The sequence below is a fragment of the Streptomyces cinnamoneus genome, assembly GCF_014650495.1.
Lineage (GTDB): Bacteria > Actinomycetota > Actinomycetes > Streptomycetales > Streptomycetaceae > Streptomyces > Streptomyces cinnamoneus.
In genome coordinates this window covers 344,201-389,246 of the sequence record NZ_BMVB01000005.1, presented here as the reverse complement: position 1 = coordinate 389,246, position 45,046 = coordinate 344,201, and the positions used below count along the sequence as shown (strand labels likewise).

At 73.0% G+C, this 45,046-nt stretch carries 41 protein-coding genes and 2 pseudogenes (1 of these 43 only partly in view); 24 read left to right on the top strand and 19 right to left on the bottom strand.

Translation table 11 applies throughout. From position 1 onward, the window contains the following. Nucleotides 1-170 (top strand): annotated as a pseudogene (locus tag IE182_RS10585) (NAD-dependent malic enzyme); the annotation flags it as partial. A 94-nt stretch (nt 171-264) separates the two neighbouring features. Next, the gene (locus IE182_RS10580; RefSeq protein WP_190109439.1) at nt 265-1,068 is read left to right on the top strand and encodes a class I SAM-dependent methyltransferase; all 804 of its coding nucleotides are present in this window, start codon (nt 265-267) and stop codon (nt 1,066-1,068) included. A gap of 55 nt (nt 1,069-1,123) precedes the next feature. Here IE182_RS10580 and IE182_RS10575 read toward each other — a convergent pair whose 3' ends face one another. Beyond that, nucleotides 1,124-2,290 carry a PP2C family protein-serine/threonine phosphatase gene (locus tag IE182_RS10575; protein ID WP_190109438.1) on the bottom strand — a complete coding sequence of 389 codons (1,167 nt, stop codon included), beginning with the start codon at nt 2,288-2,290 and terminating at the stop codon, nt 1,124-1,126. Nucleotides 2,291-2,445: 155 nt separating this feature from the next. Here IE182_RS10575 and IE182_RS10570 point away from each other — a divergent pair, with 155 nt between their 5' ends. Continuing rightward, nucleotides 2,446-2,625 (top strand): hypothetical protein, encoded by a 180-nt coding sequence (locus IE182_RS10570; RefSeq protein WP_190109437.1) that lies wholly within the window; start codon nt 2,446-2,448, stop codon nt 2,623-2,625. A gap of 112 nt (nt 2,626-2,737) precedes the next feature. Here IE182_RS10570 and IE182_RS10565 read toward each other — a convergent pair whose 3' ends face one another. The 5 genes from IE182_RS10565 to IE182_RS10545 all read right to left on the bottom strand — a co-directional run bounded on the left by IE182_RS10565 (nt 2,738) and on the right by IE182_RS10545 (nt 8,142). After that, entirely contained in the window at nt 2,738-3,148 is a 411-nt protein-coding gene (locus IE182_RS10565) for a DUF7144 family membrane protein (RefSeq protein WP_190109436.1), read from the bottom strand. Nucleotides 3,149-3,213: 65 nt separating this feature from the next. Further along, nucleotides 3,214-3,630, bottom strand: a complete 417-nt coding sequence (locus tag IE182_RS10560; protein WP_190109435.1) for an SHOCT domain-containing protein — start codon at nt 3,628-3,630, stop codon at nt 3,214-3,216. Between the two features lie 115 nt (nt 3,631-3,745). After that, nucleotides 3,746-5,077, bottom strand: coding sequence for a hypothetical protein (locus IE182_RS10555; RefSeq protein WP_190109434.1), 1,332 nt, complete (start codon nt 5,075-5,077; stop codon nt 3,746-3,748). Nucleotides 5,078-5,137: 60 nt separating this feature from the next. Then, a complete protein-coding gene (locus IE182_RS10550; protein ID WP_190109433.1) occupies nt 5,138-5,335 on the bottom strand; it encodes a DUF8691 family protein in 198 nt (65 codons plus the stop codon). Between the two features lie 125 nt (nt 5,336-5,460). Beyond that, on the bottom strand, nt 5,461-8,142 hold the full coding sequence (locus IE182_RS10545; RefSeq protein WP_190109432.1) for a winged helix-turn-helix domain-containing protein: 2,682 nt from the start codon (nt 8,140-8,142) through the stop codon (nt 5,461-5,463). A 296-nt stretch (nt 8,143-8,438) separates the two neighbouring features. On the opposite strand from IE182_RS10545, the gene IE182_RS10540 reads away from it, so the two are divergent. Together IE182_RS10540 and IE182_RS10535 are read left to right on the top strand one after the other, a co-directional pair. Then, complete coding sequence (locus IE182_RS10540; protein WP_190109431.1) at nt 8,439-10,052, top strand: MFS transporter; 1,614 nt, start codon at nt 8,439-8,441, stop codon at nt 10,050-10,052. After that, on the top strand, nt 10,049-10,540 hold the full coding sequence (locus tag IE182_RS10535) for a potassium channel family protein (protein ID WP_190109430.1): 492 nt from the start codon (nt 10,049-10,051) through the stop codon (nt 10,538-10,540). The genes IE182_RS10540 and IE182_RS10535 overlap by 4 nt, the downstream gene beginning before the upstream one ends. Here IE182_RS10535 and IE182_RS10530 read toward each other — a convergent pair. Next, nucleotides 10,523-11,872: a diacylglycerol/lipid kinase family protein gene (locus IE182_RS10530; RefSeq protein ID WP_190109468.1), complete on the bottom strand. Its 1,350-nt coding sequence runs from the start codon at nt 11,870-11,872 to the stop codon at nt 10,523-10,525. The genes IE182_RS10535 and IE182_RS10530 overlap by 18 nt on opposite strands. A 216-nt stretch (nt 11,873-12,088) precedes the next feature. Here IE182_RS10530 and IE182_RS10525 point away from each other — a divergent pair, with 216 nt between their 5' ends. The 5 genes from IE182_RS10525 to IE182_RS10505 all read left to right on the top strand — a co-directional run bounded on the left by IE182_RS10525 (nt 12,089) and on the right by IE182_RS10505 (nt 16,491). After that, nucleotides 12,089-13,135: a hypothetical protein gene (locus IE182_RS10525; protein ID WP_190109429.1), complete on the top strand. Its 1,047-nt coding sequence runs from the start codon at nt 12,089-12,091 to the stop codon at nt 13,133-13,135. A gap of 2 nt (nt 13,136-13,137) precedes the next feature. Continuing rightward, nucleotides 13,138-14,532 carry a DUF2252 domain-containing protein gene (locus IE182_RS10520; protein ID WP_229844716.1) on the top strand — a complete coding sequence of 465 codons (1,395 nt, stop codon included), beginning with the start codon at nt 13,138-13,140 and terminating at the stop codon, nt 14,530-14,532. 144 nt (nt 14,533-14,676) lie between these two features. Next, complete coding sequence (locus IE182_RS10515; RefSeq protein WP_190109427.1) at nt 14,677-15,339, top strand: lysophospholipid acyltransferase family protein; 663 nt, start codon at nt 14,677-14,679, stop codon at nt 15,337-15,339. Nucleotides 15,340-15,389: 50 nt separating this feature from the next. After that, complete coding sequence (locus IE182_RS10510; protein ID WP_190109426.1) at nt 15,390-16,157, top strand: nucleotidyltransferase domain-containing protein; 768 nt, start codon at nt 15,390-15,392, stop codon at nt 16,155-16,157. 106 nt (nt 16,158-16,263) lie between these two features. Continuing rightward, entirely contained in the window at nt 16,264-16,491 is a 228-nt protein-coding gene (locus IE182_RS10505) for a hypothetical protein (RefSeq protein WP_190109425.1), read from the top strand. An 82-nt stretch (nt 16,492-16,573) separates the two neighbouring features. Here IE182_RS10505 and IE182_RS10500 read toward each other — a convergent pair whose 3' ends face one another. The 3 genes from IE182_RS10500 to IE182_RS10490 all read right to left on the bottom strand — a co-directional run bounded on the left by IE182_RS10500 (nt 16,574) and on the right by IE182_RS10490 (nt 18,773). Beyond that, nucleotides 16,574-17,005: a hypothetical protein gene (locus IE182_RS10500; protein WP_190109424.1), complete on the bottom strand. Its 432-nt coding sequence runs from the start codon at nt 17,003-17,005 to the stop codon at nt 16,574-16,576. A gap of 91 nt (nt 17,006-17,096) precedes the next feature. Further along, nucleotides 17,097-17,975, bottom strand: coding sequence for a hypothetical protein (locus IE182_RS10495; protein ID WP_190109423.1), 879 nt, complete (start codon nt 17,973-17,975; stop codon nt 17,097-17,099). Nucleotides 17,976-18,140: 165 nt separating this feature from the next. After that, nucleotides 18,141-18,773 (bottom strand): hypothetical protein, encoded by a 633-nt coding sequence (locus IE182_RS10490; RefSeq protein WP_190109422.1) that lies wholly within the window; start codon nt 18,771-18,773, stop codon nt 18,141-18,143. A gap of 340 nt (nt 18,774-19,113) precedes the next feature. Here IE182_RS10490 and IE182_RS10485 point away from each other — a divergent pair, with 340 nt between their 5' ends. Further along, nucleotides 19,114-19,983, top strand: a complete 870-nt coding sequence (locus tag IE182_RS10485; protein ID WP_190109421.1) for an RICIN domain-containing protein — start codon at nt 19,114-19,116, stop codon at nt 19,981-19,983. A 13-nt stretch (nt 19,984-19,996) separates the two neighbouring features. Here IE182_RS10485 and IE182_RS10480 read toward each other — a convergent pair whose 3' ends face one another. Next, entirely contained in the window at nt 19,997-20,983 is a 987-nt protein-coding gene (locus IE182_RS10480) for a glycoside hydrolase family 43 protein (protein WP_229844715.1), read from the bottom strand. Between the two features lie 188 nt (nt 20,984-21,171). Here IE182_RS10480 and IE182_RS10475 point away from each other — a divergent pair, with 188 nt between their 5' ends. From IE182_RS10475 to IE182_RS10450, 6 genes are all read left to right on the top strand, one after another. Then, nucleotides 21,172-21,516, top strand: coding sequence for an effector-associated constant component EACC1 (locus tag IE182_RS10475; protein WP_190109420.1), 345 nt, complete (start codon nt 21,172-21,174; stop codon nt 21,514-21,516). A gap of 4 nt (nt 21,517-21,520) precedes the next feature. Beyond that, nucleotides 21,521-24,130, top strand: a complete 2,610-nt coding sequence (locus tag IE182_RS10470; RefSeq protein ID WP_190109419.1) for a vWA domain-containing protein — start codon at nt 21,521-21,523, stop codon at nt 24,128-24,130. Nucleotides 24,131-24,148: 18 nt separating this feature from the next. After that, on the top strand, nt 24,149-25,600 hold the full coding sequence (locus tag IE182_RS10465; RefSeq protein ID WP_190109418.1) for an extracellular solute-binding protein: 1,452 nt from the start codon (nt 24,149-24,151) through the stop codon (nt 25,598-25,600). Between the two features lie 149 nt (nt 25,601-25,749). Beyond that, nucleotides 25,750-26,130: a CU044_2847 family protein gene (locus tag IE182_RS10460; protein ID WP_190109417.1), complete on the top strand. Its 381-nt coding sequence runs from the start codon at nt 25,750-25,752 to the stop codon at nt 26,128-26,130. Between the two features lie 44 nt (nt 26,131-26,174). Then, nucleotides 26,175-30,398 (top strand): nSTAND1 domain-containing NTPase, encoded by a 4,224-nt coding sequence (locus tag IE182_RS10455; RefSeq protein WP_190109416.1) that lies wholly within the window; start codon nt 26,175-26,177, stop codon nt 30,396-30,398. Continuing rightward, nucleotides 30,383-30,934 carry an LppP/LprE family lipoprotein gene (locus IE182_RS10450; RefSeq protein WP_190109415.1) on the top strand — a complete coding sequence of 184 codons (552 nt, stop codon included), beginning with the start codon at nt 30,383-30,385 and terminating at the stop codon, nt 30,932-30,934. Before IE182_RS10455 ends, IE182_RS10450 begins: the two co-directional genes overlap by 16 nt. Before the next feature lie 12 nt (nt 30,935-30,946). On the opposite strand, the gene IE182_RS10445 is transcribed toward IE182_RS10450, so the two are convergent. Continuing rightward, complete coding sequence (locus IE182_RS10445; RefSeq protein WP_190109414.1) at nt 30,947-31,897, bottom strand: GlxA family transcriptional regulator; 951 nt, start codon at nt 31,895-31,897, stop codon at nt 30,947-30,949. Nucleotides 31,898-32,109: 212 nt separating this feature from the next. Here IE182_RS10445 and IE182_RS10440 point away from each other — a divergent pair, with 212 nt between their 5' ends. Together IE182_RS10440 and IE182_RS10435 are read left to right on the top strand one after the other, a co-directional pair. After that, complete coding sequence (locus IE182_RS10440; protein ID WP_190109466.1) at nt 32,110-32,814, top strand: DJ-1/PfpI family protein; 705 nt, start codon at nt 32,110-32,112, stop codon at nt 32,812-32,814. Continuing rightward, nucleotides 32,811-33,290: a DUF2269 family protein gene (locus IE182_RS10435; RefSeq protein ID WP_190109413.1), complete on the top strand. Its 480-nt coding sequence runs from the start codon at nt 32,811-32,813 to the stop codon at nt 33,288-33,290. The genes IE182_RS10440 and IE182_RS10435 overlap by 4 nt, the downstream gene beginning before the upstream one ends. Before the next feature lie 7 nt (nt 33,291-33,297). On the opposite strand, the gene IE182_RS10430 is transcribed toward IE182_RS10435, so the two are convergent. The 5 genes from IE182_RS10430 to IE182_RS10410 form a co-directional block, all read right to left on the bottom strand. After that, nucleotides 33,298-34,533, bottom strand: coding sequence for an XdhC family protein (locus tag IE182_RS10430; protein WP_190109412.1), 1,236 nt, complete (start codon nt 34,531-34,533; stop codon nt 33,298-33,300). Nucleotides 34,534-34,599: 66 nt separating this feature from the next. Then, nucleotides 34,600-36,786: a xanthine dehydrogenase family protein molybdopterin-binding subunit gene (locus IE182_RS10425; RefSeq protein WP_190109411.1), complete on the bottom strand. Its 2,187-nt coding sequence runs from the start codon at nt 36,784-36,786 to the stop codon at nt 34,600-34,602. Between the two features lie 4 nt (nt 36,787-36,790). After that, entirely contained in the window at nt 36,791-37,774 is a 984-nt protein-coding gene (locus tag IE182_RS10420) for an FAD binding domain-containing protein (RefSeq protein ID WP_190109410.1), read from the bottom strand. Next, nucleotides 37,767-38,297, bottom strand: coding sequence for a (2Fe-2S)-binding protein (locus tag IE182_RS10415; protein ID WP_190109409.1), 531 nt, complete (start codon nt 38,295-38,297; stop codon nt 37,767-37,769). Before IE182_RS10415 ends, IE182_RS10420 begins: the two co-directional genes overlap by 8 nt. A 327-nt stretch (nt 38,298-38,624) precedes the next feature. Beyond that, nucleotides 38,625-39,050, bottom strand: a complete 426-nt coding sequence (locus tag IE182_RS10410; RefSeq protein WP_190109408.1) for a MarR family winged helix-turn-helix transcriptional regulator — start codon at nt 39,048-39,050, stop codon at nt 38,625-38,627. Nucleotides 39,051-39,173: 123 nt separating this feature from the next. On the opposite strand from IE182_RS10410, the gene IE182_RS10405 reads away from it, so the two are divergent. Next, the gene (locus IE182_RS10405) at nt 39,174-40,091 is read left to right on the top strand and encodes an MBL fold metallo-hydrolase (RefSeq protein WP_190109407.1); all 918 of its coding nucleotides are present in this window, start codon (nt 39,174-39,176) and stop codon (nt 40,089-40,091) included. Nucleotides 40,092-40,236: 145 nt separating this feature from the next. Here IE182_RS10405 and IE182_RS10400 read toward each other — a convergent pair whose 3' ends face one another. After that, the gene (locus tag IE182_RS10400) at nt 40,237-40,725 is read right to left on the bottom strand and encodes a peptidylprolyl isomerase (RefSeq protein WP_190109406.1); all 489 of its coding nucleotides are present in this window, start codon (nt 40,723-40,725) and stop codon (nt 40,237-40,239) included. A gap of 576 nt (nt 40,726-41,301) precedes the next feature. On the opposite strand from IE182_RS10400, the gene IE182_RS10395 reads away from it, so the two are divergent. The 4 genes from IE182_RS10395 (at nt 41,302) to IE182_RS10380 (ending at nt 44,465) form a co-directional block, all read left to right on the top strand. Further along, nucleotides 41,302-42,402 carry a cytochrome P450 gene (locus tag IE182_RS10395; protein WP_229844714.1) on the top strand — a complete coding sequence of 367 codons (1,101 nt, stop codon included), beginning with the start codon at nt 41,302-41,304 and terminating at the stop codon, nt 42,400-42,402. A 13-nt stretch (nt 42,403-42,415) separates the two neighbouring features. Next, nucleotides 42,416-42,607, top strand: a complete 192-nt coding sequence (locus tag IE182_RS10390) for a ferredoxin (RefSeq protein WP_190109404.1) — start codon at nt 42,416-42,418, stop codon at nt 42,605-42,607. Nucleotides 42,608-42,715: 108 nt separating this feature from the next. Beyond that, nucleotides 42,716-43,681: a hypothetical protein gene (locus tag IE182_RS10385; protein ID WP_190109403.1), complete on the top strand. Its 966-nt coding sequence runs from the start codon at nt 42,716-42,718 to the stop codon at nt 43,679-43,681. Nucleotides 43,682-43,757: 76 nt separating this feature from the next. After that, nucleotides 43,758-44,465 carry a hypothetical protein gene (locus tag IE182_RS10380; protein ID WP_190109402.1) on the top strand — a complete coding sequence of 236 codons (708 nt, stop codon included), beginning with the start codon at nt 43,758-43,760 and terminating at the stop codon, nt 44,463-44,465. A 95-nt stretch (nt 44,466-44,560) separates the two neighbouring features. Here the strand turns inward: IE182_RS10380 and thrS are convergent. Then, nucleotides 44,561-45,046, bottom strand: a pseudogene (gene thrS / locus IE182_RS10375) (threonine--tRNA ligase); its annotated part runs 747 nt beyond the window's last position; the annotation flags it as partial.

The following is a 45,046-nucleotide window of genomic DNA, read 5'->3' as shown; positions in this document are numbered from 1 at the left end:
CGGCGGCCCGCGCGCTCGCCGACGTGGTCGCCGAGGACGAGCTCAACGCGAACTACATCATCCCCAGCGTCTTCAACCCGAAGGCCACGACCGCGGTCGCAGACGCGGTGAAGCGGGCCGCCCTGGCCGCGGGGGCCGGAGCCGCGGCGGACCGTTCGCCGCACGCCTGAGGTGACGGCCTGACGGGCGGGCCGCCGTGACGTTCACCGGGTCGAGGGGCCGGTACCGGCCCGCCCGGTGGACGGTGCCGCGTACCGTGGATCCATGACGGACGGGACCGGGGAACGCCGGCACGCCTTCGGCGACGACGCCGATCAGTACGACGCGGCCCGGCCCGGCTATCCGGGGCAACTGATCGACGACGTCCTGGACTTCGCCGCCCCGGCCGGCGCACCGGCCCTGGAGGTCGGCGCCGGCACCGGAAAGGCCACGCGGGCCTTCGCGACGCGCGGCATACCCGTGACGTGCGTCGAACCGGACGCACGCATGGCCCGGGTCCTGCGCCGCACCTGTGCGGGAACACCGGGAGTCGCCGTCGAGGTCGCCGACTTCGAGACGTGGAACCCGGACGGACGGCAGTACGGCCTGCTGTACTGCGCGCAGGCATGGCACTGGGTCGACCCGGCGGTGCGCTGGACACGGGCGAGGGCCGCACTGCGGCCCGGAGGTGCCCTCGCCCTCTTCTGGAACCACTGGTTCCTGGACGACGGGCAGCTGGCGCACCGGCTGACCGCCGCCCACGCCCGGCACGGCGTGGACGTCCCCGAGCACACCCTCCTCGACCCTCGCCCACGCCCGGCTCATGGCGACTTCGAGGCCCGGCAGTGGCGGGAGATGGAGGCGGACGGCGGCTTCACCGATCTGGACCACCGCCTGTACGAGACCCGGCACGAACGCCCGGGATCCGGGATCGTCGACCTGCTGGCCTCGTACGCCGGCTACAGGGTGATCGGGCAGACGGTGCGGGAACCCCTCTTCGCGGACATGGCACGCCTCGTGGGGGACGCGGGCGGCGGGACGGTGCGCGTGGTCACGAGCCTGTTCCTGGCACGCACGAAGGGCGCGTAGCGCCCGGACCGGGCGCGCGGGGTCCGTGGCCCCGTCCCCGACGGCACGGCCGCGCCTACGCCTGTTCCTCGTCGGCCCGCTCGATGAGGAGCATCGCCGCATCGTCCGTCAAGTGGCCCCCCGTGTGCCCGAGCAGTGCCGTGTGCAGGTGCTCCAGGAAGTCCCGGGGGGCTCCGGAACACGGCCCTGCGGCGGTCTCCTTCCTGGCGGCCTCTTCCATGGCCTCGGGCAGGGGGAAGAACGCGTCGTCACGGTCGCGGGCCTCGATCACGCCGTCGGTGTAGAGCAGCAGGCGGTCGCCGGGTGCGAACGGGTGACGCTCCGCCGCGGACGGGAGGCCCGCGGCGAAGTCCTCCAGCCACAGGGGCGGCAGGGTCTCGGCCGGGACCAGGGCGTGAACCGCGCCCCGGCGCAGCACCAGCGGGGACGGGTGGCCGCGGTTGAGCACCTCGACCACGTGGCTGCCGTCCGGCACCTGGGCCACCAGAGCGGTGACGAACCCCTCCAGCAGGGCGACCTGGTCGAACGCCCCCGGTACGGCGGTCTCCCGGTGCAGCGCGGCCGTGCAGTGGTTCATCACCTCCACGAGGTCCTCCTCGTACTGCGCGGCCTCGCGGAAGGCGCCCAGCACCGCCGCGGCCGCCCGTACGGCCGGCAGCCCCTTGCCCCGGACGTCACCCACGATCATCCGGACCCCGTACCTGGTCTCCAGGACCTCGTACAGGTCGCCGCCGATCTGCGCCCCCTCCTCGGCCGCGAGGTACATGCCGGCGGCCCGGAGCGTGCCCAGCCGTGCGGGTGCGGGGCGCAGGATGACCTCTTGTGCCGCCTCGGCGATCCGGCGGACCTGGTCCAGCTCGCTCTGCCGGCGCGTCTGCACGGCGCTGCTCGCCGTGTAGCCGGCCAGGGACACCAGGAAGAGGGCGAGGAAGTTGGTGTAGACCTGCTGGGTGCCCCAGGCGTCGTTGTAGGTGGCGGTGGTCACGCCGACGGCCACGGCGACGGCGACGGCCGCGAGGGTGCCCCGGGGGCCCATCGTCACCGCCGCCAGCGCGGGCGTCGCCGTGAGGAGGGGGCCGGTGTACAGGAAGTGGGCGGGCGTGAGCTCGATGACCACCACCAGCACGGCGATGGCGAACGGCACGCACTGCCCCAGCCGGAAGAGGCCCCCGTGGTGGGCGCTCGGCCCCGTGCGGGGAGCCGGGCGCAGGAGCGACCCCATGTCTCCAGGCTCCTCCGTGTATCCCCCGGGTTCCACTCGTTGCTCCGGGCATCCGGTCGTTGCCCGCGCTCATGCGTGCTGCGTGTCCCCGTGTGAACCTGAAAGGGAGGCTGCATTCACCGATATTCCACCGATGCGAGAGATGGGGATCCGTCATGGTCGGGTTGCCACGAAGGAAGCACAGGGAAGCGCGTGCCGCCGAGCACGAGCGCGAAGAGCAGCAGAAGGCGGCCCAGTCCGGCAAGGACCGGGAGAAGACGGCGGACGAGGTCTACAAGCACCCGCCCGAGCCGGGCGTTCTCGGATGGGGCCACCGCGGGGAGTCGCCTCCCTGAACCGGACGCCGCCCCCTTGCGGTCACGGCGTGATCTCCGGCGCGGTCCGGTCCCGGCATCCACCGGAGGGCGGACCACGCCGGAGGGGAGGGCGTGACACCCGTCGTGCGCGTCACTCGTCGTGGCGGACGACGCACAGGGCCCAGATGACGAAGGCGCACAGGGCTATGACGATGATCGACCACACCGGGTAGTAGGGGATGAAGAGGAAGTTGGCGATCAGCAGGAGTGCCGCGATGGCTATGCCCAGCACTCTCGCCCAAGTGGAGACCTTGAAGAGGCCGATGCCCACCATGAGGGCTGCGATTCCGAGGAAGAGGTGTACCCAGCCCCAGCCCGCCACGCTGAATTTGTAGATGTAGTCGGGTGTGCTGACGTACACCGCGTCGCGGACTATGGCCGAGATACCCCGGAAGATGTCCAGGAATCCCGTGATCAGCAGCATCACGGCTGCGAAGACGGTCAGCCCGGCGGCTGCCGCCGCGGTCTTCTCGGAGTGGGGGTGCAGTGAGGACGACATCATTCCTCTCCTTTGTCCTGCGCCTCGTTGTCCTGTGAGGCTCTGGCTGGGAGTCCGTCCGGTGTTTCTCAGTGCAGGATCTTCTCCTTCGCCCGCTGGAATTCTTCCTCCGAGATGTCGCCTCTGGCGCGTACCTCGGACAGCTTCATGAGTTCGTCCGCCGCACTCCGCTGGCCCGTGCCGCCGGCCGTGTCACGGATGTACTGATCGAACGCCTGCTGTTGGACCTGCATGTGCCGGCGTTCCCGCGCCCCCATGCTGCGGCCCCTGACGAGGACGTAGACGAAGACACCGAGGAAGGGCAGCAGGATGGTGAAGAGGAGCCAGCCGGCCTTGGCCCAGCCGCTCAGGGCGTCGTCGCGGAAGATGTCGCCGATCACCCGGAACAGCAGGATGACCCACAACACCCACAGCAATATCCAGAGTATGGTCCAGAACGCACCGAGCAGGGGGTAGTCGTAGGCCAGGGGGAGGGATCCGCTCATGTCGTCCGCCTTCTTCGTGGCAGCTTCTGCTTTCTGCAGTCCCATCGTGCGTGCGCGGTGACCGCGCAACCTCACACGCAGTGGGTGATCGACGAGGGCCGGCCCGGCCCCGGCCTCACGGCCGGGGTGCCGCACGGTCCGTGGTGGAGGCGGCGCCGAGGACCGCGAGGACGGCCAGGACGAGGAGGGTGATGCCGAGGACCAGCGCCACGCACGCGACGGTGGGGTAGTTCCAGAGCATCAGGGTCACGGCCGCGGCCGCGATGACGATGCCGGTCGTCCAGCTGCGATGGGTCTCCAGCCAGTGACCGGTGGCGCCGGTGCGCAGGCCGGAGCGGGCCATGGCCCGGCCGGTGGCCCCGGTGGCCCGGCCGGTGACCGAGCGGACGAAGCGGGCGCCGCGTCCGGGACCGTAGAGGTATCCGGCCAGCGCGACGACGACGGCCGTGACGAGGACCGTGCGCGTGCCGTTGCGCAGGAAGCGCACGAAGGTGTCGTAGACCGCGGTGGCCGCGTCCGTGGGCAGGGCCGTGGGCGGGACGGAGTCCAGATAGATCCGCCGTGCCACGACGAGTCCCACGAGGAGCACCACCATCATGACGGCGATGCCGACGGCTGCACAGATGAGGGCGACCCTGTGCGAGGGCGCCGCCCACACGGCGAGGGCGGCCAGGGCGATGACGGTCACGGGAAGCCAGGTGCCGAGCACGGAGAGCAGACGCATGCCGCTCTGGGCGTCGTCCAGCTTGTCGGTCTGGAAGAGCGTGATGCTCTTGTCGACGTCGGGGATGTTCGCGGCCTTCTCGTAGCCCTCGTCGACCAGCTTCTGCTTGACCTTGTCCACGACGGTACCGAGGTCCAGGACGACGGCGTCGCCCTTGGCCTGCACGGCGCTGTTCCCCTCACCGGTGAGGGTCTTGACGAGGGCGGCGTGCGCCCGCCGGTTCGCGTCGTCCCACAGCTGCGCGAACTGGTCGCTCCTCACGACCTTCCCGACCACGTCGTGGACGGCCGTGGTGAGCGCGTTCTTCAGCGGGCCGGCGAGGAGGTGCGACTTGTCCACCACGCCCGGTGGGGCGCCGGCCTTGCTGAGGGCGTTGCTGAGGGCGTCCGTGATGCCGTTGACGTCGACGTTGTCGACGACCCGGTGGGTGAGCCGGTCGGTCACGGCGTTCTGCACCGCCGGCTCCCTGGCCAGGGGGGCGACGGTCTGGACGTAGCGGTCGGTGTCCGAGACCTGGCTGTCGGCCCAGGTGGCCACCACGGCGAGCGGCGAGAGGACGAACGCGAGGACGAGCAGCACGGACGTCGCCGCATACCGCAGCTTCCGGTGGCGCATGGCCTCGCGGTTCCGCAGGCGCGCGTAGTCGTTGCGCTCGTCGGGGGTCAGTGCGTGGTCGTCCGCCGGAGGGCCGGGGCCCTGGGGGACGGCACCGGACGGGCTCATGTCCTGCTCCCTTCTCGGCCGGGCTCCCCTCGTGCCGGGGGAGGTACTCCGAAGGCGCGGTCATTCCGGTAGTCGGCGCATTTCCTCGACCCGCAGTCCGAGGTCCTGGAAGCGGGCGAGGAGCCCGTACAGATGGGCCTCGTCCATGACCGTGCCGAAGAACAGCGTCTGCCGGGGCGCCGGCTCTGTTCTCAGCTCCGGGAACGCCTCTTCGAGCAGCCGGGAGACGCTGCCGGTCACGCGGAATTCGTAGCGCATGTCCCGTTCCGATCCCGGGTCGGGAACGTCTTTACGGGCAACAGACTGCGCGGGCCCCGCGGCATCCGGCACCACCCGCAACAGGTGGGAAATGCCGCCCGGCGGCCACGACGGCCACGACGGCCTCAGAGAATGTGCAGCGCCTTGGCCCGTTCCACGGCATCACGTCGCCGGGTGACGCAGAGCTTGCGGTAGACGCTCTTCAGATGGGTCTTCACGGTGTTCACGGAGAGATTGAGCTCTGCGGCGATCTCGTCGGCGGACATCATCCGCTGCACGCCCACGAGGACGTCGCGTTCACGGCTGCTGAGGGGCTGGACCACGCCCGGAACGCCGGCCCCGTCCGCCCGGGCGGTGAGCCAGGCGCTTGCGGACGGTGCGGGTCCGGCGCCGTCCGGCTCGTTCAGCAGGTGCCGCAGCCACGGACCGGCATCGACGAAGGGACGGCGCAACCGCTCGGGCCGGGCCGTGTCCAGCGCCTGCCCGAGCAGGCGACGGGCGGTCTCCGGGTGACCGTCCAGCACCGCCGCATGGGCGCCCAGCAGCTGGATGCCGACGTGGTCCGCAAGGCCCAGCTCCGCCGAGCGGCTCGCGTGCGCCAGAAGCCGTCGCGCGCGTCCGGTGCGGCCGGCGGCCGTGTGGGCGCGGGCCAGGGCGACGAGGGGCGCCGGGCCGTCGCCGTCGGTGTCGTGCAGAGCGGTGACGGCGGCCTGGTGATCCCCCCTGGCCAGCGCGATGCCGGCGCGGGCGAGTGCGAGGCGCCGGCCCGGCCAGGGCCCGGCGCCGGCCGGCTTGTGGTGGGGGAGGGGCGTGAGGGCCGTGAGGGCCGCCTCCCAGCGGCCCCGCGTCAGCTCCAGGCGGGAGCGCAGAATGCAGCTCTCGGTGCTCAGCACGAGGTCCGCTGCGGTATCGGGGCAGGCTGCCGCCTCGTCCAGGCGCCGTCCGGTGGCTTCGTCGTCGCCCTGTTCGAACGCCACGGTGGCCAGGGCCAGGTAACCGGCTCCGGACCGGTGATCCGGGACGACCCCGTGCTGGTCGGCGATCGTCAGCGAGCGGAGCGCGTGGTCCTCCGCCGAGGCCAGGACGCCCTCGGCGCTCTCGGCCAGGGCGAGCGCTCCGAGGCACGCGTGCCGGATCAGAAGGGTCTCGTCCGCAGTGCAGGCGTCGGCGGCCTCCGCGAAGGCGCGGCGGGCCTCGGCGAGGCGCCCCCCGGCCAGGTACGCCCGGGCGAGCCCCTGCAGCCGCAGGGGCTCGATCTCGGGGCGCTCCCGAAGCCGCTCGGCCGGCAGCTTCCGCATCAGTTCCGCAGCGGCGGCGGCCCATTCCGCGGCCGTTTCCGGGGACGGGACGTCGCCGTGCGGATCGCACAGCAGACGCAGCAGCGCGTGGGTGAGCAGGACCGCGGGCTCCGGCTCGGGCTCCCGGAGACGCAGGTGTTCTCCGGCCTCGGCGAGGTGCCTGCCGCATCCTGCCCGGTCGTGCTGCGCCAGCCGGCACGCGGCCGCCACCAGCGCGGGCTCCGCTCCCGGCACGGTGCCCGGCATCGACGTAAACGTCTGTTCGATGCGGTCGGTTCGCGGTCCGGCCGGAATGGCTGCGGCCAGCAGCCGGTGGACGGCCTCGGAGGCGCCGTAGGACCAGTTCCCGGCCTCCGCCGCATGCTCGATCGCCTCGGTGGTGTGTCCGGCGTCGGCCAGCCAGTGGGCGGCACGGGCGTGGAGCCGGGGGACGAGGCCGGGGTGCCGCATCCGCAGCCGGGTCCGGAGCACCTGGGCGAACAGCGGGTGGACGCGGCACCAGGCCGTGCCGGGGACCGGCTCGACGAAGGCGTTCTCGCGGGCCAGCCGTGCCAGCACCGCCTCGGCGTCCCGGCGTCCGGTCAGCACGTTCGCGAGGTCCGGATGGATACGGTCGAGCACGCTGGTGCGCAGCAGCAGCTCCCTGTCGGCGGCGGGCTGCGCGTCGAGCACCTCGGTGAGCAGGTAGTCGGAGACGGCCTGTTCGGAGGTGGTGAAGGACCGGGTGAAGCCGGCGGGATCGCCGGTCCGCCGCATGGCCAGGGCGCACAGGCGCAGCCCGGCGGCCCAGCCCTCGGTGTGCTGCGTGAGGGCGCGGACGACGTCGTCCCCCGGCGTGAGGTCGTGCCGGCGCAGCAGCACGGCCGTCTCGTGCGGGGTGAAGGCGAGGTCGGCCCCACGGATTTCCGTCAGCCGGTCCTCGGCACGGTAGCGGTGCAGCGGCAGCAGGGGGTCCGCCCGCCCGGCCACGACCAGTCGCAACCGGGGACCGGCGTGGGCGAGGAGGAATTCCAGGCCGGCCGGCACGCGCCGGCCCGCCACCTTCTCGAAGCCGTCGAGCACCAGGACCACGGGCTCGGGCAGCTGCTCCGTCGCAGCGGCGAGCCGCGTCAGCAAGGACGCGCCGACGCTGCCGGGGCAGCCGGGCATGCGGATCCCCTCGGGCAGCCGGGGGAGGGCACGCCGCAGGGCTTCGACCACGTAGCTCCAGAAGACGCCCGGCGCGCTGTCGTGGGCGTCGAGCGTCAGCCAGGCCACCGGCCCGGGCGGTGCGCCGGAGCGCGTCCAGGACGCGGCCAGGCTCGTCTTCCCCGATCCCGCCGGACCGGTGAGCAGCGTCAGCGGCCCGCTCCCGGCGCCTTCGCCGAGCCTGTCCAGCAGCCGCTTCCTGGGCACGTGGGTCCGCAGCGCAACGGGTACGGAGAGCTTGGCGTCCAGCAGGGGGTCACCGGACCAGGCCAGCCGCGTCCGGTGGCCGTCCCCGGGAAGCAGGAGTCCGGTCGGAGGCATCCGATCACCACCGTGGCAGGGAACTGCGGCCCCGGCCCCCGCAGCGCTCGCTCCACGGTGCGGAGCCGGACCGCCCGGGCCGTTCTCGTGAAACCGCCCGTCTCCCACTCCATCACCTCCAGCGGGTGATCGCACACGGTGCCGGTTCGTCTCCGCTGAGGGCCCGGACGACACGCCCCCGGCCGACGACACGCCCGCCGCCAATGACACCGGCCGGTTCCCGTGCGCCTCTAGGGTGCGATCATGCGGCCGCTCGCGCACCGCCGAGGCGCACCGGCACGTGGAGAGGTGCAGGCGTGAAACGATGGCGGCCCCTGATCGTCCTCGGGACGGCCCAGTTCCTGATGGTGCTCGACACGTCCGTCATGAACGTGTCGATCAGCCAGCTGGTCGAGGACTTCGACACCGAAGTCACCGCGATCCAGGGCGTCATCACCTTCTACACCCTGGTCATGGCGGCCTTCATGGTCACGGGCGGGAAGCTGGGCGACGCCCTCGGGCGTCGCCGGACCTTCGCCGTCGGGCTGGTCGTGTACGGCGTCGGGTCGGCCATCACGTCCCTGGCCCCCTCGCTGTGGGTGCTGGCCCTCGGCTGGTCGGCGATCGAGGGACTCGGCGCCACCCTCGTCCTCCCCGCGCTGGCGGCGCTCGTCGCCGGTGCGTACCGCGGCCGGGACCGGTCGGTCGCCTACGGCGTCATCGGAGGGCTCTCCGGCGCCGGCATCGCGGTGGGGCCGCTGCTCGGCGGGTGGGTGACGACCTACCTGACCTGGCGGCTGGTCTTCGCCGGCGAGGTCGTGCTCGTCATCGCCATGCTGTGCGCCATCCGGTGGGTTCCGGACGTCCCGCCCGGCCCCAGGACCCAACTGGACGCCGGAGGCGTCGTGCTGTCCGCGGCCGGGCTCGCCCTCGTCGTCCTGGGCGTCCTGCAGAGCAGCTCCTGGGGGTGGCTCAAGCCCCGCAACCCGCCCTTCACCGTCTTCGGCTTCTCCCCGACCCTGTTCGTCATCGCGGCGGGAGCCGCTCTGCTGTGGTCGTTCTGCGTCTGGGAACGCCGACAGCAGGCACGGGAGCGCGAACCCCTGGTGGACCTGTCGTTGTTCGCCGTGCCGCCGCTGCGGGCCGGCCTGACCATGCTGCTCTGCCAGAACCTGATCCTGCTCGGCCTGTTCTTCGTCATCCCGCTGTACCTGCAGGTCGTGCAGGGCCTCAACGCCTTCCAGACCGGACTGCGGCTGCTGCCCGTGTCCCTGACGATGCTGGTGTCCGCGATGACCGGCCCGCTGCTCGCCCGGTTCGCCACGCCCCGCACCGTGGTGCGATGCGGCCTGCTCGTCCTCCTCGTGGCGGCCGTCTGGCTGCTGTCCACCATCGAACCGCAGATCGACGACCTCTCCTTCGGCCTGGCGATGGCCGTCCTCGGCCTGGGCATGGGGCTGCTCGCCTCCCAGCTGGGCAACGTCGTGCAGTCCAGCGTCGGGGAGAAGGCACGCAGTGAGGCCGGGGGCCTGCAGTACACCGCCCAGAACCTCGGCTCGTCCCTGGGCACGGCGCTCATCGGCTCCCTGCTGATCGGCGCGCTGGTCCACGCCTTCACCACGCAGATCGGCAACAACCCGAAGATCTCCGATGAGGTGCGGCAGCAGGCCGGCATCGCCATGGAGGCGGGCGTCAGCTTCGTGAGCACCGATCAGGTGCGTGCCTCCGCCGAGCGCGCCGCGCTGCCGTCCTACGAGGTGGACGCGGTCGTGGACTCGTACGCCGCCGCACAGCTCAACAGCCTCAAGGCCGCGATCCTGGCCGCGGCCGCCATCCCCCTCCTCGCCTTCCCGTTCACCCGTCGTCTGCCGGCCGAACGGCTGGTGAAGCGGGGAAAGCCGGCCGCGCCGACGGGGGTGGCGGGCGGATGAGCGCGGTCCTCCGTCCCCTCACCGGCGCCACCGCGCTCGTCCTCGTCTACTACCTGCTCCCGTTGAACAAACGGTTCGAGGGCAGCGCCGCCGTGGGCCTCGTCCTCGGGCTGGCCGCCGTCGCGGCCCTCTTCACCTGGCAGATCCGGTCCATCCTGCGGTCCTCCCGGCCCCGCCTGCGGGCCGTCGAGGCACTGGCGACCACCGTGCCGTTGTTCCTGCTGCTCTTCGCGGCCACCTACTACCTCCTGGACCAGTCCGGGCCGGGCAGTTTCGCCGAGCCCCTCAGCAGGACCGACGCCCTGTACTTCACCCTCACGGTCTTCAGCACCGTCGGCTTCGGCGACATCACCCCCCACACCGAACCGGCACGGATCGCCACCATGGCGCAGATGGTGGGCGACATCCTGCTCGTCGGCGTCGCCGCCCACGTCGTCGTCGGCGCGGTCCAGTCCGCCCTCGCCCGCGGATCAGCCGACGGCCGGTGAGGCCGGGCCGGCGGGACGCCGGCGCACGGTGAAGGCGAGCCGCCACAGGCGCCGCCAGTCGAGGCGCGGCCGCGCCGGCGGGACACCCGGGCGGTTGCGGGGCACCCGGACCCGCAGGGCCGACGGCTCGATCGTGCACCGCACCGGAGCGGGAAGCGTCTGCGCCTCACCGTCGATACCGACCCGCACCTCCGGCAGGTCGGCGCCCACGACGACCTCGGGCACGGTCAGCGAGGTCAGGCCGGGCGCGTGCCGGCCGCGGAGCAGGTCGGCCGCCTGGACGGCGCTGTCGGCCGTGACGCTGACCAGACCCAGCACCCCGCCGTCGAGCCGGTCCCGCCGCCCCAGCCCCGCACGGTCGCCGACCCGGTACGGGTTGTTGCTGACCAGCACGGCCTGCGGAGCGTCCACGCCGACGGTCCCGGCGGTCACCGTCAACCGGGGACCGCGGTGATGGGTCAGGACGTCGGGCAGCAGCTTCACCACCGTGCGCACCTTGTCGTCGCGGTACGCCGGGCTCTGCACGACCTCCGCGTACGCGCCGAACGACGCGTTGTTGACGAAGACCCGGCCTCCCGCACGCCCCAGGTCCACCCGGAACTCCACTCCGTCGGTCAGGGCTTCGAGACTCCGCGACGGGTCGTCCCGGTCGAGCCCCAGGTCCAGGGCGAAGTGGTTGCGCGTGCCGGCCGGGATCACCACGAACGGCACGCCCCGTTCGGCGGCCACGCCCGCGACCAGCGCCTGCGTACCGTCCCCGCCGGCCACCCCCAGCAGGTCCGCGCCCCGGTCCACGGCCTCGTGGGCCAGCGCGGCGACGTCGGGGAAACGGTCGCGATCGAGCAGGACGACCCGCGCACCCAGCGCCTCCGCCCTCTCCCGCAGGCCGAACTTCACCACCTTCCCGCCTCCCGATCGCGGGTTCATCAGCAGACAGGGGCACTTGGGCGGCGGGGCCGGACGGCCGGGGGCAGGGGCCGGGGCGGCGTCCGCCCTCAGCGCCGCCCAGCCCGCGGCCGCCGCCGCCACCCACAACGCCCCGCAGAGGACGACGAGCCACAGCAGCCGCGCCGCGACGTAGGCCACGACCACCGCCACCGGTGCGGCCACCGCCAGCACCAGGGCGGCACCTCGCACCACGCCCCGACGGCTCAGCGCCCACCACCCGGCCGCCACCGAGACCACCACTCCCGCCAGCCCCAGGCCCACCAGTGCCAGGCTGCTGATGCCGGCCACGGACGGCAGGAGCAGCGCCGCGGCGACGGCCGCGGCGAACGCCAGGCGCGCGCACCAGCGCGGTGCTGCGCGTCCGCGGCCGGCAACCCGTCCCATGGAGACCTCCCGGAGGCCGACGACCGGTGTTCCCGGGCCCATGGTCGCCTCCCCGGGCGGCCGGCACGATCACACGGAACGGGTGAGGTGGGCTCCGCGCACGGCGCCCCGACACTGGGGAGACGCGGGAACAGCGGGAGACAACGGGAACGGCGGGAGACCGCGGGAGACCAGGAGACGGCTCCGCAGGAGACGGCCGAGGAGAGCAGGCCCCGGATGAACGACGGACGCACCACCGGCGGGCGGCACCCGGCCCGCCCGGACGAGTCGGTGACGGTGCAGGCCCAGGCACTGCTCCCGATGATCTGGGCCGACCCGCAGCACATGCCCGAGCAGCTGGCCTTCTTCGCCGTGCGGCGGTTCGGGCCCCGGGCCGACGCCGCCGTGGCCCGCCGGAGGCAGCGCAAGCCCCTCGCCGGAACCGACGAGCTCCGCGGCGACGCCATCGCCCACGGAACGCGCATGACCATCGCCGACGGCGCCGTGCTGGGAGGGCCGTTCATGGTCCTCATGCCCGTGAGCTTCGTCGCGGCCCTGCTCTCCCAGGCACGGATGGTGCTGGAACTGGCCGTCCTCGCCGGCCACGACCCCCGCAGCGAGCAACGGGTCGCCGACCTGCTGGTCCTGCAGGACGTGTACCCGTCGACCGAAGCGGCCGACAAGGCCCTGACCGGGGTGAAGCGCAGCCCTCCGGGCGGACGGGGACGGCTTCCCCGGCGCACCCGCTGGTCCCTGGTCATCAGAATGGCGGAGCTCCTCGGCCTCATGGGCGGCGGCAGCGGCGAGAAACCCAGCAGGATCCAGCGGGTGACGTCCACGGCGCTGATCGTGGCGCTCTTCGTCGTGGGCTGGGTGCTGCCGCTGATCTGGGTGCCCGCGCTCGCGGCGATGTACCGGCAGAACACCCTCCGGCTCGGGGCGAAGGCCGTGCAGTTCTACACCCCGGGCGCCGTCGGGGACCGGGTCAGGCACCGGCGGCGGTTCGCCCACGTGCCCAGGGTGGCCGGTGTCGCCACCGTCCTGCGGTTCTGCGCGCTGGCGGTGGCGCCCTTCGCGGCCGCCGCCGTGGTGGCCCTGGCGGGGGTGCGGCTGGCCGGCGGCTTCTGGGGCACCGGCCTGTTCGTCCTCGTCGCGGTCTCCCTGCTCGTGGCGGGTCTGTGGTTCGTGCGCCACCGGTCACGCGTCACCGGTCGCGTCCACGGTGACGCAGCAGATGACGCAGCAGATGACGAGGCGGATGACGGGGGCGGGAGGAGGTCATGACCATGCACGAGGCACGTCCGGACCCGGAGGAGCGAGCAGCGCTCGGCAGGGCGGCCCGTGGCCGGGTGCCGCGCAAGGCCCACGCCGAGTTCGAGCCCCCGGCCGACCGGGCCGATCCGGTGGAGGTCCTCGAAGGGCAGTCCGCGGACCGCGTGCCGGAGCTGGTACCGATCCGCTACGGCAGGATGCTGCAGTCGCCGTTCTCCTTCTACCGCGGGGCCGCGGCCCTCATGGCGGCGGACCTGGGCACCCAGCCCAGCACGGGCATCGAGGCACAGCTGTGCGGAGACGCCCACCTGCTGAACTTCGGCCTCTTCGCCTCGCCCGAGCGGCACCTGGTCTTCGACCTCAACGACTTCGACGAGACCCTGCCCGGCCCGTGGGAGTGGGACGTCAAACGCCTGGCCGTGAGCCTGGCCGTCGCGGGACGCGAGAACGCCTTCCCGGCGAAGCGACGACGACGCGTCGTCCGCACCGCCGTGCAGTCCTACCGTGAGGCGATGCGCGGCTTCGCCGGGATGCGCAACCTCGACGTGTGGTACGCGCACACCGACGTCGAGCGCCTGCGCGTGCTGTTCGCCGGCCGGCTGGACAAGCGAGGGCGCCGCCGCCTGTCGCACGCCCTGGAGACCGCGCGCACGCGCGACCACCTGCAGGCGTTCGAGAAGCTCACCGCCGTCGTCGACGGCACACGGCGGATCACGTCCGACCCGCCCCTGATCGTTCCGCTGGAGGAACTGCTCGCGGACGTCGGACGCGCCGAACTCGAAGGACGGCTGCGCCTGCTCGTCGAGCGCTACGGCCACACCCTCGCCGCCGACCGCCGGCACCTCCTGGACCAGTTCCGGATGGTCGACGCGGCACGCAAGGTCGTGGGCGTCGGCAGTGTGGGCACCCGCTGCTGGGTCGTGCTGATGCTCGGCAGGGACGAGGACGATCCGCTGCTCCTGCAGGCCAAGGAGGCCGGCCCGTCGGTGCTCGCGCCCTACGTGCACACGAGCGCGTACGGCAACGAAGGACAGCGCGTGGTCTGCGGCCAGAGGCTGATGCAGGCGGCCAGCGACATCTTCCTCGGCTGGGAGCGCGTCACGGGCATCGACGGACGACAGCGCGACTTCTACGTCCGCCAGTTGCACGACTGGAAGGGCAGCGCACGGCCGGAGACCATGTCGCCCGGCCAGCTGCAGCTCTTCGGTGAACTGTGCGGCGCCGCGCTCGCCCGGGCGCACGCCCGCTCCGGGGACCGGATCGCCATCGCCTCGTACCTTGGCGGCGGGGACGTCTTCGACCGGGCGCTGGCCGAGTTCGCCGAGGCGTACGCCGACCGGAACGAGCAGGACTTCCGGGCACTCGCCGAGGCCGTCCACCGTGGACGCGTCGAGGCCAGGCTCGCCTGAGACGCCGACGCGGCGCGGAACGCCCGCCGGTACGTGCCGCACGAGCAGGCGCTGCCTGAGTAGCCGTACTCAGGTGCCCGGGGCCCCCGGCGCCCGACAATGGCGACCGACATCCGGGCGGACCCAAGGACCGAGGACCTGTTCATGCTCAGCGGCATCGCGACCACCGTCGTACCGGCCTTCGGCCGGCTCACCGTCACGGCCGACCCGGGAGCGGGCTTCGCACCGGGGAGCGTCATCGTCGCGAACCACACGTCCCTCGCCGACCCGGCGATCGTCCTGGCCGCCCTGCACCGTCTCGGCGTGCGCCCGGTGGTGATGGCCACCGCCGGCCTGTGGCGCATACCGGCCCTCGGCCGACTGCTGGAGCGGGAAGGGCACATCCCCGTGCACCGCGGCACCCGGCGCGCGGCCGAGGCGCTGGACACCGCCACGGCCGCACTCGACGAGGGCCGTCTCGTCCTCATCTACGGCGAGGGCCGCCTGCCGCAACGCAAGGACGCCGCCGAGGCGGCCCCCGGGCCCTTCCGCAGCGGTCTTTCCCGGCTGGTGCGGGCCACCGGTGCCGGCGTGATCCCGCTGGGCCAGGCCGGCGCCCGCCGGATCGTCTCCGGCTCGCGCACCAAGCAGCTCGCCGGGCTCGCCACCGCACCGCTGCGCCGCCCCCGCCTGCACGTCCACGTGGGCGCCCGCACGCAGGTGGCGGGCGACATGGCGGCGGTCACCGCGCATGCCCGCCAGGCGGTCACCCGCGCCTGGGAGACCGCCGCCCGACGCCAGGGAGAACCCCTCGCCGGTCACGCGTGAGCCCAGAACTCCCGTGCACTCCCGCCGGGACCCGGCCTAGGCTCACCCCCATGCATGCACCCGACGACGCATCGTTCCTCGCCCACGTCACGTCGCACCTGGCCGGGCTGCCGCACGTGGAAGCCGTCGCGCTGGGCGGTTCGCGCGCCACCGGAACGCACGGGCCCGACAGCGACTGGGACTTCGCCGTCTACTACCGCGGAGCCTTCTCCCCCGGGAGCGTGCGCGCCCTCGGGTGGCCGGGCGAGGTCTTCGGCATCGGCGCGTGGGGCGGCGGGGTGTTCAACGGCGGCGCCTGGCTGCAGGTCGACGGCCGGCACGTCGACGTGCACTACCGGGACCTCGCCGACGTCGAACACCAGCTCGCCGAGGCGGCCGAGGGCCGCTTCCACGTCGAGAGGCTCATGTTCCACCTGGCGGGCATTCCGAGCTACCTCCTTCTGGCCGAACTGGCGGTCAACCAGGTCCTGCACGGCACGCTGCCGCGCCCCGCCTACCCCGAACCCCTGAAGCGCCAGGCGTCCGAACGCTGGTGGGGCGACGCCCGGCTCACGCTCGCCTACGCGCGTGCCGCCCACGCCGCACGCGGACACCTCGCCGAATGCGCGGGCGCGATCGCCACCGCCGCCAGCCAGGCGGCCCACGCGGTCATGGCGGCGCGGGGCCAGTGGGTCACCAACGAGAAGACGCTCCTCGAACGTGCCGGGCTGCGCGCCGTCGACGACGTCCTCGGCGGCCTCCGGCCCCACCCGCAGGCGCTGACCGCCGCCCTCGACGCGACGACGACGTTGCTGGAGAGCGCGGTCATGAAGGGCTGAGCGGGCTGAACGGGCTGAACGGGCTGAACCGGCCGGAAGCGGCTGGATGCGGCCGAACGGGTCGGCGAAGCACATCCTTCGCCCACGCCCCGTCGTTGGGGCAGGCATGAGAAAGGCACTCTCCCTGGCTCTGCTCGGCACGGCCCTGCTCGGCGTCGCCGCACCGGCCCACGCCGGAGAACGCAGCGACCTCGACGAAGCCCTCGATCCCCTCCAGAGGCTCGCCGGAGCCACGGTGTGCAACAAGGCGGCCGGCACCACGCCGGTGGTCGGCCGGTACCACGGCATCGTGGCCAAGGCATGCGCCGGGGGCGGCTCGTCCTCGCCTCACTGAGAGCGGTTCGCCGGACGTCCGAGGACACCGACGGGGCCGACAGCCCAAGGGGCTGTCGGCCCCTCCGGACGCGCCTGCGTCGTCAACAGGCGTCGACCCAGTCGTGCGACGAGACGTTGTCGTTGACCAGCTGCCCCCGACCACTGCCCGGGGCGGTGAACACGGTGCCGGCGTCGTACAGGTCGGGGATCGACTCCCCCTGCTGCAGGCACACCCACGAGCCGGTCATGCCCGGACCCCAGAAGAGGCGGACGTCCTCCAGACGGCCGGGAAAACCGTTGTTCCAAACGTCCGAGATCTTGTTGCGGCAGCCCGTCCAGTTGCCGTTCTCCTTGTTCCAGCGGCAGTGGGCGCCTTTGGCGTGTGCGTGCTCCCAGGCATAGAGGAAGCCGTCGGGGGCGGCGGCCTCGGCCCGGGCGGGGGACGCGTCGGCGGCCCGGGCGTCGGCCGGTACCCACGCAGCCGCCGTGGCGACGGCCAGCCCGGCCAGGAGGGCACGGAGGTTCTTGCGCATGGTTGTTCCCTTTCTGTTGTGGCCGTGCCGCCTGGTGCGGCACGACGTCCGCCTTCCGCCGCCGGCCGTCCGGCCGGCGCGGGAGGAGGTCTCAGGGCCGCCCCGAGCCGCTGACGACGGCGCGCGCTCGTGGCAGCGCCTCCGTCTGCAGGCGGGCCTTCTCGGCGATGGTGCTGCGGTACTGCCGGCACAGTGCCGCGCCGTGGCGGGCGTCGAGCTCCCGTGCCGTCCCGGCAAGCCCGGACCGTACGGCGCACCGCACTTCCGCCAGGGCGAGAGCGGTCTCCCGCGCCCGCGGCAGGGGATCGGTGCCGGACAGTGCGGCCGCCCGGGCCTGACCGGGGCTCGCATACGGATGGCCGGCGCTCCGCATGCACTGCGCCCATACGGCGAGGTCACGCGCATAGCGGTGGTCGGCCACGACCCGGGCCCTGCGCATCGCGTCGAGGGCGTGGACGGTGGTCGACGCCTGGAACCACGCCTGCAGGTCGCCGTACAGCCTGCGCTGGCCGTCCGAGACGCATCCGTGGTCGCTGCGCTGCACCGCGCCGCCGGTGGGAAGGGTGGCGGACACCCCACGGGGGCCGGGCTCGTTGGCGGCGAGGAGCGCCTGGGCCCTGCGCGGTGCGGACAGGGACCGGAAGTACGCGCCGTTGGGATCGCGCCGGGCCCGTTCGCGCAGACGCTGCTGCAGATCGCGACCGTAGCCGTGCCGGCTCGCCCAGGCCGAGTCGTCCAGTACGTAGGGGAAGTCCCGCTCACCCGTGCCCGGTTCGTCGGGCACGGGGCGGTAGTCGAAGCCCGCCCGGCGCATGCACGTGCGCAGGAGCAGCTGCTCCGCGTCGTGCAGGAGGCGCTCGATGCGAGCCGTGGAGCCATGGCGCGGGGCATGGGCGGTGCGCGGCGACTCGGTGCCGTCGCCCGGCCATCTGCCCCAGCAGGCTGCCGTCGCGATGACGAACACGACCACGGCAACAGCGCACAGAAGGGCCGGACTCCGGAGGCGGAGCGGTACGAACGACATGTCTGTCCCAGGAAGAGGCGATGGTGGAGGGGGAGGGGCGGCGCCCCGGGCCCCGGTGCGCGGCGTTCCGTGCAGGGCGCGCCGCGCACCGGGACCGGTCGGAGCCCGGCGTCAGCCGGTGATGTTGACGGGCCGGTAGGCGTGGTAGCCGTCGCGGCCGTTCACGCCGTAGGAGTGCTGCTTCCACCGCGTGCCGACGTTGCCGGCCTGCTCGTAGGACTTGTACGCGGTGTGGGCGGCGTCGGCCCAGCCGTCGAAGATGACGACGTGGCGGAAGTCGGGGCTGTCGCTGTTGGCCTTGATGACGAGATCGCCCGGTGCGAGGTCCTTCATGGCGATCGGGCGGGTGTAGGCGCTCTTCTTGAGCGTGACGGTGTTGGGGCCGGGTGCCCTCAGGCGGAGGGCCATGGAGACGTAGCCGGAGCAGTCCTGCCGGTAGCCGTCCTTCCAGTACAGGTTCTGGCCGTACGGGACGGGCCGGCTGTTGTTGGCGGTCAGCCAGGTCTTCGCCCGTTCCAGCACCTGGGCCCGGCTGATGGCGGGCGCCGCCGCCGCGGCCGTGCGGTGCGGGGCCGCGGCATGTGCGGCGACCGGCGACGCGACGGGCTGTGCCGCGGGTGCCGGGAGGGCCGTCAGCGCGGTGGAGCCCACGCAGAGGAAGGCGGTCAGTGCCGCCATGCCCCAGCGCTTGGCCGTGGGCCTGGCCGTGGACGGGGTTGTGGTCGTGGACGTGGACGTGGACATGTTTCTCTCCCGTGTGTCGGAGTGGTGTGCCGCACTGGTGTGCGGCGGCAGGGCGCCGCGCACGGCGATCACCCGTGTGTGCGGTGGGAATGCGGGGCGTCGTGCTGCCCGCGCCGGATACCGCCGGCATGGGAGCGGCGGCCGGTCGACCGTTGCCGTCCGCACCGCGTTGCCGGGGTGATCAGAGTCTGCGACGGTGCGTCACCCGTCGCAAGAATGTCCCGTTTGCTTCACCAAGGTCGGGATCCCTAGGGTTCTGACCTGCTGGGACGTGCCCGTCCCGGGTGCGGGACGGGCTACTGGGGCACCACATTGCGGGCAGCGCGAGGAAGGAGCCGCCATGACCGGCGGTGAGAAGGCGGAAGGGGATCCGGCGCAGCGGCTGGGCAGCGCGTTACGTGCGCTGCAGCGGCGTTCCGGCCGCACGCTGCGGTCCTTGGAGGAAGAGATCCTGATCAGCGACTCGTCGCTGTCGCGCTACTTCTGCGGGAGCACGGTGCCGCAGTGGGCCGCGGTCGAGGACCTCTGCCGGGCCCTGGGAGCCGATCCGCTGCAGTACCGGAGGCTGTGGGAGGCGGCCGACCGGAGCCAGGCCAGGCAACCCGCGGACGCCGGCCCGTCCGGCCAACCGGGCTCCGCTGTACGCCGCCGGCTCCGCACGCTGCGCACCGGCCTGCGCAGCCGCTGGGCGTACGCCACGGCCGGAACCCTCACGGGGGCGGTCCTCGGTGCGGTGCTCACCTCGTTCGTCCTGCCGCCGTCCCAGCCGGCCGCCCCGGGTTCCCGGTACGCGCAGGCGGCCGGCAAGGGAGCCGCGCCGCAGCACGAGGCGGGGTCGGCCGACCTCTCCCGCATCTTCGTCAGCCGGGCCACGGGCGCGTGCCTGGACGACAGCCTGGACAAGAAGCTGCGCACCTACGAGTGCAACGGGCTCAGCTACCAGCGGTGGACGGTCCACGCCTTCCCGAACGGCACGCGGCAGCTGCGGAACCACGCCACAGGAGCGTGCCTGGAGCACTCCGGCGCAGGGCTGCGTGCCGTTGCCTGCGCCACGGCCGCCACGCCGCCGCAGTCCTGGTCGGTGACCAAGTGGCCCGACGACGCGGTGGAACTCAGGAACAAGGCGACGGGGGCGTGCCTGGACGACGCCACCGACGCCGGACTGCGAGCCCTGCCCTGCGACCGCGACCGCCACCAGAAGTGGGGCTGACCGAACGCACGGGCTAGGTGCCGCGCACCACCGGACGGCCGTTCGTGAAGTCGAGGCCGGCCACGTACAGGGCGCGGTACGCGAAGCCGTCGCGCCAGCCGTGGAAGACGATGCGGTCGTGGCCGTCCGGGCCGGTCACCACGTCCTGGCCGCCGGGGCCGCGGACCGTGCCGCCGAAGGAGGCGGTGGTCATCAGCGGCGTCGCGGCCTTGGTGTAGGGGCCGGTGAGGCTGCTCGCCACGGCGTAGCCCGTCCGGTAGTCGTCGCTGCGGTAGAAGTTGGCCGAGTAGAACAGCACGTAGCGGCCGCCCCGTTTGACGAGCGTGGGCGCCTCGACGAGCGTGCCCTCCCACGGCAGGTCCTGTTTGATCAGCCGGACGGCCTGGCCCGTCGTACGGGTGCCGTCCCTGGTCACGGGCTGGAGGTGGATCCACGTGTCCGCTTCGCAGCAGTTGCCGTCGTTCTTCCACAGCACGTACCGCCGGCCGTTCTCCGTGTACGAGGCGGCATCAATGGCACCGCCCTCCGCGGCCGGGCAGATCAGCGGGCCGTCTCCGGCCGGCCGGAACGGCCCGTCGGGTGACGCCGACAGGGCGGCGCCGATGCACTGCCTGCCGCTGGCCCGGTCGCGCGCGGTGTAGTGCAGGGTGAAGCCCTTGCCGTTGGCGTACACCTCCGGAGCCCACACCCGGGAACGGTCCGGGGACGCCCACGCCCCGAGCGCGGGCAGCGCGTCGGCCCCGACGACCGTCCAGTGGGTCAGGTCGGCCGAGGTGGCATGCTGGACGTTCCTGCTGTCGTCGTGGGTCGCGTAGGCGTGGTACGTGCGGCCCACCTTCACGATGTCGGGATCGGCGAACTCCCGGTCGAGGGCGGGGCCGCCGGCGGCGGCCCCGGAGGCGGGGGCCGGAGCCGCGACGAGGCAGACGGCGGCCATGGTGACGGCGGCGACGAGCGCCAGGAAGCGTCCGGGCAGGTGCGTGGCGGTGTGACGGGGCACGGGTTCCCTTCCACGGGGGAGTCGTGCCCGTGAGTGTGGTGCACCAGGGCACCGGGCGTGCCGCGTTCGCGGAAGCGTCACGCTTCAGGACCGGGTGAGGACGCGCGTTCCCCCCTGTGCACGGCCGCGGAAGGATGTGCTTTCGGACCACTCCTCGAACGCCACACTCCGTGGCACCATGTCACGTTATGGCGCAGGGAGAGGGCGGGTTACGGCACAGCGTGCGCATCTCCGCATCCGGGCACGTGCAGGAAAAGGACGTCAAGTCCCTGGAGACGTGGCTCAACGGCGAACCGGAACTGAAGGGCCGGGTGCAGGTGAAGCGGGGTGCCGGGCGCACGGAAGCCGGCGTTCCGATGGGGCCTCAGATGGACATCGTGCTCCATGTGGTCGACTGGGGCGGCGCCGCGACCGTTGCCGAGATCGTGCGGCGCGTGTCGGAGTCGATCAGGGAGTGGCGGACGAGCCGCCGCGCCCTCGGGGATCCCCACCCTCCCGACTTCCGGGCGGAGCAGGACGACGAGCAGGACTAGCGCGATGGCCGGCCCCGCGCAGCACGAGGAGACCCACCGCGCCCTGCTCGTCGGCGTGGCGCACTACGCCAGTAAGAGGCCGCTGGAATTCGCCGCGGGCCTGGGAAACATCGCTGCTGTTCAGCACAACCTGGTGGAGCTGCAGGAGGTCCTGCGCACCGGCGGGATCTTCGACGAGGACGGAATCGAGTCGCTCTTCTCTCCCGGCGTCGAGCAGTTCGAGCATCGCCTGGGGTACGCGCGGGACCACACGGACGGCCTGCTGCTCGTCTATTTCGCCGGGCACGGCATCGTCGACACGCGCACGGGGGGACACGGCCGGCTGCTGCTGGGTCTGCGCGACGCCAAGGTGGAGCACGGCCCCGGCTTCCCGGGCTGGATCCGCTGGGACGACGTGCTCAACCGCCTGTGCTCCGGCAAGAGCAGGCCCCGCCACACCGTCGTGATCCTCGACTGCTGCTATGCGGGCAACGCCTCCGCCGCCTGGGAGGAACTGGACGAGTTGGACCAGAAGCGCATCTCCCTGCTGCTGGCGGTGCAGAAGAACCAGCGGATCGATGCGGGGGGCGCCGGCACGCCGACTCCGTACACCGCGCAGCTGTTGCGGCACCTCGGGCAGGGCGCCGGCGCATCCGACGGTGTCGTGACCCTGGGCGGTCTGCACAAGCGGCTGGCGCACGGCCTGAGGGCCGCCAGGACGGTGGGGGGCAGGGAGTGGAGCCCCCAGGCGTGCCGGCAGGACGGTGCGGACAACGAGGTGCTGGCCCGCCCGCCCAGTGCCGCCCCGGCCGCCGGGACGAACGGCGAGGCCGGCCGGTCGGGCGACGAGGGCAGCAGCGGCCCCGGCCCGCGCCCCGGCCGCCTCCGGCTGGTCGTCACGGTGCTGCTGGCAGTGGCGGCCACCCTCTCCGCCACCCTCTGGTGGGCGGTCTCCCGGGGTGCGGGCGGTGACGGTCCCGCCGCCTCGTGCGCCGGGCACCCGCCGCTCGAACTGCGGGTGCTCACCGACCCCGACCTGATGCCGGTCATGCGCAGGGCCGTGGACGGCTTCGTCGCCTCCGACGCGAACAGGGACGGGGACCGCTGCCGCCGCACCGGCATCACCGTCTACAGCGCCGGCGCCGCCGAGACGGTGGAGGCGTTCCGCACCCAGTACGGGGAGTGGGCCCACGTCGGCCGGTCGGGGTTCAACCCGGTGGGTACGGTCGGGCCGCAGCCGGACGTATGGATACCGGCGTCCGCGGCGAGCGCGCGGAGGGCCCAGGACGAGGCCGGCAGTCAGGCGTCGGTGCTCACCTTGGACTTCGACGACAAACGACCGCTGGCCAACGCCCCCATGGTCCTGCTGCTGCCCGAACAGCTCGCCGAGACCGAGGGCGGCCGCACGGGCCGCAAGCTCGCCGACCTGATGACCGCGATGAAGGCCAAGGGCGCGCAGGCGGAGGTCCGGCGGGCCGACCCCCGGCACACCGATGCCGGGCTCGCCGCGACCCGCGGCCTGTACGGGACGGACGCGCCGCGCCAGGTCGAGCTCGGGCAGCGGCGCCAGGGGCGGCCCGCGCCGACGGGCAAGGACCTCGTGTGCGGGCTGGCCAAGGGCACCTCCGCCGAGGCCCGGGAGGTGGACCGGCGCACCGCGGTCCTGGTGGCGGAGCCCACCCTCGGCCAGTACCGGAGTTGCGCCGGCGAGACCGGGGTGACGCGGGTGGCCGAGTACCCCGACGACGTGCCCGGACTCGCCCCGGTCTTCGTCCACGTCCGCTGGAACGACGCCCGTCTGGACGAGGAGGAGCGCGGCCGGGCCGTTCAGCGGTTCAGGGACTGGCTGGCCTCGGAGGACGGCCGGAAGACCTTCCGGGACGCGGCCTTCCGCGCCGCGCCGCAGGCCCCCTTCCCGTCACCGTCGCCCGGCCTGCTGACGAGCCCCGGCCCGATGCCCCGCCCCCTGTCCGCGGACGAGGCCGCGGACACGCTGGAGAAGTACCGGCAGGCCAACGCCGCGAGCCGGGTCCGCTTCCTCCTGGACGGCTCCGGGTCCATGAGCCGGTGGTGGGACGGGGCGAACAGCGCGCGGGAGATCCTCAAACAGTCGTTCGGCCGTTTCGGCTCCGACGACATCTTCGGCGTGTGGAGCGTCGCCTCCCAGGGGACCGGCACCCCGTACCGCGAACTGCTCGCGTTCGGTACCCACGGCTCGTGGTCGAGGACGGCCGGGAAGGGCGAGCAGGACAAGGCCGCCGAGGCGGGGAAGAAGGTGGACGACGCCGTGCCGGAGCTGTCCATGGAGGCCGACATCGGCGGTGCCCTGAAGGCGGCCCTCGACCAGATGCCCCGGGGCGGTGAGGACGACGGGCACCCGCAGCTCGTCGTCGTCCTCACCGACGACGAGGACAACGACCGCATGACCGCGGCCCAGCAGAACGAACTCGTGACGTTCGTGCGCGAGCGGAAAGTGCCGGTGGTGATGGTCTCGTTCGACTCCGGCGGCTGTCTGAAGGACCGGTTGGACCTGCGTGTGGCCGAAGCGAGCGGCGGCACGTGCCTGGACGCCCGGGGCGACCTGGCCAGGAATCTCGGCGCCGAGATCTCCCAGGTCGCGCAGGGCCACCAATAGCTCGACGGGGGCAGCAGAATGAAACACCCGAGGATCGTCCGGCCGCTCGCCTGGTGTGCGGCGCTGGTGCTGGCCGCCACCGCCTGCTCCGGGGAGGACGCGCCGGCCGGGCACGCCGCAAAGGCGTCGGCGCCCCCGCTGACCGGGACACAGCTCGTCATCGCCACCGGCGTGGACGTCACCGGCAAGAACGGCATCCGCAAACGCCTGGTCGACGCGTGGAACGAACTGCAGGAGAAGGATAATTCGCCCTACCGCGCCCGTGCCGTCATCCTGCCCGGCTCCGCGGACCTGCAGCGGAGCCAGCTCCTGGCGGCGCTGCAGTCCGGCAGCGCCGGCTACGACGTCGTGAACCTCGACGTCACCTGGGTCCCGGAGTTCGCCGCGGCCGGCCTCGTCCGGGAACTGCCCAGGAACTACGCCGACGACGGAGACGTCCTCACCGAGGTGGCCGCCACCGCCCGCTGGAAGGGCAAGGTCTATTCCGCGCCCTACAACAGCGACGTCGGCCTGCTGTACTACCGACGCGACTACCTCGTCGACGGCGCGGGGATCGACGGGAAGAAACTCGCCGCGCTCGCGGGCAAACACACGACGTGGGACGACGTGGCCCCGCTCATGGACGCGGTGGACGCATGGGCGCGGGCCGACAAGAGCGACAAGTCGAAGAACTACCGGAGCGCCTGGACGAGCCAGCTCGGCGCCTACGAAGGGCTCACCGTCAACGGCACCGAAGCCTTCGCCTCCGCCGGTGCACGGCTCACCGACGAGGACGGCGACTACTCCGCCTCGCCGCAGCAGCTGACCAAGGGCGTCGCGGAATTCCGGCGGCGGACCGAGAGCCCGCACACGCTCGACGACGCCTTCGAATCGGACGAGGCCGGCACCCTCAAGGACTTCGCTGAGGGCCGGACGGCCTTCCTGCGCCACTGGCCCTACGCCTACCGGACCCTCCACGCAGCCCTGGGCAACGACAGACTCGGCGTCGTCCCCCTGCCCGGCGCGGCCGCACTGGGCGGCCAGAACCTCGCCGTGGCCGCCAACCCCGCCATGCCCGCGGCACGGGTGAAGAAGGCCCGGGAACTCGTCGCGTTCCTCACCGACAGGACCAGCGAACGCTGCCTGCTCGACGCCGGCTTCGCGGCGACCCGCAAGTCCGCCTACACGGACTCCGGCACCTCCTGCGACGACCACCGTGCGGCGCCCAGCGCATCGGCGCCGTCCGAGGGAGGCGGCGGCGAGATGCCGCGCGACGCGTTCCGGCGCCCCCTGTACGCCCGCGACACGCTCCTGCCGGCCCTGGAAGCGGCGGCCCTGCGCCCGCGCACACCGCTCTACGGGGCGTTCACCCACGCCTTCACCAGGGAACTGAGCAGGCTGCACACCTCGGCGAAGGCCCGGTCGGCGTCCGACGAAGACGCCGCGAAGGAACTGGACGCGGCACTCCGCAAGGTCCTGCCGAGCGGCTGAGACAGCGCTTCCGCACCCGGCCGCCCCAGTGTGAAGAAAAGACCACACCGACGGGTACAGCTTCCGCGAACCCCGACCGCGGCACGCCGCCGCTCGCTACTGTGCCCGCACGTTCCGCATCAGCGGCGCAGCAGGAGGGGGAGCAGCCGATGCCCAACTTATTGAGAGTGCCGCTCGAAAGCGGCGGGGCCGTCCTGGTCGAGGTCGACGACGACCCCCAGGCGGTCGTGCGGGTCGCGCGCGGTGCAGGACCCGTGCCGCACGCCACGGAAACCCTGGAACGCGGGCTGGACAGCGTGCGGGACGCAGCCCACGCCGTCGTCGGCAGGCTCGCCGACCTACCCCGCCGGCCCAACAAGGTCATCCTCGAACTGGGCCTGAAGCTCTCGGCGGAGACCGGCGTCTTCCTCGCCAAGACCGCCGGCGAAGCCTCCCTGACGCTCACCCTGGAATGGGACGAGCAGCGCCCCGACGCGCTGCCGCTCACCCGGGCCGTCACCGCCAACGGCGCTGCGACCGCGGTCGGCTGACCGCAGCGACGCGAACGAACAGCGAGAAGAAGGAAAGCCGCTCCATGCCCGGACCCGCGCCGAACCCCGGCGTCGCCCGGCTCTGGTCGCCCGGCGCCCCGGAGGGGGCCGGCTTCCTGGCCGCCCCCCGGACGGTCCTGACCTGCGGACACGTCATCTCGGCCGTCGTGGGGGAGCCCGATTCGGTGCCCCTGCCCCCCGGGCTGACCGTCCAGCTGGACTTCCCGCTCGTGGGGGCGGCCCGCCGGCAGACCGCGACACTGGTCCGGCACGTACCCGTCGCCGACGACGGCACGGGTGACATCGCCGTGCTCTCCCTCGCCGAGGACCCGCCGCCCGGAGCAGAGCCGGTCCTGCTGCTGGACGTGGACACGGTGCGGGACCACCCCTTCACCGCCTTCGGCTTTCCCCCTGGCGGCGACGACGGCGGCGTCTGGTCGTCCGGAAGGATCGTCGACGAGCGCGGCCGCGGCTGGGTGCAGATCGAGAGCACCGGGGCCTGCGAGATCGTCCAGGGATTCAGCGGCGCCCCGCTGTGGGACGACCACCTCAAGGGCGTGGTCGGCATGGTCGTCGCCACCGACCGGCGCTTCCAGGGCCGGGCGGCGTACGCCATCACGGCCGACGTGCTGATCGACGCCCATCCCGAGCTGCGCCGCTACGCGACCCTGCCGTCGCCGTTCCGGGGGCTCATGCCCTTCCGGGAACAGGACGCCGCGCACTACTTCGGGCGCTCCACCCAGATCAAGGAACTGACCGAGACGGTGACCACGTCCGTCGTCGTCCCCGTCATCGGGGCGTCCGGAGTCGGCAAGTCCTCGCTCGTCCAGGCCGGCCTCTTCCCGGAGCTGCGGCGGCGCGGCGACTACAGCGTGGCGACCCTGGTCCCCGAACCGGCCGTGCGGGCGGAGTACATGCTCGCCTCCGCCCTCCTGCCCCTGCTCGACGCCCTGCCCGAGCAGGACAGTGCCGACGTCACGGAACGACTGGACCGGCTGGCGCACCGGTTACGGGACGGAGCGGCCGCTCCCGTCGTCAAGGAGGCCCTCAGCCGCTCCGGAACGTCCCAACTCCTCCTCCTCGTCGACCAGTTCGAAGCGCTCTTCCGCTGCCCGCCGGACGCCGCCGACGCACTGGTCGACCACGTCGTCCGCATGACCGAGTGGCGGACCGTGGACGGCGGCCCGCTCGTACGCCTGGTCTTCACGCTGCGGCTGGACTTCCTCACGTCCCTGCGCCGCTTCCCGGTGCTCGACCGTGCCTGCGAGACCTCGGCGTTCTTCGTCAACAAGCTGTCCAGCGAGCAGCTCCGCGACGTGGTGCTCTCGCCGGTGGACTCCTTCCACGGTGCCGTGCGGTTCGAGGAGCGGCTGGCGGAACGCCTGCTGGACGATGCCGGGAGGAGCCCCGGGGCCCTGCCCCTCCTCGAATTCGCCCTCACCCTCCTGTGGGAGCGCCAGCTCCAGGGAGTGCTCACGCACGCGGCCTACGAGGACACCGGCCGCGTCGCGGGCGCCCTCGCGACGCATGCGGAACGGGCCGTCAAGGAACGGCTGGGAGACCTGCAGGACGGAGTGCGCCGGCTGTTCGTCCAGCTCGTCCGGCCGGGCGACGGTGCCGCCGACCACCCCGTCGACACCGGACGCACGGCACGCCGCCCCGAACTGCACCCCACGTGCTGGGAAGCGGCCCAGTACCTGGCCGTGCAGCGTCTCGTCCACCTCGACCGGTCCTCCGACGGCGTGGAGACGGTCTCGCTCGCCCACGAAGCGCTGCTGGAACACTGGCCCACGCTGCGCTCCTGGGTCGACGCGGACCGGGACTTCCGCATCTGGCAGGAGCACCTTCGCGCGCGGATCAGCCGCTGGGAACTGAGCGATCACGACCGGGCCCTGCTCATGCGCGGCCCGGAGCTGCGCGAGGCGGAGAAGCGCCTGCGCGACGACCGGCAGGACGACATCCCCGAGGGCGAGCGCGCGTACATCCGGGCGAGCACGGAACGGCGGCGGCGCCGGCGCTTCCACGGGGCCCTCGCGGCGACGGCCGTCGTCACGGCGATGGCGGTCCTCGCCGGTGCCAGCCTCGCGACCGTACGCGACAACAGGGCGGCGGAGCTGGCGAGCGGGCTCGTGCAGGAGGCCCAACGCCAGGCCGCGTCCCGCCTCGAACCCTCGGCCCTGCTGTCCGTGGCGGCGTGGCGGACCGCTTCCACCCAGCAGGCCCGGGACAACCTCTTCGACCGCTACCTGGCCGACGCCCGCTACGACGCCGTGCTGCCCGCGCAGGGGACCGTCGCGGCCACGGCACTGGACGACTCGGGGCAGGTGATCGCCGTACGGACCGACTCCGGCAGGCTGACGGTCTGGCGCGTGCCGGCGTCGGGGGGCGGGATCTCGTCCCTGGCGCAGAGGGAGCACGTCTCGGCCGTGGCGGTCAGCCCCGACGGCACGCGGCTGGCCCTCGGCGGCGACGGGAACCGCATCAGCCTGTGGGACACGCGCAGCCGCAAGGTCGTGCTGACGCTCCAGGGTGCCCCCAGCACCGCCGGCAGGGATGCGGGCGTCGACGAGCTGGCCTTCGACCGCACGGGACACCGCCTCCTCTCGCACCCTCCCGAACAGACCACGGCACAGGTGTGGGACCTCGACCGGCCCACGGTCCCGGCGGTCGCCCTGCAGGCGCCCACCGGGATCGAGGGCGGGGCGCGGAGTTTCGCCTTCGACGCGAGCGGGGACCACGTCGTGGCGCAGCACCCCACCGGCGTCCTGGTGTGGAACGCGCGCAGCGGCCGTCGCGTACCGAGGAAGGAGCCGGACTACGGCGGGGACGCCCCGGTGGAGTGGTCCGTCTCCGGGCCCCGCCCCGTCGTGGCCGAGTGCATCGGCGACCGGTGGCACGTCACCGACCCGGCCGCCGGCAGCACCGACGCGCGCATCGCCCGGACCATCCCCTGCGGCATCGGAGACGAGCCGCTCGCCGTGTCGGACCGTGTCGTCGTGGCGTACCGGAGGGACACGGTGACGGTCTACGACGCGCGCGGCGGTCAGCAGCTCGGTGCATTCACCGGCGGCGACGCCCCGCGCGGCCGGTACACCAGGTACTCCCTGGCCAACGGAGGCCGGAGGGTCGTCTTCGCCCGTGGCACGGAGGTCCTGGCCGTGTCCGCCCCCACGCCCGATGCGCTGGGCGCCGCCGACTGGACCATCAACGCGCCCCCGGCCGACCGGTACGGCGACGCGGAGGCGGCACAGTTCTCCCCCTCGGGCCGCTACCTGGTGACCGTGGCCCAGGGAAACCCGGTCACGCTCTGGGACCCGGCCACGGGACGCCGCATCGCCGAGAACGCCACGCGGGACGGCGGCATCCCGGCCCACGCGGTCTTCGACCCGGCGGAGAAGACCCTCGCCGTGAGCGACCTGACGGACCCGACGGTGACGCTCTACAGCCTGCCGGACCTCCACGTGCTCCGCCGGCTCCGCGTCGACGTGGCCGACGGGACCCCGCCCGACGCCGCGTACGTCGCCGGACTGGGCTTCGGCCCGCGCGGCCTCTTGACCGTCCTGGCGGGCGGCGCCGTCTCCCAATGGGACACCACGACCGGACGGCGGACCGGGCAACCGCTGCTCTTCACGGACAACGCGGCCGTCGACCAGCGCCGCTACTCCACCGCCATGGCGGTGGACCCGCAGTCCGGACGGGCCGCCCTGACGACCCCCGACCGCCGCGGAGCCGAGGTGTGGGACCTCCGGGCCCGGCGCCGCATCGCGGTGCTCGTGCCCGACTTCACGGCACAGCTGCTCGACTGGCACCGGGCCGTGCGGTACAGCCCGGACGGCAAGCGCCTCATGCTGGTCGGCCAGGACGGGGAGACGGAGATCAGGGACGCGGAAACCGGCCGCCGGCTGATCGCCGTCCCCGCCGCCCCGGCCCGCTACACGGCCTTCCTCGCCCACTCCGAACGCGTCGTCAGCATGCGGCCCGACGCCTTCGAGGTGTGGGGGCCGGAGGGCCTGATCGCACGGACCCGCACACCGGCGGCCGCTCATGTGCGGGCCGTCGTGCCGTCACCCGACGGCGAACGGATGCTCCTGACCACCGGCAAGGACATGGACGTGAGATTTCTCCTCGGACCGGCGTCCCCCGACGCCTGGGCCGCGAGCCTGTGCTCGCGGGTCACGCGCGACATCTCTCGCAGCGACATGGGAACGGTGCACTACGGAACGCTGGAACGCTACGTGCTCGGGGTGACGGCATGCGAGCGCGGCTAGCGGCCCGGCTCGCCGCCCTCGGCGCCTGCCTCCTGCTGACGGCCTCGTGCACGGCGGTGAACGGCACCGCCAGCCGTCCCCGCCCCACCGGGTCCCGTTCCCTGTGGAACCCGTCGGCCGGTCAGCCGCCGTCGTCCGGCACGGCCGCACCCTTCGACGTGGACGCCGTGCTGCTGCGCATCAAGCGGCTGGGGTTCACCGCCGACGACGAACCCGGCGTCCTGAGGAAGCTCCGCGGCCCTTTCCGGGCGATCCACAGCCATTGCACGGGCAGCGTCGACGGCCACTGCGTCATCGTGCTCTTCTTCCACGGCAACGACTACGTGGGCTACGACGCGCACGGCACCGGCAGTTCCAGCGTCGTGTCCCAGGACGGGACGACGGTCACGATCTCGTACCCGCACTTCAAGCCGGGGGACCCCATGTGCTGCGCGTCGGGCGGCACGCGGGAGTACCGGGCGCGGTGGACGGGCCGGAAGGTGACGTTCTCACCCCCGCTGCCGGCCAATCCCAACTACGAGGAACCGTCGCCGTAGAGCGCCAGCCGGTCATCCCGGCACGCTGCGGAAGGCGCGCCGGTAGGCGTGCGGGCTGGTGCCGACGAGGCGTTTGAACCGGTCGCGGAAGGCGGTGGGGGAGCCGAAGCCGACCTGCGCGGCGATCCGGTCGACGGGGTGGCCGGTGGTCTCCAGCAAGTACTGGGCCTGACGGATCCTGGCGCGGTGCAGCCACTGGAGCGGGGAGGTGCCGGTCTGCTCCCGGAAACGCCGGTTCAGCGTGCGCACGCTCATGCCGGCCTGCGCGGCGAGGTCGTCGAGGGTGAGGTCCCGGCGGGTGTTGTCCTCGATCCACCGGAGCAGGGGTTCCATCACCGAGCCGCGGGGCGCGGGCGGGTGGTCGTGGACGATGAACTGGGCCTGGCCGCCCTCCCGTTCCAGCGGCATGACGGCCTGGCGGGCCGTGTCGGCGGCCACGGCCGAGCCCAGGTCGCGTCGGATCATGTGCAGGCACAGGTCGAGCCCCGCGGCGGCTCCGGCCGAGGTGAGCAGTTGCCCGTTGTCCACGTAGAGCACGTCGGGGTCGACGTCGACGGCGGGATGGCGCGCGGCGAGCAGTGCGGCGGCCGCCCAGTGGGTCGTGGCCCGGTGGCCGTCCAGAAGTCCGGTGGCGGCCAGGACGAAGGCGCCCGAGCAGATCGAAGCGAGCCGGGTGCCCCGTGCGGCGGCGTCCCGCAGGGCGTCGAGGGCGTCGTCCGGTACGGGAACGTCGAGGTCACTGACGCCGGGAAGGACGATGGTGTCCGCCTCCGCCAGCGCGTCCAGCGACCAGGGAGCGCGCAGCGTGAACGCCCCGGCGTCGACGTCCTCGGCGGGGGCGCAGACCCGGACCCGGTAGGCGGGGCGTCCGTCGGGCAGCCTGGTGCGTCCGAACGCCTCGACCGGAGTGGACAGGTCGAAGGGGATGACCCCGTCCAGGGCGAGAACGGCCACGGTGTGCATGGCTCAACCCTAGAGGGCCGCCGCGAACCCGTCGCGCGGCGTATCGCCCTCCGGCCCTCCCTATGTGCTGGTCACAGCCCATCCGGGCCTGTCTGGCCAGAATCCGTTGGCATCTGGCATTTCAGCCACTACTGGGGCGTCCGGACGGTCACTAGCGTCGGTGTCCGTGCCCCGCCGGGGGCACCCTTCCCGCAGAAATGGACTCCCTCCGCATGCTGTGTCAGATCGTGCTGTACGACGGCTTCGACCCGCTGGACGTCGTCGCCCCCTACGAGGTGCTGTTCGCCGGCGGAACGGCCGCGCCGGGCGCGCTCCGCGTCGAGCTGGTCGCGGCCGAGGGGCCGCGCGACGTGCCCAGTGGCGCGGGACTGCTCTCGCTGCGAGCCACCGCCGCCCTCGACCCCGAACGCGCCGACCTGGTGATCGTGCCGGGAGCGGTCGGCCGGTTCGACGCCCCCTCCGACGCGTACACCCCGGGGCACGAGGACTCCCTTCCCGCGCTGCTCGGCCGTGCGCTGCAGACACGGCTGCCGGCTCTGCTCAAGAAAGGCATCGACCGGCCGGGCCTGACCACGGCCACCGTCTGCGGCGGCTCCTTGCTCCTGGCCCTGGCCGGGCTCATCGACGGCCGGCCCGTCACCACCCACGCCATGGGCCGCGACATGCTGGACGCCACCGGCGCCGTCGCGATCGACGCGCGGGTCGTCGATGACGGTGACCTCGTGACCGGCGCGGGCGTCAGCTCCGGTCTGGACCTCGGCCTGTACCTGCTGGAGCGTGAACTCGGCCCCCGCATCGCCCATGCCGTCGAGCAGGTCTTCGCCCACGAGCGGCGGGGCGTCGTATGGCGTGCCACCGGTCCCGTCCCCGCGAGCTTCCGCGCCGACGTCCCGCCGCAGGACCCGGAGAACCCGTGACGAAACTCCTCCTCACGCTCCACGTCCTGGCGGCCGTCGTCACCGTCGGTCCCGTCACCGTGGCCGCCGGCATGTTCCCGCCCTCCGCCCGGCGTGCTCTGGCCGCCCCGGGCGATGCGCGGGCTCTGGCCACGGTGCTGACCCTGCACCGCATCTGCCGGGTGTACGCCGTGGTCGCCGTCGCGGTGCCGGTGTTCGGCCTGGCGACCGCCAACACCATGCACGTGCTGGGCAGCCCCTGGCTCATCACCTCGATCGCGCTGACCGTGGCCGCCGCGGCCGTACTCGCCGCCGTGATGCTGCCGCGGCAGAGCGCCCTTCTCGCCGCACTCGGGGACGGGGAGCGGGTGCAGCAGACCGGGGCCGTCGCCCGGGCCGCAGGGCGACTTGCCGTGTACACGGGGATGTTCAACGTGCTGTGGGCCACCGTGACCGTGCTGATGGTCGTCCGGCCCGGGTCCACCACCGGAGCGTGATCGCCGGTCAGCCGGGAAACGAGCCGAGCGCCGGCGCCGCGGTTCCGGGGCGGCCGGCGGCCCGCAGGCCGCTGCCGGGCCGCCGGCTCGGGGGCGGGTCGCGGTGCACAGGGGTGCGCGTGCCGGTGAGGGGGCGCCCGGTGCCGCCGTGGCGCTCGGCGACGATCTCGGCGGCGATGGACAGGGCGGTCTCCTCGGGCGTGCGGCCGCCGAGGTCGAGCCCGATGGGGGACCGCAGCCGCGCCAGTTCCCGCCCGGTCAGGCCTGCTGCGCGCAGCCGTTGCAGGCGCTCGTGGTGGGTGCGGCGCGAGCCCATCGCGCCCACGTAGGCGACGGGCAGGCGCAGCGCCCGTTCCAGGAGCGGTACGTCGAACCGGGCGTCATGGGTGAGCACGCACAGCACGGCCCGGGCGTCGAGCTGCTGGGTGTCGAGGTAGCGGTGGGGCCAGTCGACGGCGATCTCGTCGGCCTGCGGGAAGCGCCGGCGGGTCGCGAAGACGGCCCGGGCGTCGCACACGGTCAGGTGGTAGCCGAGGAACTTGCCGACGCGCACGAGTGCCGAGGCGAAGTCGACGGCGCCGAAGACGATCATGCGGGGTGGCGGTGCCGTCGTCTCGATCAGCAGCGTCGTCGCCCCGCCGCACCACGAGCCGTCGGTGCCGATCCGCACGGTGGACGTGCGGCCGGCGTCGAGCATCGCGCGGGCTGCGTCGGCGGCCGCGCGGTCCAGCCGTACGTCCCCGCCGAGCGAGCCGCTCGGCGAGCCGTCCGGTGAGTCCTCCGGCGAGTCCTCCGGCGAGTCCTCCGGCCGGACGAGCAGGACGTGGCCGAGGAGACCGGCGGGACCGTCGAGAGCCCGCACGACGGCCACGGCCTCGCCCCGGGCGGCGGCCGCGAGCGCGGTGGCGAGCGTGCCGGCGTCGGGGGTGCCGGCCCGGACGGGGGTGACGAGGACGTCGATCGCACCGCCGCAGGAGAGGCCGACGGCGAAGGGGTCGTTCTCGTCGTACCCGAAGCGTTCGAGCACGGACGCGCCGGTGGCCAGCGCCTGGCGGCACAGTTCGTACACCGTGGCCTCGACGCATCCGCCGGAGACGGATCCGGTCGCCGTGCCGTCGGCGTCGACGGCGAGGGCGGCGCCGGGCTGCCGGGGCGTGCTCCCCCGGGTGGCCACCACGGTGGCCACGGCGAAGTCGCGCCCCTGCGCGCACCACTGGGTCAGCTCGGGGGCGATGTCCAGCACGGTGATGCTCCTGATGCCGATGCTCGTGATGTGGTGCGAACGCGGCCGCGGCCGGGCCCGACGGCGCTACAGCAGGTCCTCGATGGTGAGGGGCAGGCGGCGCACGCGGGTGCCGGTGGCGTGGAAGACCGCGTTCGCGATGGCGGCGGGGGTGCCGGGAATGCCGAGTTCGCCGCATCCCTTGGTGCCGTTGGGATTGGTGGGATCCGGGCCGCCGACGAAGTGGACGTCCAGGTCGGGGATGTCGGCGTTGACGGCGACGAGGTAGTCGCCGAGGGTGCCGTTGGCGATGCGCCCGGTGCGGGGTTCGGTCACGGTCTCCTCCAGCAGGGCCATGCCGATGCCGCCGACCGTGCCGCCGATGAGCTGGCTGCGGGCGGTCTTCTCGTTGAGGATGCGTCCGCAGTGCGCGGCGGTCACCAGGCGGGCCACCCGGATCACCCCGAGGTCCGGGTCCACGTGCACTTCGGCGAACTTGGCGGCGTAGGGGCCGGTGGGGACCACGGGCCGGTCCTCGGCGGGCGCCTCGGCCGACCCTTCGGCGGTCAGCTCCTCCCGCCGGTGCCGGGTGAGGACCGCCTCGTAGCTCTCGCCCCCGCCGCCGTCCTTGCGCACGATGCGGCCGTCCTGCACCCGTACGTCGCCCTCGCCGGCGCCGTGCAAGGGCGATCCGGAGTCGTCACGGACCAGGTCCAGGAAGGAGCGGATCAGGTTCCGGGAGGCGGCGTGGATCGCCGAACCCATGCTGCCGGTCAGCCCGGAGCCGCCCGCCGAGGGCGCCTGGGGGAGGGAACTGTCGCCCATCACCATGCGCACCCGCCGGAGCGGCAGGGCCAGCAGCTCTGCGGCCAGCTGGGCCATCACCGTGTACGTGCCGGTGCCCAGGTCCATGCCCGCGCTCCCCACCACGGCGTGGCCGTCGCGCCCGATCGTGATCCGCGCCGAGCACGGCGGCTGGTAGAAGAAGAACGACGTTCCGGCCATGCCGTAGCCCACGAGCGTCCGGCCCCGGCGCATGGAGCGCGGCTCGGGGACGCGGCGTGACCAGCCGAACTTCTCCGCGCCGACGCGGTAGCACTCGCGCAGGTCGTTGCTCGACCACTGCTGCCCCGTCACCGGGTGTTCCCCGGCGTAGTTGCGCAGCCGCAGTTCGAGGGGGTCCATGCCCAGGTCGTGGGCGAGTTCGTCCAGCGCGCACTCCAGCGCGAAGTTGCCCTGGCCGTCACCGGGGGCGCGCATCGAGCCGGGCGAGGGGACGTTCACACGGACCTGGACGTCCCGGGCGGAGAGGTGGGGGCTGGCGTAGCCCGACAGCGAGACCCTGGAGACCATCTCGGTGTTGACGTCGCACATCGAGAGGGTCTGCCGCGCCTCGTGGTCGATGGCGGTGATCCGCCCGTCGCGGGTGGCACCGAGCCCGATCCGCTGGACGGTGTCGGGGCGGTGCCCGACCGACGTGAACATCTGCTTGCGGGTCAGCACCAGTTTCACGGGGCGTCCCACGTGGCGCGCGGCGACCGCGGCCAGGACCGTGTGCGGCCAGGTGCGCAGCCCCGAGCCGAAGCCGCCGCCGAGGTAGGGGGCCAGGACCCGGATGGTGTCCTGGGGTGCCTTGAGCGTCGCCGCGAGGTCGGCGCGGGTGCGGGAGGGGCCCTGGGTGCAGTCGTGGACGGTCAGTTCGTCGCCGTCCCAGGAGGCGACGGTCGCGAACGGGCCCATGGGATGGTTGGTGTTCACGGCCGTGCGGTAGGTCTGTTCGATGCGCACGGGCGCCGCGGCCAGGGCCGCCGCGACGTCGCCCGTTCCGTCGTCGCTGCCGAACGGGTCGTGGACGTGCTCGGCCTGCGGGTCGTCGATGTCCACGACGGGCGTGGCCGGCGCGTACTCGGTCCGTACCAGCAGGGCGCCCTCGGTGGCCTGCTCGAAGGTCTCGGCCACCACCACGGCGACGGTCTGGCCGTGGTGGACGATCCGGTCGCTCTGCAGCGGGGGCGGTGGCAGCGTCGCCTTCCGGTCGCGCGCCTCGTGCAGTTCGGGGGCGTTCTCGTGGGTGATGACCGCGAGCACGCCCGGTGCGGCCTTGGCCGCGGAGGAGTCGACGGCGGTGATGCGCCCGGCACCGACGGTGCTCTGCACCAGGACGGCGTGGGCGAGGCCCGGGCAGTCGTGGTCCGTGGGGTAGGCGGCACGGCCGCTCACCTTGACCCGCGCGTCGACGCGGTCGATCCCCTCACCGATGTCGGGGTGGGCCATGGTTCTAGGACTCCTCCGCCAGGGTGCTCAGCATCCGTACCACGGCTCTCCTGCCGAGTTCGATCTTGAAGCCGTTGCCGGACTGCGCCACGGCCCCGCTCAGGGCCGCCTCGGCGGCCGCTGAGAAGACCTCCGCGTCCGGTGCGGCGTCCCGCAGCAGTTCCTCGGCCCGGGGCACGTGCCAGGGAACGGTGCCGACACCGCCCAGGGCGAGGTGCGCCGCGCGGATCCTCCCGTCGTCGATCACCAGGGCCGCCGCGACGGAGGCGAGCGCGAACTCGTAACTGGCACGGTCGCGGACCTTCAGGTAGCCCGAGCGGGCCCCGGGTGGCAGCAGCGGAATCTCCAGGTGGGTGATCAGTTCCCCGTGCGCGAGCACGTTCTCCACGTGCGGGGTGGAGCCCGGAACGCGGTAGAACTCCGTCAGCGGCACCACCCGCTCCCCGTCCTGCCCCCGGACGCGCACCGAGGCGCCCACGGCGAGCAGGGCGACGGCCACGTCCGAGGCGTGGGTGGCGATGCACGCGGGGCTGGTGCCCAGGACCGCGTGCATCCGGTTGAAGCCGTCGACGGCACTGCATCCGGCGCCCGGTTCGCGCTTGTTGCAGGCCACGCCCGGGTCGCGGAAGTAGCGGCAGCGCGTCCGCTGCAGGAGGTTGCCGCCCAGGGTGGCCATGTGCCGCAACTGCGGCGAGGCGCCGAGCAGCAGCGCCTGCCGCACCAGCGGCAGCCGGCCGGCCACGACCTCGTGCGCGGCGAGCTCCTCCATGGTGGTCAGGGCCCCGACCACGAGCGTTCCGTTGTCGCTCGTGACGTCGCGCAGGGGCAGTCGGGTGATGTCCACCAGCCGGCCCGGCCGGAACACCTCGTCCTTCATCAGGTCCACCTGCGTGGTGCCCCCGGCGAGGTAGGTGGCGTCAGGGTCCGCTGTGACCTCCGCGACCGCGTGGTCGACGGTGGTGGCCCGGACGTACGCGAAGCTACGCATCGTCACCCCTGCCCGCCACTTCGCGGATCGCGGCCACGATGTTCGGATAGGCGCCGCAGCGGCACAGGTTGCCGCTCATGAACTCGCGGATGTCGTCGTCGGAGCCCGCCCGGCCTTCCTCGATCAGCGCGACGGCCGACATGATCTGCCCCGACGTGCAGTAACCGCACTGCAGGCCGTCGTGCTTGACGAACGACTCCTGCAGGGGATGCGGTGTGCCGTTCTGCTCCAGCCCCTCGATCGTCCGCACCGCACGGCCGTCGGCGCTCGCGGCGAGGGTCAGGCACGACAGCACGCGTTTGCCGTCGACGTGCACCGTGCACGCCCCGCACTGCCCCTGGTCGCAGCCCTTCTTCGTACCCGTCAGCTTCAGCGAGTCCCGCAGGGCGTCCAGCAGCGTCGTGCGGGTGTCCACCTCGATCCGGTGCTCGGTGCCGTTCACCCGGAGGACGACCGGCACGCGGACGACCGGCCGGGCCTGCGGCCCGGGCGACACCCGCGCCTGTGGTGCAGAACCATCCATGGCCACCGCCAACCTCCGTGCGCCTGCTGTCGCACGTTCCGTGGAACAGAAAACTGCCTCTATCGGTAGATAAGTCGCAAATCACCCAGAGGGTCGGGTGTGATCTTACGTGCGCGTGCGGGAGCGGGGGGCGAAGACACGTCGGCCCCCGGGGATGTCCTCGGAACCGCCTGCGCCGCACCCGGCCCGCCGCCGCCTCGTCTCGTAGGCGAAGACCGCGGCCGGTGCCGACTGGTGCGGCCGTCGGGGTGCTGAGGCCGGGCCGCGGTCAGCACGGGCCGCGGGCAGCACGGGCCGCGGGCAGTGCGGGGCCGCGGCCCGGTGGTGTCAGCGGTCGGCGACGGCGCGGTCGAGGAGGTCGCGCAGGGTGCCCTGTTCGACGGGGGACAGGCCCCGGAGGGGGGAGCCCTCGGCGAGCAGGCCGAGGAGGCGCTCACGGAGAGCCGTGCCCTCCGCGGAGAGGACCAGCTGCTTGGCGCGGCGGTCCGTGGGGTGGGGGCGACGCTCCAGGAGACCCTGGCACTCCAGCTTGTCGACGACGAAGGTCGCGTTGGAGGGCTCGCACCCCATGCGGCCGGCGAGCTCGCGCATCGTCATCGGGCCCGTGAGCTCCCGCAGCGCCGTGGCCTGAGGGGCGGTCAGGTCGAGGCGGGACGCGCGCTCGCGGACGTGGTCGGAGATGCGGCGGGCGAGGTCGTTCACCAGGCCGCAGAGCTGGCGTTCGGCGAGGGTCTGCGGTTCCTCGGGTGTCATGTCCCCCATTCTAGCGAACCCCATCAAGCCAGTATCTTTCCAGCTTGAATCATTCAAGCTGGAAGCTTATGCTGACGATCAGCCGATGGTCGATCGGCCGATCACTTCACCAAGGGACGGGACATGAGCAACTCCCAGCGCATTGACGACGAGCAGCTGCGGGACGAGCAGCTCCGGCTGCGGCGGCCGGCCGGCATCCGCTCGCTGCAGCTCGGCGAGGTGAAGGTCACCTACGTGCCCGACGGCGCCGTCCGGCTCACCCCGCGCGGCTGGCTGCCCGCGACGACCGACGAGGTGTGGGCGGAGCACGCCGCATACCTCGACGAGACCGGCCACCTGGTCGCGAGCGCCGGCGGACTGCTGGTCGAGCACGGAGACCGGGCCTTGCTCATCGACGCGGGCGTCGGCCCGCTGTCCGTCCCGGCCGAGCCGGGCAACGCCGTCGGCGCCATCGAGGGCGGCGCACTGCTCGACAGCCTGGCCGCCATCGGCCGCGACCCGGGCTCCATCGAGGCCGTGGCCTTCACCCACCTCCACACGGACCACCTCGGCTGGGCCTACCACCCCGCCCCGGGCACGGACGGGCCCGCCTTCACCTCGGCCGACTACCTCATCTCCGAGCCCGAGTGGACGCACCGTCACCTCGCAAAGGAGCACGGCACGAACGAGGAGATCCTCGCGGCCCTGGAGCCCCGGGTGCGTACGGTGACCGACGGCGACGAGATCTTCCCCGGCGTCCACGTCATGCTCACCCCCGGTCACACGGCGGGCCATGCCGCCTACGTCATCACCGGTGGCGGCCGTCGCCTGATCGCCTTCGGCGACGCCCTGCACTCGCCGGTCCAGATAGGCCACCCCGAATGGGCGGCGACCGTCGACCACGACACGGAACAGTCCACGGCCTTCCGGCGTCGCCTGGTCGAGGAGATGGCCCGCCCCGACACGGTCGGGTACGGCATGCACTTCGCGGACGTCGTGTTCGGCCGCGTCGTGCACGGGGCTGCGGGGGAGGGGGCGACGTGGGAGCCCGTCGACGCATGAGGGCCGGGACGGCCGCAGCCTGAACGCCGTCCGTGGAACGCCGTCCGGTGAACGGCGTCCGTGGAACGGCGCGAGGCCCGGCTCCCTCACCCTGAGTGGGCGGGGATCCGGGCCTCGGTCGCTGACGCGGTGCTGGGCCTCAGGCTCAGACCGTGCCGGACTTCGCGATCGTGATCTTGGCCGACGTGGCGCCGCTGCGCGAGCCCAGGGCCTCGATCTTCTTCACGAGGTCCATGCCCTCGACGACCTCGCCGAAGACGACGTGCTTGCCGTCCAGCCAGTCGGTGACGATGGTGGTGATGAAGAACTGCGAGCCGTTGGTGTTCGGGCCCGCGTTGGCCATGGAGAGCAGGCCCGGCTTGGTGTGCTTGAGCTGGAAGTTCTCGTCCGCGAACTTCGCGCCGTAGATGCTCTTGCCGCCGGTGCCGTCGCCGCGGGTGAAGTCGCCGCCCTGGAGCATGAAGGCCGGGATCACGCGGTGGAAGCTGGAGCCCTCGTAGCCGAAGCCGTGCTGGCCCGTGGCGAGCTCACGGAAGTTCTGGGCGGTCTTGGGGACCACGTCGTCGTACAGCTTGAAGACGATCCGGCCGGCGGGCTCGTCGTTGATGGTGATGTCGAAGAACACATTGCTCATGAGCACAGCCTGACATCTCTGGTCACCGGAGTGCACACAGGCCCGGTGTTTTTCCCTGCGGGCCGCCCGCTCGGGCCCCCGCCAACAGAGGGGCGCCCAGCGGCGGAGCCTACCTGCTCAGGCGTCTGCGGACGGCCGGAGCGCGAGCCCCGGCCGGAGCGTGGCGCCCCATGGAATCGGCGAGTTGGATCACAGGGGGTCGCCCCACGTCGCCGTGATGACAAAACGATGAGATGTGTGGGTGTGTGTGCCGACGCCCCCGCCACCCGTCCGACCGCCCCGCACCACCGGGCCAAACTGAGAGCGAGCTCACAACGACACCCGGCAGCCGGAGGCTCCTTCCCGCGGAGCCGGTGAGCCACATCACTAAGGAGAACCCTAGGGACGCGCGTGGGAGGGTTCTGGGACGTTACAGCCCTTTCCCCCGCATTTTCCTCTGACGAAGAGGTCCCACGGTTCATGACGCAATCGCAAGAAGCCGAACAGCACTTACCGCGGCCCTTCCCCACGGCACGCCCCTCGGGCTGCCCCTTCGACCCACCCGCCCCCTTCGCGCAGGCACGCGAGGAAGGCCCGATGACCCCGCTGCTCTACCCCGGCGGGCACATCGGCTGGCTGGTCACCGGCCTGCAGACCGCACGGGCCGTCCTGGGCGACACCCGGTTCAGCTCCCTGCCGGAAGGGAAGCGCGACCCGGTGAAGGAGATCAGCAACCAGCTGAGCCCCGACGCACTGCCCACGGGCATGTTCGTCAACATGGACCCGCCGCAGCACACCCGCTACCGCCGCTTGCTGAGCAAGCACTTCACCGTCCGGCGGGTACGGGAGCTCCGGCCGCGCATCCAGGAAATGACGGACCGCCTGCTGGACGGGATGGAGAGCGCGGGCGGGCCCGTCGACCTGGTGACGGCCTTCGCCAAGCCGCTTCCCACGCTGGTCACATCGGAGCTGCTCGGCCTGCCGGAGGAGGACCGGGCGGAGTTCGGGCGTCACGTCGACGTCCTCTTCAGCCTCTCCACCAGCAAGGAGGAGATGAACCAGTCGCTGATGGGCCTCGGCGCCATGCTGAACGCCCTGATCGTCGCCGCACGCAAGGACCAGGGCCCCGACGTCCTCGGCAGACTCACCGCCGAGACGGACCTGACCGACGAAGAGCTGCTCGGCATCACGATCGTCCTGCTCATCGCCGGGCTGGAGACCACCACCAACATGCTGGCGCTGGGCACCTACACCCTGCTGCGCCACCCCGACCAGCTGGCCGACCTGCGCGGCGACTGGTCCCTGATCGACGACGCCGTCGAAGAGCTGCTGCGCTACCTCAGCGTGGTGCAGGTCGGTCCGCTGCGCGTCGCCGCCGAGGACTTCGCGTTCGAGGGGCTGTCCATCCGCAAGGGCGAGGTCGTCGCGGTGTCGCTGCCCGCCGCCAACCGTGACCCGCTCGGCTTCGACGACCCCGACACCTTCGACATCCGGCGCGGTGTGACGCGTCACGTCGCCTTCGGCAGCGGTCCCCACCAGTGCATGGGCCACCACCTGGCCCGCCTGGAGCTGGCCGTCGGCTACGAGTCGCTGCTGCGCCGCTTCCCCCGGCTGGAGCTCGCCGTTCCGCCGGAGGAGATCGGTACCCGGGAGATGATGGTCACGTACGGCGTCCTCGGACTGCCGGTGCGGTGGTGAGGCGGTGGCCCCCATGCGGATCGAGATCGACAAGGACCTCTGCTGCGGCGCGGGCACCTGTGTGCGCTTCGCGCCCGACGTCTTCGACCAGGACGACGAGGACGGCACGGTGATCCTGCTCGACGCCACCCCCGGCGACGAGCAGCGCGCGGCGGTGGAGAAGGCCGCCGAGGGGTGCCCGACGGCGGTCATCAGCATCACCTGACCGCGGCGCTCCGGCCGCCCGGCGGAAAGCAACACCCACGAGGGTGAGCGTCCTGCCCCACGGGTACGGGGAAGGAGTCTTCCTGCCGGGCGATCGGAGAGGTGAGGCATGGAGAACGACGACGCGGGCCCTGACGAGGCGGGTGCCGACGGCGCGGGTGCCCAGGACGCGGGTGCCGACGACGCGGATGCCGACGGCGCGGGTGTCGAGGACGCCGGCGCCGACGACGCATCGAGCCGCTGGGGCAAGAGCAGCTTCGACGACGTCTACCGTCGGGCCGACCCGCGCGCCTACTTCGCCCGGCTGGCGCCGCTGCACTATCAGGTCCCCCACCACGCCCAGCCGGTCTTCCGGGACATCCTGGCCGACCGGATCCGCGCCGAGCCCGCCGGCGGGCCGGTCACGGTGGTGGACCTGTGCTGCTCCTACGGCATCAACGCCGCCCTCATCAACCACGACCTCACCCTGCAGGACCTCTACGACCGCTACACCGGCTCCGGCACGACCGGTCTGTCCCTGAGCGAACTGATCGCCATGGACAAGGAGTTCTACGCCGAGCGCCGTCGCGCGGACGCGGTACGGATCGTCGGCATCGACGCCTCGCCCCGGGCCGTCGCCTACGCGGCGGCGGTCGGCCTGCTGGACGCGGCCTTCGCCGCGAACCTGGAGACGACGCCCGTCGGCGCGTCCCTGACCGACGCGCTCGCATCAGCGAGCCTGGTCACCGTCACCGGCGGCCTGAGCTACATCGGCCCCCGCACCTTTGACGCCGTCTGCGCACCGGCCCGAGGACGTGCCTGGGTGGCCGCGTTCGCTGTGCGCCCCGTCGACTACCGGCCGGTCGCGGACGCCTTGCGAAGACACGGCCTGGTCACCAGGGCGGCCGCCCGGCCCCACCGGCAGCGTCGCTTCACCGACGCCGACGAGCAGCAAAGGGTCCTGGCCAGGGTGCGCGCCGCGGGCCTGGACCCCACCGGCCTGGAGACGACGGGCTACTACTACGCCACCTTGTACCAGTCGCGCCCGGCCGCGGCCTGGCGCGGGCACAGAGACGACGGCACAGAACCTGAGTAGCGGTCACGGCGTACTGAGTAGGGGACTGAGTAGGAGCACTCAGGGCGCAGCAAGGGCGAACGGGGAGGCTGGGGCCATGACCACGCCACCCCTTGCCGTCCCGCCGCCGTCCTACCCCCCGTACCCCGGCCACCTGCCCGTGCCCCCGGTGCCTCCGGCCGGGCGCCCGCGCAACCGCCGGGCGGCGGTGACCGGTGTGGTCGCGGCGCTGGTCCTCGCGCTGGCCGGCGGCACCGCCACGGCGTGGTGGCTGCTGCGCGACGACGGTTCCCCGCTGGCGGGCCGGCCGCGCGTGACGGACAGCACGGCCGGTCTCTCCTACGCGGTACCCAAGGGCTGGGAGCACGACGAGAAGAAGGGGCTGATTGGGGCCTTCACCTCGTCGATCACGACGAAGGGCGGCGACAAGGACTCCGGTACGGCCCCCGACGGCGACGGGGACGGCCACGGAAGCGGCGTCGTGCTCGCCGGGCGGGGCGGCCCCGTACCGCAGTCCGAGCTGAAGCGGCAGACGGAGCGCGCGGCCCGGTCGAATGCGGAGTTCTTCTACCCGGACAGCAGGACGACGCTTGAGGAGTCCCGCGAGACCACCGTGAGCGACCGTCCCGCCCACACCGTGACCCTGACGGTGGACGCGGGCAAGCAGGGAACGGCCCACCTCCGCATGACCGTCATCGCAGCACGCCCCACCGCCTCGGCGTTCCTCCTCGGCCTCGCCCAGTCCGCGGGGACGCCCGGGCAGCAGGAGGTGGACGCGGTACTGGCGAGCGCCGCGGTGAAGTAGGCGGGCGGACGGGCCCCGGCACGGGGGCAGGGCCAGGCCGGGCGTCGGCCTGACCCCGCCCCCTCTCCGAGCCGTGAGCTCAACGGACGAGGGGCCTACGAGGCGTCGCCGTCCCACAGGTCGGTGCTGTGGGCAGCGACGAGGGCACCGATGCGGGCGAGGACGTCGTCCGCCGGTTGCGGCGCGAGCCGGCGCCCGTCACGCAGCCGCAGTGCGACGTGGTCGTCGGCTGCTTCCTTGGCGCCGATGACGGCCTGGTAGGGAACCAGCCGGGCCTCCCGGATGCGGGCGCCGAGGCTGCCGCGTTCCGGGCCGGCGACGTCGGCACGCAGCCCGAGGGCGGTGCATCGTCGGGCGAGCGCTGCGGCGTTCGGCAGCTCGGCGTCGGAGATCGGGAGGATCGCCAGCTGGCTGGGGGCGAGCCAGGCGGGGAAAGCTCCGCCGTGCTGCTCGATGAGGTGGGCGACGGCTCGTTCGACGCTGCCGATGATGCTGCGGTGGACCATGACCGGGCGGTGTTTGGCGCCGTCCGCGCCGATGTAGTGCAGGTCGAACTGCTCGGGCTGGTGGAAGTCGACCTG

Bases quoted from the DNA above. Each gene is read 5' to 3' on its own strand.
- IE182_RS10580 (WP_190109439.1), top strand. From the start codon at position 265: ATGACGGACGGGACCGGGGAACGCCGGCACGCCTTCGGCGACGACGCC.
- IE182_RS10575 (WP_190109438.1), bottom strand. From the start codon at position 2,290: ATGGGGTCGCTCCTGCGCCCGGCTCCCCGCACGGGGCCGAGCGCCCAC.
- IE182_RS10570 (WP_190109437.1), top strand. From the start codon at position 2,446: ATGGTCGGGTTGCCACGAAGGAAGCACAGGGAAGCGCGTGCCGCCGAG.
- IE182_RS10565 (WP_190109436.1), bottom strand. From the start codon at position 3,148: ATGATGTCGTCCTCACTGCACCCCCACTCCGAGAAGACCGCGGCGGCA.
- IE182_RS10560 (WP_190109435.1), bottom strand. From the start codon at position 3,630: ATGAGCGGATCCCTCCCCCTGGCCTACGACTACCCCCTGCTCGGTGCG.
- IE182_RS10555 (WP_190109434.1), bottom strand. From the start codon at position 5,077: ATGAGCCCGTCCGGTGCCGTCCCCCAGGGCCCCGGCCCTCCGGCGGAC.
- IE182_RS10550 (WP_190109433.1), bottom strand. From the start codon at position 5,335: ATGCGCTACGAATTCCGCGTGACCGGCAGCGTCTCCCGGCTGCTCGAA.
- IE182_RS10545 (WP_190109432.1), bottom strand. From the start codon at position 8,142: ATGCCTCCGACCGGACTCCTGCTTCCCGGGGACGGCCACCGGACGCGG.
- IE182_RS10535 (WP_190109430.1), top strand. From the start codon at position 10,049: ATGAGCGCGGTCCTCCGTCCCCTCACCGGCGCCACCGCGCTCGTCCTC.
- IE182_RS10530 (WP_190109468.1), bottom strand. From the start codon at position 11,872: ATGGGACGGGTTGCCGGCCGCGGACGCGCAGCACCGCGCTGGTGCGCG.
- IE182_RS10525 (WP_190109429.1), top strand. From the start codon at position 12,089: ATGAACGACGGACGCACCACCGGCGGGCGGCACCCGGCCCGCCCGGAC.
- IE182_RS10520 (WP_229844716.1), top strand. From the start codon at position 13,138: ATGCACGAGGCACGTCCGGACCCGGAGGAGCGAGCAGCGCTCGGCAGG.
- IE182_RS10515 (WP_190109427.1), top strand. From the start codon at position 14,677: ATGCTCAGCGGCATCGCGACCACCGTCGTACCGGCCTTCGGCCGGCTC.
- IE182_RS10510 (WP_190109426.1), top strand. From the start codon at position 15,390: ATGCATGCACCCGACGACGCATCGTTCCTCGCCCACGTCACGTCGCAC.
- IE182_RS10505 (WP_190109425.1), top strand. From the start codon at position 16,264: ATGAGAAAGGCACTCTCCCTGGCTCTGCTCGGCACGGCCCTGCTCGGC.
- IE182_RS10500 (WP_190109424.1), bottom strand. From the start codon at position 17,005: ATGCGCAAGAACCTCCGTGCCCTCCTGGCCGGGCTGGCCGTCGCCACG.
- IE182_RS10490 (WP_190109422.1), bottom strand. From the start codon at position 18,773: ATGTCCACGTCCACGTCCACGACCACAACCCCGTCCACGGCCAGGCCC.
- IE182_RS10485 (WP_190109421.1), top strand. From the start codon at position 19,114: ATGACCGGCGGTGAGAAGGCGGAAGGGGATCCGGCGCAGCGGCTGGGC.
- IE182_RS10475 (WP_190109420.1), top strand. From the start codon at position 21,172: ATGGCGCAGGGAGAGGGCGGGTTACGGCACAGCGTGCGCATCTCCGCA.
- IE182_RS10470 (WP_190109419.1), top strand. From the start codon at position 21,521: ATGGCCGGCCCCGCGCAGCACGAGGAGACCCACCGCGCCCTGCTCGTC.
- IE182_RS10465 (WP_190109418.1), top strand. From the start codon at position 24,149: ATGAAACACCCGAGGATCGTCCGGCCGCTCGCCTGGTGTGCGGCGCTG.
- IE182_RS10460 (WP_190109417.1), top strand. From the start codon at position 25,750: ATGCCCAACTTATTGAGAGTGCCGCTCGAAAGCGGCGGGGCCGTCCTG.
- IE182_RS10455 (WP_190109416.1), top strand. From the start codon at position 26,175: ATGCCCGGACCCGCGCCGAACCCCGGCGTCGCCCGGCTCTGGTCGCCC.
- IE182_RS10450 (WP_190109415.1), top strand. From the start codon at position 30,383: ATGCGAGCGCGGCTAGCGGCCCGGCTCGCCGCCCTCGGCGCCTGCCTC.
- IE182_RS10445 (WP_190109414.1), bottom strand. From the start codon at position 31,897: ATGCACACCGTGGCCGTTCTCGCCCTGGACGGGGTCATCCCCTTCGAC.
- IE182_RS10440 (WP_190109466.1), top strand. From the start codon at position 32,110: ATGCTGTGTCAGATCGTGCTGTACGACGGCTTCGACCCGCTGGACGTC.
- IE182_RS10425 (WP_190109411.1), bottom strand. From the start codon at position 36,786: ATGGCCCACCCCGACATCGGTGAGGGGATCGACCGCGTCGACGCGCGG.
- IE182_RS10420 (WP_190109410.1), bottom strand. From the start codon at position 37,774: ATGCGTAGCTTCGCGTACGTCCGGGCCACCACCGTCGACCACGCGGTC.
- IE182_RS10415 (WP_190109409.1), bottom strand. From the start codon at position 38,297: ATGGATGGTTCTGCACCACAGGCGCGGGTGTCGCCCGGGCCGCAGGCC.
- IE182_RS10410 (WP_190109408.1), bottom strand. From the start codon at position 39,050: ATGACACCCGAGGAACCGCAGACCCTCGCCGAACGCCAGCTCTGCGGC.
- IE182_RS10405 (WP_190109407.1), top strand. From the start codon at position 39,174: ATGAGCAACTCCCAGCGCATTGACGACGAGCAGCTGCGGGACGAGCAG.
- IE182_RS10400 (WP_190109406.1), bottom strand. From the start codon at position 40,725: ATGAGCAATGTGTTCTTCGACATCACCATCAACGACGAGCCCGCCGGC.
- IE182_RS10395 (WP_229844714.1), top strand. From the start codon at position 41,302: ATGACCCCGCTGCTCTACCCCGGCGGGCACATCGGCTGGCTGGTCACC.
- IE182_RS10390 (WP_190109404.1), top strand. From the start codon at position 42,416: ATGCGGATCGAGATCGACAAGGACCTCTGCTGCGGCGCGGGCACCTGT.
- IE182_RS10385 (WP_190109403.1), top strand. From the start codon at position 42,716: ATGGAGAACGACGACGCGGGCCCTGACGAGGCGGGTGCCGACGGCGCG.
- IE182_RS10380 (WP_190109402.1), top strand. From the start codon at position 43,758: ATGACCACGCCACCCCTTGCCGTCCCGCCGCCGTCCTACCCCCCGTAC.